This window comes from Streptomyces sp. NPDC102490 (genome assembly GCF_044765285.1).
Lineage (GTDB): Bacteria > Actinomycetota > Actinomycetes > Streptomycetales > Streptomycetaceae > Streptomyces.
The window spans coordinates 513,640-570,377 of record NZ_JBIWJU010000003.1 but is presented as its reverse complement, the minus strand read 5'-3'; the positions used below and the strand labels follow the sequence as shown (position 1 = coordinate 570,377).

Below are 56,738 nucleotides of genomic sequence, written 5' to 3'. Positions count from 1 at the left end.
AGGAACCTGGACACGTAGTCGTCGTAGGGGCCGGTGTCGCCGGACTGGCCGCCGCCCACCGCCTGCTGGAGGGCGGCGCCCGGGTGACCGTCCTGGAGGCGTCCGGCCGGGTCGGCGGCAAGCTGCTGCCCGGCGAGATCGCCGGAGTGCGCGTCGACCTCGGCGCCGAGTCGATGCTGGCCCGCCGCCCGGAGGCCGTCGGCCTGGCCCGCGCGGCCGGACTCGCCGACCGCCTCCAGCCGCCGTCCACCGCATCGGCCTCGCTGTGGACCCGCGGTGCCCTGCGCCCCATGCCCAAGGGCCACGTCATGGGCGTCCCCGGCACCGCCGCCGCCCTGTCCGGCGTGCTCTCCGCAGAGGGCCTGGCCCGCATCGAGCGCGACGCCGAGCTGCCCCGCACCGAGGTCGGCGACGACGTGGCCGTGGGGGAGTACGTCGCCGCTCGGCTGGGCCGCGAGGTCGTCGACCGCCTCGTCGAACCCCTGCTGGGCGGCGTCTACGCGGGCGACGCCTACCGCATCTCCCTGCGCTCGGCCGTGCCCCAGCTCTTCGAGGCCGCCCGCACCCACACCTCCCTCACCGAGGCGGTGCGCGCCCTCCAGGGCCGGACGGCCACCTCCCCGCCGAGCGGCCCGGTGTTCATGGGCATCGAGGGCGGCATCGGCACCCTCCCGCTCGCCGTCGCCGCGTCGGTCCGCGCCCGCGGCGGCGAGATCGTCACCGGCGCGCCCGTCACGGAGCTGCGCCGCACCGCGTCCGACGGCTGGCGGATCGTCGCCGGCGACCGGGTGCTGCACGCCGGCGCGGTCGTCGTCGCCGTCCCCGCCCGTCCCGCCGCCGAACTGCTGCGCGCCGAGGCGCCCGCCGCCGCGGCCGAGCTGGCCGCCGTCGAGTACGCCTCGATGGCCCTGATCACGCTCGCCTACCGCCGCTCCGACGCCGCCGCCCTCCCCGACGGCAGCGGCTTCCTCGTACCGCCGGTCGACGGGCACACCATCAAGGCGTCCACCTTCGCCTCCCGCAAGTGGGGCTGGATCGCCGACGAGGACCCGGAGCTGGTGGTCCTGCGCACCTCGGTCGGCCGGTACGGCGACACGGAGATCCTCGGCCGCGACGACGCGGGCCTCGTCGCCGTCTCCCGGCACGACCTGGCCGAGGCCACCGGGCTGACCGCCGCGCCGGTCGCCACCCGGGTCACCCGCTGGCAGGACGGCCTGCCGCAGTACCCCGTCGGCCACCACGCGCGCGTGGCCCGCGTCCGCGAGCACGTGGCGAAACTCCCGGGACTCGCGGTGTGCGGCGCGGCGTACGACGGCGTCGGCATCCCGGCGAGCATCGCGAGCGCCTACGCGGCCGTCGACCAGATCCGGGGCGACCTGCGCGGTGTGGAGCAGCTCACGGCCCACCCGGTGCAGAGCCTGCACGGCGGAGCGGGAGAATAGGGCCATGAGTGACGACGCCTCCACCCCCGCGGCCGAGCGCATCCCCAACAAGGGCAAGCTGGCCAAGGACCTCAACGAGGTCATCCGCTACACCCTCTGGTCCGTCTTCAAGCTCAAGGACACCCTCCCCGAGGACCGCGCCGGGTACGCCGACGAGGTCCAGGAGCTGTTCGACCAGCTCGCCGCCAAGGACGTGACGATCCGCGGCACCTACGACCTGTCCGGTCTGCGCGCCGACGCCGACCTGATGATCTGGTGGCACGCCGAGACCGCCGACCAGCTCCAGGAGGCGTACAACCTCTTCCGCCGCACCAGGCTCGGCCGCGCACTGGAGCCGGTCTGGTCGAACATGGCGCTGCACCGCCCCGCCGAGTTCAACCGCTCGCACATCCCGGCCTTCCTGGCCGACGAGACGCCGCGGGACTACATCAGCGTCTACCCGTTCGTGCGCTCCTACGACTGGTACCTGCTGCCCGACGAGGACCGCCGCCGCATGCTCGCCGACCACGGCAAGATGGCCCGCGGCTACCCGGACGTCCGCGCCAACACGGTCGCCTCCTTCTCGCTGGGCGACTACGAGTGGATCCTCGCCTTCGAGGCCGACGAACTGCACCGCATCGTCGACCTCATGCGCCACCTGCGCGCCTCCGAGGCCCGCCGCCACGTCCGCGAGGAGATCCCGTTCTACACGGGGCGCCGCAAGGACATCGGCGAGCTGGTCGCCGGGCTGGCCTAGTCGACGCCGCCTGATCCGTCAGGCTCTCGGCTTCGGTTCCGGGCGTGGGGCGCACGATGTGTCCCGCGCCGGGAGGCGGCCCTCCAGCAGGTACGCCTCCAGGTGGCCGTTGACGCAGGCGTTGGGGCCGGCCGCGATGCCGTGCGTCCCCGCGTCCCGCTCGGTCACCAGGACCGAGCCCGCCAGCCGCCGCCGCAGCTCCAGCGCGCCCTCGTAAGGCGTCGCCGCGTCCCGTTCCGCGGCCAGGACCAGCGTCGGCGGCAGCTCACCCGGCCCGGTGCGCACGTCCAGGGGCTGCTGCCGGGGCGCCCGCCAGTAGGCGCACGGCAGGTTCGTCCAGACGTTGTCCCAGGTCTCGAACGGCGCCCGGCGGGCCAGCCGCGTGTTGTCCCGGTCCCAGACCTCGAAGTCGGTCGGCCAGGGCGCGTCGTTGCACTCCACGGCCGTGTACACGGCGTTGGAGTTCTCCGCCGCGACCGCGCCCTCCTCGGTCCGCGTCCCCGCCTGGTCGACCAGCGGCTGCGGATCACCCTTGAGGTACGCCGACAGCGCCTCGGCGCGGTGCGGCCAGTAGTCGTCGTAGTACCCGGCCTTCAGGAACGCCCCCTGCAACTGCGCGGGGCCCACCGTCCCGCCCGCGGGCTCGGCCGCCAGCCGTGCGCTCGCCTCGTCGTAGCTGTCCTGCACCTGCCGCGCCGTGTCCCCGAGCCCGTACACGGCGTCGTGCTCGGCGACCCACTCCTTGAAGTCGTCCCAGCGGTCCTCGAACGCCTCGGACTGGTCGAGGTTGTTGCGGTACCAGACCTGCTCGGGGTCCGGGTTCACCACCGCGTCGAACACCATCCGCCGTACGTGCGAGGGGAACAGCTCGGCGTACAGCGCGCCGAGGTAGGTGCCGTACGAGGCGCCCATGAAGGTGAGCCGCCGCTCGCCCAGCGCGGCGCGGACGACCTCCAGGTCCCGGGCGTTGTTGAGCGAGTGGTAGTGCCGCAGCGCCTGTCCGCCCCGTTCGGCGCAGTCGCGCGCGTACCGCTCGGCCTCGGCGGCGCGCTGCTCCTTGTACGCGTCCGAGGGCCGCGTCGGGGCGGGCCGGGGCCCCTTGAAGAAGTCTCCGGGGTCCTGGCAGGACAGCGGCGCGGAGGGCGTGACCCCGCGCGGGGCGTAGCCGACGAGGTCGTAGGCGGCGGCGATGCGCTTCCACTCGGGCACCATGCCCACCAGCGGGAAGTACAGCCCGGAGGCGCCGGGGCCGCCCGGGTTGAAGAGGAGGGCGCCCTGGCCGGGGACCTCGCGCCTGCCGTCGTCCGGGTCCTGGTGGGTGGCCCGCATCCGGCTGACGGTCAGCGCGATCCGCTTTCCGTCGGGGTGGGCGTAGTCCAGCGGCACGGACACGGTGCCGCAGCGCACGCCGCCCGGCAGTCCCTCCGCCTTCGGGCACCTGCCGAACTCGATCCCGGCCGCCGCCGCGCGCCGGGCGGCCACGGCGGTACCGCGCGCCTCGGCGGACCCGGGCCCGGCCGGGGGCACCGACTGGGCCGGGGTGGCGGCGAGGGCGGTCAGCAGCAAGGACCCGGCGGCCGAGTAGAGGGCGGCAGCTCGCATCGCGTATCCCTTCGGTGCACGGTGTGACACAAGGGATGTTTGGTGCGTCGGCCGGGCGGGGCAAGCACCGCCCGCGGGTGTCGCCGCCGAGTGCCTCCGTGCGCCCCCGGCGCGGTCAGACCCGGCGCTCCCCGTGGTCCCCGGCGTACTTCTCGCGGTGGGCGAAGGCAGCACGCAGGTCCGGTTCGCCGATCGCGTGGACGCCGCGCACGGCGACCGAGGTGAGGAAGGTCCGGTCGTCGGCCGTGCCGTCGGCCTGCCGGACGAGGGCGCCGATCAGCCGCTGCCCGGCGGGGGAGGCCCAGCGCGCGTACGGGTGGATCTCCATGCGGGTGATGGCGAGGCAGCCCAGGGTCAGGGCGAGCGGCAGCGCGAACCAGAGGGCGATGAGGAGACGCGGCTCGGTGGCGGGCAGCGGCAGCGCCAGGGCGACCAGGCCGAGCGCGCACACGGCCACCGCGGCGACCCGCACCCGCCGGACCCCGGCCGCGACGCCACCGGCGCCGTCGTCGGGGACCGCGAGGCCCGCCCCGACCAGCCGGTCGGCCAGGCTCCGTACCGCGTCGGCGGCGGCCGCGGCGGCCCGTACCGGCGCTATCCGCGACTGTCCCGAGGGTCCTATCGCGCCGATGACCGACCGCTCCAGGTCGTCCCGGCCGCACGGGTCGACCACGGTCGCCCAGCCGGTGTGCGCGAGCAGCAGCCGGCGCTGGCACGCCATCGAGACCAGCGTCAGGTCGGCCACCCGCCGCGGTCCGCCGGACAGGAACGCCGCCTCGTACAGCGTCAGCGTGTGCTCACGGACGACGGGGCGCGGTTCGACGGCCGCCGCGCGCACGGCCGCCAGGCACAGCCGCAGGCACGCGAGGCCGGCGACGGCCCAGGCCGACAGGAGGAAAAGGACCCAGAACATGCCGTACTTCTATGCCAAGGGCTTTCACCGGCGCCATGCCCTGTTCACATTCCGGGACGCAGCGTTGTGGGTATGTGACGTTCCGTTTGGTGATGTCCCCCCGAGGCCGCCCCCGGTTCAGCGGCGCAGCAGAACGCGCCTGGTCGCGCGGGCCAGCCGGACCCCGGGACGAGCCGAGCGCGGCACCGGCCCCGACCGCTCCAGCCACCACTCGCGCAACTCCCGCCGCACCCCAGGGTCCTCGTCCCCGAGGCCCGTCCGCAGCACGTGTGCGACGAAGTCGAGGGCGTCGCGCCGGTAGCCGCCGGTCATCGGGCAGCCCTGCGCGTAGGCGAGGAAGGCGGGCCGGTACCGCGCGCCCAGGATCACCGGCAGCTCGGGCGCGACCTTGCCGACCACGTCGGCCCGCTTCCCGGCCAGCGCCCGCGCCTGCACCCCCAGCCGCACCCGGTCGAACCCCTCGGGCGCGGGCGTCCCCGCGACCAGCGCGGACAGCAGCGCCGCCTGCGCCAGCCCGAGCCGCTGCCGTACGGCGTCGTCGGCGCCGGAGCCCGCGTCGGCACCGGTGCGCGAGGGGCGGGGGGCCGCCCCGCTCCCGGTGGCCGCCGCCCGCCCCCTCTGCACGGCGTCGCGGATCGCCTCCACCTCGCCGCGCAGCGCGTCGCCCTCGGGGAAGTTCTCGTCCCGCTCCAGCAGGACGCCCGGCGGTGCGACGCGCGAGGCGAGGTCGGTCAGGATGTCCAGCACCGGTTGCGGCACGGGGTGGGCGTGGCTGTCGTGCCAGACGCCGTTCCGCTCGAAGCCGCCCGCGACATGGACGTAGGCGATGGCCTCCAGCGGCAGCTCACCGAGCGCCCGGGCCGGGTCCTCGCCCAGGTTGACGTGGTTGGTGTGCAGGTTCGCCACGTCGATCAGCAGCCGCACGCCGGTCCGGTCGGCCAGCTCGTACAGGAACTGCCCCTCCGTCAGTTCCTCGTCCGGCCAGGAGACCAGCGCGGCGATGTTCTCCACGGCGAGCGGCACGGGCAGCGCGTCCTGGGCGATGCGCACGTTCTCGCACAGCACGTCGAGGGCGTCCCGGGTGCGGGGGACGGGCAGCAGGTGCCCCGCTTCCAGGCGCGGTGTGGCGGTCAGTGTCCCGCCCGCCCGGACGAACGCGATGTGCTCGGTGACCAGCGGCGACCCCAGGACCTCTGCCCGCTCGGCCAGCGCCGCCAGCCGCCCCGGGTCCGGCCGGTCCGCGCCGCCGAGCCCCAGCGAGACCCCGTGCGGCACGACGGTCACCCCGCGCTCGCGCAGCCGCAGCAGCGAGTCGGGCAGATGCCCGGGACACAGGTTCTCGGACACGGCCTCGACCCAGTCGATGCCGGGCATCCCCTCCACGACGTCCGCGATCTCCGGCCGCCATCCGATGCCGGTGCCCAGTCGCGCCAAACGCTTCATGGCCGCCTCCCCTCCAGCGCACATGTCGGGGGTATCGCCCACCCGGTCCGGGCCGAACCCCGGGCGGGGCATCTTCAGAGCTACATCTGAGGTTCCCGCCGCCGCAGCGCCGGGTGGTCCGCCACCACCGTGCAGGAGCCCGGCGCGATCTCCGTGAACCCGGCGTCGCGCACCACCGGCAGGCCGCCGGTGGTGAGGGCGGGCCAGCGGGCCGGGTCCGCGGTGCGCACCGCCAGCGGGAAGCCCGCGTCGCGCCAGGCCGTCCGCTCGCCGTCCGACAGCTCCCACCAGGCGAGCTGCGCGCCGTGGCCCGCCTGGGCCATCGCCTTGCCCGCCGACATCTCCAGGTCCGGGTTCATCCAGAGCACCGGCGCGCCGGGGTCGGCGCCGGGCGGCGGCTCGGGGTCGTCGAGGTCGGTGCCGGACACCTGGAGGCGGGCCAGGTCCTTGGGCCAGCCGTCCAGCGGAACGGGCGGGAAGACCCGCACCTCGGCCGCCTTGCCGGTGACCGTGATGCCGGGCAGCGCATCGGCCCGCCGCCACTCCGCGCCGCGGGCCCGCCGCACCACCTTGCGGATACGGGCGTCCTGCCAGTCCCGCACCGACTGGGCCCACGCGCCGTCACCGGCCGACCGTTCGTCGGCGAGCATCAGCAGCACCGCACGGGCCGCGGTCTCCAGCGCGTCGGTACGGGGCGGCGGCGCCGCCCGCTCGATGCGCACGACCAGCGGCAGCACGAACTGCGGCGCGAGGTCGCGGTCGCCGGGCTCGGGACGGAAGGGGCTGTCGGGGACGGGGGTGGGGACGGGAACGGGCGTCGTCGGGTCGTTGCTCACGCCCTACAGTCTGCCAAGCCGACGACCGGAGCCTGCCGAGTCTCCCGCCGGGGCCCGCCCGCCTCCCGTCCGAGCCCGCCGGGGCGGTGGTCGTCGCGGTGGCCGCGGTCGCCGCGGACTGTGCGCCGAGTTCGCGCAGGCCGTCAGCCTGAGCAGGCGGTGCGCTGCGCCTCCTGCCACTCGCACACCGGGCAGAGCGTGACGCCCTTGTACGACTCCGGGTACTCCGTGGGTTCCCGGCACAGGACGCATTCCGCGTACGGCGGGCCGTCGACCTTGGGCGGCCGGGGCGCCGTGTCGATCAGGCAGTAGCCGCCGGGCTCGCAGCCGGGGCCGTCGGGGCCGTCGGCGCCCGGGTCGTGTTCGCTGCTCATGTCTCCAGCGTAGGCCCGTCAGTGGCGGCCGTTCGCGGCGTCGATCAGCTCCGAGACCTTCACGAAGCGGTACCCCTGGCGGCGCAGCTCGGGCACCACCGTCCGTACCACTTCCTCCGTCACCGGGGCGGCGCTGCGCGTGCAGTGCAGGACGACGACCGACCCGGGCCGCACCTCGTCGAGCACCTGCCGGGTCACCGCGTCGGCGTCGGTGGCGAAGGCGTCCCCGCTCACCACGTCCCACTGCACGGCGGTGACGCCGGTGGCCGACAGCTCCTTGAGGGCGGCCCTGTCGTAGCAGCCGCCGGGGAAGCGGAAGTACGGCATCGGGTTCGGCACCCCGGCCTTCTCGAACGCGGTGTAGGCCCGTTCCAGGTCCGCGCGCATGCGGTCCTCGGACACGGTCGGCAGGCCGTAGCAGTCGTCGGTGTAGGCGTAGTGGCTGTAGGAGTGGTTGGCGATCTCGAACCGCGGGTCCCGGCCGATGGAGCGGGCCTCGTCCGGGTACTCCTCGGCCCAGCGGCCGGTCATGAACACCGTGGCCGGCACCTTCAGCTGCCGCAGCGCCGCGATCAGCCGGGGGTTGTCGAACCGTTCGCCCGACGCCGCCCGCGGCCCCTGGTCGGCGGTCATGTCGGCGTCGAAGGTGAGGGCGACCAGCTTGCCGTCCGGCGTGCCATCTGTGCGCGGGCCGTGTTCAAAGACCGGGGTGAGTCCCGCGGGGCCGGGGGCGAGGGTGGGCGTGCGGGAGGCGGAGGGGGACGCGGCGGGGACCGAGGGGGCCGGGCGGGGGGTCTGTTCGGCCCCGGTGGTTCCGCAGGCGGCGAGGGCGGCGCCCAGGACACCGAGCACGGCTGCGCGTCGTACGAGAGTGATCACCGTACGAACGTAGGAGCGGGATGTTCTGTTTGTATGACTAAGTCCGCCGACGTGCCGCCGTGCTCACCCGCCCGGCCCAGCCGCCGTCAGATGTCCCGCTGCTCCAGCGGCTTGGTCGCCGGTCCCTCCAGCACTGTGCCGTCCGTGGCGAAGCGGGAGCCGTGGCAGGGGCACTCCCAGGCGCGCTCGGCCGCGTTGAAGTCGACCAGGCAGCCCAGGTGGGTGCAGCGCGGCGAGACGGCGTGCAGGGCGCCCGCCTCGTCCCGGTAGACCGCGAGCCGGTCGCCGCCCGCCCGGACCACCGCGCCCTCGCCCGGCGGCAGCGCGTCCACCGGCGGCGCGGGCCGCAGCCGGTCGCCGACGAAGTGCCGGGCCACCTCGGCCTGCGTCTTGAGCAGCGCGGGTGCCTCACGCACCGCCGTGCGCAGTCGGCGCGGGTCGTACAGCCCGCTCCAGGCGCACTCCTCGCCGGTGATCTGCGCGGTGAGCAGCCGGCCCGCCATCATGCCGCCGCTCAGTCCCCAGCCGCCGAAGCCGGTGGCGACGTAGGTGTGATGCGCGCCCGGGTGCAGCGGGCCGGCCATCGGCACGGTGTCGGTGGGGTCGATGTCCTGCGTGGCCCAGGCGTGCGTGCGCTCGACGCCGGGGAAGTGCTCCTCCGCCCAGGAGGCCAGGCGGTCGAAGCGCTCGCGGGTGTCGCCCGTGCCGGGGGTGAAGTGCTCCCCGGTGACGACGAGCAGGCGGCGGCCCACGTCGTCCAGGGGCGCCGTACGCACCGAGCGGGTGTTCTCCTCCGGCGTGATGTACATGCCGTCGACGTCGCGGTCCGCCTCGATCGTCCCGGCGACGACCAGTTCGCGGCGCGGGGAGAGGCGGGCGAAGAGCAGTGCCCGGTCGAAGATCGGGTAGTGCGTGGCGACCACGACGTCCCGGGCGGTGACCGTCGCCCCCGCCTCGGTCCTCACCCGGCACGGCTCGCCCTCGTCCAGGCCCTGGACAGTGGTGTCCTCGAAGATCAGCCCGCCGTGCGCCTCCAGGTCCGCGGCGAGCGCCCGCAGGTACTTCAGGGGATGGAACTGGGCCTGCCCGGTCACCTTCACGGCGCCCGCCACCGGGAACGGCAGCCCGGTCTCCGTCACGAACGACGCCGGCAGCCCCGCCTCCTTCGCGGCCGCCGCCTCCGCCCGCACCTCGTCGACGCGGCCCGGATCGCGGACATAGGTGTACGCGTCGCGCGTCTCCCAGTCGCAGTCGATGCCCAGCTCGGCGACGATCCCGGCGGCGCGCTCGATCGCCTCGGACTGCGAGCGGGCGTACAGGCGGGCGCCCTCGGGGCCGCGGGTGCGGCGCAGCTTGTCGTAGACCAGGGTGTGCTGGGCGGTCAGCTTGGCGCTGGTGTACCCGGTGACCCCGGCGGCGACCCGCCCGGCCTCCAGGACCGCCACGCTCCGCCCGGCCCGCGCCAGCTCCCAGGCCGTGCTGAGCCCCGCGACGCCGGCGCCGATCACCGCGACGTCGACGTCGAGATCCTCGGCGAGCGCGGGGCGGGGCGCGCCGCCCGGTGCCGTCTGAAGCCAGTACGAGCCGTTGACCTGCACGTTCTGAGTCATGCGGCCCGGGTACCCCGCGGTCGCGGCTTCAGTGACCGGGCATGCGCGCCCCGCCGTGGACCCGGCCGCTACCTGCGCCAGGGCCCCGTCACCGCGAAGGTGGTGCCAGGCGTGTAGCAGTTGACGTACATCGTGTCGCCGTCGGGGGAGAAGGTGACACCGGCGAACTCACCCCACTCGGGCTCCTCCTCCGTGCCGATGTTCTGCGCGCCCCGGGCCATGGCGTACACCTCGCCGCGCCGGGTCACGCCGAAGACGTGCTGCGCGCCGTTGCCGTCCTCGCAGACCATGAGGCCGCCGCTGGGCGCGAGGCAGATGTTGTCCGGGGACTCGCCCGGCAGCCGCACGTCGGTGTCCGGACCGAAGACGATCACCAGGGTGAGCCGGCGCCGCTCGGGGTCGTAGCGCCAGATCTGGCCGTAGTGGTCGGCGGCCGAGCCCTCGTCGCTGTGGGCGAAGGACGACACGAAGTACACGCTCCGCCCGCCCCAGTAGCAGCCCTCCAGCTTCTGGGCGTGGGTGATGCCGCCCCGGCCGAAGTCCTGGAAGCGGATGGGCGTCCCGTCGGCCAGCGGGTCGGGCACGTCCACCCACTCGACGCGGTCGAAGGTGGCGCCGGTCTCCTGGATCGAGGACAGGTCCGGCACGCCGGGCACGCGCATCGCCTGGAGCTGGCCGCCCGCCCGCAGCGAGCCCCGGCCGCCCAGCGGCTTCTCGGGCAGGAACCGGTAGAAGAGGCCGAACGGCCGCTCGAAGGCGTCCTCCGTCTCGTACACGACCCCGCGCCGCGGGTCCACGGCGATCGCCTCGTGCTGGAAGCGGCCCATCGCGGTCAGCGGCACCGCGCCGGTGCGGTGCGGGTCGGCCGGGTCGACCTCGAAGATGAAGCCGTGGTCCTTGGTGTAGCCGTTGGTCCCGGCTCGGTCCTCGGTCTCCTCGCAGGTCAGCCAGGTGTGCCAGGGCGTGGGCCCGCCCGCGCAGTTGACGGCCGTACCGGCGATCGCGACCCGCTCGGACAGGACGTGGTTGCGGGAGTCCAGCTCCAGCGCCGTACAGCCGCCCTTGCCCTCCGGGTCGTACGTCAGGCCCTTGACGGTGGGGACCGGGACCCGGCCGTCGGCGCGGTTCTCGTGGTTGCGGACGAGGCGTGTGCGGCCGCGTCCGCCCGGGAAGGCGGACATGCCGTCGTGGTTGGACGGCACCGGGCCCTCCCCGGAGCGCAGCCGGTCGCCCTCGCGGGACAGCACCCGGTAGTGGAAGCCCTTGGGCAGGTCCAGCAGGCCGTCGGGGTCGGGGACCAGGGGGCCGTAGCCGGTGTGGCCCAGGGACTGGGCGGCGGCGGTGCCGGCGAAGAGTTCGGACAGGGCGCCGGTGAAGGCGATGCCTGCGCCCAGGGCTCCGGTACGGGCGAGCACCTGGCGGCGGGTCGCCGCGCTGTGGGACGTGGACATGGGGAAACCTTCCTGCTGGCGGACAGGACTGTGACCCGCCGTGTCTATCACCTGCCAGGAGTCCCGGGAACCACGCGTGTGGCTCGTGTCACCGCTCGACCGGGTGCTCCTGCGCCTTTTCCAGGAACCGCAGCAGCTCCACGGGGAAGGGCAGCACCAGGGTGGAGTTCTTCTCGGCGGCCACCGCCACGACCGTCTGGAGCAGCCGCAGTTGCAGGGCTGCGGGCGTCTCGGACATCTCCCGGGCCGCCTCGGCGAGCACCTTCGACGCCTGGAGTTCGGCGTCCGCGTTGATCACCCGGGCGCGCCGCTCCCGGTCGGCCTCGGCCTGGCGGGCCATCGAGCGCTTCATGGTGTCCGGCAGGGAGACGTCCTTGATCTCGACCCGGTCGATCTGCACGCCCCAGCCGACCGCGGGGCTGTCGATCATCAGCTCAAGCCCCTGGTTCAGCTTCTCCCGGTCGGACAGCAGGTCGTCCAGGTCGCTCTTGCCGATGATGGACCGCAGCGAGGTCTGGGCCATCTGCGAGACGGCGAACCGGTAGTCCTCGACCCGGACCAGCGCGTTGGCCGCGTCGACGACCTTGAAGTACACGACCGCGTCCACCCGCACGGTGACGTTGTCGCGGGTGATGCCCTCCTGCGCGGGCACGGGCAGCGTGACGATCTGGAGGTTCACCTTGTGCAGCCGGTCCACGAACGGCACGATCATCGTGAACCCGGGGCCGCGCTCCTCACCCGCAAGCCGCCCGAGCCGGAAGACCACCCCGCGTTCGTACTGCCGGACCACCCGCGCCGCGGCGGCGACGTAGAGGACGCCCGCGCTGCCGACGGCGGCGGCCGCGGTCAGAAGCTCCTGGATCATGGCGGCCTCCTTGCTCGGAGGACGGTTTTCACCCTTTCTGTCACGATAGGCCCGCCGCCGGTCCCGGGGCCACGCCCGGGACCGGCGGCGGGCCTCCCGCTACACCCCCGCCTTCTGCGGTGCGGTGACCTTCACCGGGTCCGTGCCCGTGGCGCTGTGCCGTTCGGCCCAGTTCTCCAGGGCGGTGCGGCAGGCGTGGTCCAGGTGGTGCAGCCCGGACAGGTCCAGCTCGACCGGGCGGTCCTGCGGCAGCGCCTCCAGGCCCTCCAGGATCTTCGGCAGCCGCAGGAAGGTCGCGTTGCCGGTCAGATGGGCCTGGACGGGGCCCGCGCCCTTGTCGACGATCTCCAGCTTGAGGTGCGAGGCCTCCCAGGCGGTCTTGACCACGGACAGGGCCAGACCGATCAGCACGCCCTCGAACATGTTGACCGCGACGATCGAGACGGCCGTGACCACCAGGATCAGCGCCTCGCCCCGGTGGTCGCGCCACAGCGGCAGGATGCTGCGGAACGGGATCAGCTTCCAGCCCGCGTGGACCAGGATGCCCGCCAGCGCGGGCAGCGGGATCAGGCCCAGCACGGACGGCAGCAGCGCCGCGAACAGCAGCAGCCACACCCCGTGCAGCACCCGGGACGCCTTGGTGCGCGCGCCCGCGGCCACGTTGGCGGAGCTGCGCACGATGACCGCGGTCATCGGCAGCGCGCCGAGCACGCCGCACACGGTGTTGCCCGCGCCCTGCGCCATCAGTTCCTTGTCGTACTCGGTGCGCGGCCCGTCGTGCAGCCGGTCCACCGCCGCGGCGCTGAACAGGCTCTCCGCCGAGGCGATCAGCGTGAAGGCGACGATCGTGCCGAGCAGGCCCACGCTCGCCAGCTCGCCGAAGGCGTCGGCGCCGGGCGGCTGGATCACGTCGAGCAGCCCGCTCACCTCGACGGTCGCCACCGACAGTCCGAACGCCGCCGTGACCGCGGTGGCCAGGCCGACCGCGGCCAGCGCCCCCGGCACGGTCTGCGCCCGCTTGGGCAGCCGCTTCCACAGCACCATCACCGCGACGGTGCCCGCGGCCAGGGCGAGCGAGGTCAGCGCCGCGGAGCTGCCCAGCGCGTCGGCGGCGGCCCCGGGCAGCCCGGTGAGCTTGTCGACGCCGGAGGCGGGGGCTTCGAGACCGGCGGCCGAGTAGAGCTGGCCGGCGATGAGCACCAGGCCGATGCCGGCCAGCATGCCCTCGACCACCGACAGGGAGATCGCCCGGAACCAGCGCCCCAGCTTCAGGGCGCCCATCACCACCTGGATGACCCCGGTGGCGAGCACGATCACGCCGAGCGCGGGCAGTCCGTACTGGTCGACCGCGCCGAAGACCAGCACGGTCAGCCCGGCGGCCGGGCCGGAGACCTGGAGGCTGCTGCCCGGCAGGAATCCGGTGACCAGGCCGCCCACGATGCCGGTGACCAGGCCCAGTTCGGCCGGGACGCCGGAGGCGACGGCCACGCCCACGCACAGCGGGAGCGCGACCAGGAAGACGACGAGGGACGCGGTGAGGTCCTGCCGCCAGTGCGGGAACCTCAGGTTCCGGTTGCCTATGAGGGACATGCCGGCGCTCACAGGGTCTCGAACGCGTCGGTGTCCGCGCGGTGCGCGCGCACGAGGCCGGTGTGGACCTCGTAGTACCAGCCGTGCAGCCGCAGTCGGCCGTCGGCCAGCCGCTGTTCGACGCAGGGGTAGGAGCGCAGGCGCAGCAGTTGCGCCAGTACGTGGTGCTGCACGGCCCCGGCGACCGTCGGGTCGGCGGGATCGCAGGGCTCCGGCTCGTCCGCCGCGTGCGCCAGCCAGTCGCGCACGGCGGGTACGGCGGTCAGGTCGTCGCCGCGCACCAGCGCGCCGACGGCGCCGCAGTGCGAGTGGCCGCAGACCACGATGTCGCGGACGCCGAGGACCTGGACGGCGTACTCGACGGTGGCCGCCTCGCCGGAGGGGCGCTCGGAGGCGTAGGGCGGGACGATGTTGCCGGCGGTGCGCAGCTCGAAGAGCTGGCCGGGCCGGGCGCCGGTGATCAGGGCCGGTACGACCCGGGAGTCGGAGCAGGTGATGAACAGGACTTCGGGCGACTGGCCTTCGGCGTGCCCGGCGAACTCCTCAGGGCGCTGTCCGAACGTGCGGGCGTTGTCGATGAGGGGCTGCATGATGAGGTTCCTCCTGGCGCGCCGTGGGGGCGCGTCGGACGGGTGGGACAGAGGTGGGGGATGTGCCGGTGCTCCGTCAGCAGCGGAAGACCTGAAGGGCCGCGGGCGAATGGTCCGGCGCGGATCTCGGCCGGTGCGCGGTCGCCGGGGCGGACCCGGGGGGAGCGGACACCGCGGGGTCGCGCTGTCGCGCGCACGGGCGCTCCGGGGCCTCGGGCTGGGGCGCGGTGGTGGTGCGGTGCCGGTCGCGGACGCGCGCGGAACCGTTCGGGTTCCCGGCGCGGCCGGTGTCGTGGCAGGTGACGGTCTCGTCGTACGGGGCCGTGCCGGAAGGGGTGGTTCCGGGAAGGGCGTTGGCCACGGCATCACGGCTCGTGTGCGCGGATGCGAAGGGTGAGCCGGGTGCGAAGACCGCCAGGGCGAGCAGGGCGGCGGCGAGGAGCGGAAACACGGTCCGGGCCGTCGTGCCGCGTGACATACGCCCCCCTCCAGGCAGTTCGCGCCGAGGGCGCGCGCCGGTACTCGGTCAAAGCAAGGCCAACGCATGGTCAATGCATGGTCAAGAAACACGTTAACCCTGCAAAGGGCTTTGCAGGGTTAACGTGGCGTTACGAGCCGGAAGAGAGCCTGAAATCGGCGGGTGGGTTGGCGAGAATGGAGCGCTCCGGCCGCCTCAGGGCGTGTCGACCAGGCGCGCGGCGTCTCGGGCCAGCGCGGTGAGCCGGGAGATCGCCCGGAAGTACTTCTTGCGGTACCCGCCGTTCAGCATCTCCTCGCTGAACAGCCGGTCGAAGGGCAGCCCGGAGGCCAGGACGGGCACCTCGCGGTCGTAGAGCCGGTCCGCGAGCACCACGAGCCTGAGCGCCGTCGACTGGTCCGGCACCGGGCGCACCCCGGTGAGGCACACGGCCGTCAGACCGTCGGTCAGGGCGCCGTAACGGCTGGGGTGGACGCGGGCGAGGTGGTCGAGGAGGGCGGGGAAGTCGTCCAGGGACGCCCCCTCGGTGGCCCGCGCGGCACGGGTCACCTGCTCGTCGGAGTACGGCGCCGGGGCCTCGGGCAGACCGCGGTGGCGGTAGTCCTCGCCGTCGATGCGCAGGGCGCGGAAGTGGGCGGACAGACCCTGGATCTCGCGCAGGAAGTCGGCCGCCGCGAACCGGCCCTCGCCGAGCTTGCCCGGCAGCGTGTTGGAGGTGGCGGCGAGTGCCACGCCGGCCTCCACGAGCCGGGCGAGCAGGCTGGAGACGAGGACGGTGTCGCCGGGGTCGTCGAGCTCGAACTCGTCGATGCACAGCAGGCGGTGCCCGGACAGCGTCTGCACGGTCTGCTGGAAGCCGAGGGCGCCGACGAGGTTGGTCAGCTCCACGAAGGTGCCGAACGCCTTGCGGGAGGGCTCGGCGGGGGTGGCGTGCCACAGGGAGGCCAGCAGGTGGGTCTTGCCGACGCCGTAGCCGCCGTCGAGGTACACGCCGCGGGGCCCGGCCGGGGCCTTCGGTGCCTTGCCGCGGCCCAGCCCGAAGAAGCCGCGCCTGCCGCCGGCCGCGCCGGGCGCCTGGCCCAGTCCGCCCGCGAAGTCCTCCAGGACCCGTACGGCCTCGCTCTGGCTGGGCTGGTTCGGGTCGGGGATGTACGTGTCGAAGCGGACGGAGTCGAAACGGGGCGGGGGCACCATCTCGGCGACCAGACGGTCCGCGGGGACGCGGGGCTCGCGGGCGCACAGGGAGACCGTGGCCGGAGCCGTCCCGGTTATCGGGGCGGGCACGGGGGCGGGGGAGGAGGACGACACGGTACTCAATGGTAGGGCCTGCCCGGAGAGCCTCACCGCCGCCCGGACCGCGGGCGTGGGCGTGGGCGAGCGTGGCGCGGGTGCCGGGGTGTGGCACCAGTCCGCTGGGGCGGGTGGCGCTCTGCCGGGTCCTGTGGCGGGCCCGTGCGCCCTGGAGGGCCGGGATCACGGCTCGGGGTGTCGTCCTCTGTCGCGGCAGCGCGGCGGCGTGGGCGAGCGTGGCGCGGGTGCCGGGGTGCGGTACCAGCTCGCTGGGGCGGGTGGCGCTCTGCCGGGTTCCATGGCGGGGCCGTGCGCCCCGGTGGGCCGGGATCACGGCTCGGGGTGTCGTCCTCTGTCGCGGCAGCGCGGCGGCGTGGGCGAGCGTGGCGCGGGTGCCGGGGTGCGGCATCAGCTCGCTGGGGCGGGTGGCGCTCTGCCGGGTCCCGTGACGGGCCCGAGTGCCCCGGTGGGCCGGGATCACGGCTCGGGGTGTCGCCCTCGGTCGCGGGTGGTCGCGGCACGCCGCCGGTGGTGTGCGGTGCGGGGGCGATTCCGGCTGCCGCCCGTGCCCGGCGCGGATCAGGCGCCGTGGTGCGGTGCGGGCTGCGGCCCCACGGCGTGGGCCAGGCCGCCGCGGTGTGGTGGAGGCCGGGCCGCCGCGGTGCGGGCCGGGGTGCGGTGCGGTGGGGGCCCTCAGGGTGCCGGCCTGCGTGGTTGGGGTGGGGGGTGCGTGGAACACTGCACCCCATGCGACGCCTGTTCCCCGTGTCCCCCGTGCCCGATCCGACCGTCGGCCCGGGCGGTTCCGAGACCGATCGGGAGTGGAGCCTGGCCGAGCTGGCCGCCGCCTACGCGTACCCCGAGCCCGACGGGGGACGGGAGACGTGGCTGCGGGCCAACATGGTCTCCACCCTCGACGGCGCCGCCCAGCACGACGGCCGCTCCCAGCCCATCTCCAGCGCGGCCGACATGCGGATCTTCGGCACCCTGCGCGCCCTGGCGGACGTGGTGATCGCCGGTGCCGAGACCGTACGGCAGGAGGGGTACCGGCCGGCCCGGGTGCGGGCCGACTTCGCCGAGGCGCGGCAGGCGGCCGGACAGGCACCCGTGCCGGCGATCGCGGTGGTCAGCGCGAGCCTGGAGCTGGACTTCTCCCTTCCGCTGTTCACCTCCCCGCTCGTGCCCACCCTCGTGCTGACCGGGGCCGCCGCGGCCCCGGACCGGGTGGCGGCCGCCGAGCGGGCCGGGGCCCGGGTGGTGATCGCGGGGGACGGCGTCGGCGTGGACCCGGCCCGGGCCCTCACGGCGCTCGCGGAGCTGGGGCACACCCGGCTGCTGACCGAGGGCGGCCCGCGGCTGCTGGGGCAGTTCGTCACGGCCGGTGTGCTCGACGAGCTGTGCCTGACCGTCTCCCCGATGCTGACCGCCGGGGACGCGCAGCGGATCGCGGGCGGACCGGCGGTCGAGGTCCCGCGGCGGTTCGTCCTGGCGTCCCTGCTGGAGGAGGAAGGTTTCCTCTTCAGCCGTTACCGGCGTGACTAGGGCGATCCCGGGCAGGCGTGGACGGCGGCGACCGGACAGGAGTTCGATGGTTACCGCACATCCGGGAATCGGCGGAATCTTCCGTTCCGTTTAGACCGCGCCGGGCACACTGATTCCGGCAGTACCCGTGCGATCACGGGGCAGGATGGTTTCCGCAGGGTCTGGTACGGCCTACGGAGGGTGGGCCCACGGGCCCTCGAAGGAGAAGGGGCGCCTGGTGTTCACAAGCGTTTTGATGATCGAGAAGGCCCTGACGTCCGCCGACGTGGAGTTCGTCACCACCTTGCACGGGGACGAGCAGGTCGCCTTCCACGTGCTGCTCCAGCCGCGCGGGGATCAGGCGGACCGGCTGCTGCGGGCCATCGACGACGTCGCGCTCGGCGAGCTCGACGACGCCGTACGCGAGGGGGAGACCCCGGAGGGCCAGGAGGCGCAGAGCGTCGGGGAGCGGGCGCTGGAGGTGTCCCTCACGGCCCTGCGCGCGTCCGGCGCCCAGGCCGAGGGCCGGCTGATCGAGGACCACCCGCTGGACGAGCTCAAGTCCGTGGTCATGGAGGTCGCCGCCGACGAGGTGATCGTCCTCACCGACCCCCACTACGTGGAGGAGTTCTTCCACCGGGACTGGGCCTCCCGGGCCCGGCACAAGGTCGGCGTACCGGTGCTGAAACTCTTCTCCCACAGCAAGGCATAGGCTGGTGCCGCGCCCCCGCCGAGGGGGCGCGCCCACCGACGGATCACCCTGGGAGAACAGCGCATGGCACCCGGCCTTCCTACCGCCATGGACCGACCGCACTTCATCGGCATCGGCGGCGCCGGAATGTCGGGCATCGCCAAGATCCTCGCCCAGCGCGGCGCCGAGGTGGCGGGCAGCGACGCCAAGGACTCCGCGACCGCCGGGGCGCTGCGGGCCCTGGGCGCCACGGTGCACATCGGGCACGCGGCACAGCACCTCGCCGACGACGCGAGCTGCGTGGTCGTGTCCTCGGCCATCCGCGAGGACAATCCGGAGCTGGTCCGCGCCGCCGAGCTGGGCATCCCGGTCGTGCACCGCTCCGACGCCCTCGCCGCCCTGATGAACGGCCTGCGCCCGATCGCGGTCGCCGGCACCCACGGCAAGACCACCACCACCTCGATGCTGGCGGTCTCCCTGTCCGAGCTGGGCCTGGACCCGTCGTACGCGATCGGCGGCGACCTGGACGCGCCCGGCTCCAACGCCCTGCACGGCGACGGCGAGATCTTCGTCGCCGAGGCGGACGAAAGCGACCGCAGTTTCCACCGGTACGCCCCCGAGGTCGCCATCGTCCTCAACGTCGAGCTGGACCACCACGCCAACTACGCCTCGATGGACGAGATCTACGAGTCCTTCGAGACCTTCGCCGGGAAGATCGTCCCCGGCGGCACCCTGGTGATCGCCGCCGACCACGAGGGCGCCCGGGAGCTGACGCGCAGGCTGGCCGGCTCGGTGCGCACGGTGACGTACGGCGAGTCCGAGGACGCGGACGTGCGCATCCTGTCCGTCGTCCCGCAGGGCCTCAAGAGCGAGGTCACCGTCGTCCTGGACGGCGCCGAGCTGACCTTCACCGTCTCCGTCCCCGGCCGTCACTACGCCCACAACGCGGTCGCCGCCCTCGCCGCGGGCGCGGCCCTCGGCGTCCCCGCCGCCGAGCTGGCCCCCGCGCTGGCCGCGTACACCGGCGTCAAGCGGCGCCTCCAGCTCAAGGGCGAGGCGGCCGGCGTCCAGGTCGTCGACTCCTACGCGCACCACCCCACCGAGATGACGGCCGACCTGGAGGCCATGCGCGCCGCGGTCGGCGACGCCCGCATCCTGGTCCTCTTCCAGCCGCACCTCTTCTCCCGCACCCAGGAGCTGGGCAAGGAGATGGGCCAGGCCCTGTCCCTCGCGGACGCCTCGGTCGTCCTCGACATCTACCCGGCCCGCGAGGACCCGATCCCGGGCATCACCAGCGAGCTGATCATCGAGGCGGCCCGCGCGGCGGGCGCGGACGTCACGCCGGTCCACGACAAGGACGCCGCGCCCGCGCTGGTCGCGGGAATGGCGAAGGCCGGTGATCTCGTTCTCACCATGGGCGCGGGCGACGTCACCGACCTCGGACCGCGCATCCTGGACGAGCTGTCGAAGTAAGGGGCTGAGACTCATGTCGTACGACGTCGAGAAGCCGGACGAGCAGTGGCGGGCGGAGCTGGCCCCGGCCGAGTACGCCGTGCTGCGCGAGGCCGCCACGGAGCCGGCCTTCACCGGTGAGTACACCGACACCAAGACCGAGGGCGTCTACTCCTGCCGCGCCTGCGGTGCGGAGCTGTTCACCTCCACGACCAAGTTCGAGTCGCACTGCGGCTGGCCGTCCTTCTACGACCCGAAGGACACCGACGCGGTCGAGCTGATCGAGGACCGCTCCCACGGGATGGTGCGCACCGAGGTGCGCTGCGCCCGGTGCGGTTCGCACCTCGGACACGTCTTCGAGGGCGAGGGCTACCCGACCCCGACCGACCAGCGGTACTGCATCAACAGCATCTCCCTGCGGCTGGAGCCCACGGCCGGCTGAGCCGACCGGAACGGCGGCCGGGAGCGGCACGGTGGACACCGCCGCTCCCGGCCGCCGCCCGCTCGGGCACATTCCCGGTGTGAACGCCCGAGCAGCGGGAAGGAGTCGCCCCGGAGCCAACGGGGGCCCCGCGGACCAGCCGTCTACACTCGACCGGCGACGGCCCCACCGACCGCGGCCGGAGCGGGCAGCTTCTGCCAGACCCGAAGGGTATTCGGCGTTTTGATACGGATGGACTCAGTCACCAAGCGGTACCCGGACGGCACCGTGGCGGTCGACCGGCTGTCACTGGACATACCCGACCGCGCGATCACGGTCCTCGTCGGTCCCTCGGGCTGCGGCAAGACGACCACCCTGCGGATGATCAACAGGATGGTCGAGCCCAGCGAGGGAACGATCCTCCTCGACGGCGAGGACCTCCAGCAGCAGCCCGTCACCACGCTGCGCCGGTCGATGGGGTACGTCATCCAGAACGCCGGGCTCTTCCAGCACCGGACGATCCTCGACAACATCGCCACCGTGCCCCGCATGATCGGCTGGGGCAAGCAGAAGTCCCGCGAGCGGGCCGCCGAGCTGATGGAACGGGTGGGGCTCGACTCCTCCCTCGCCAAGCGGTACCCGTACCAGCTCTCCGGCGGCCAGCAGCAGCGCGTCGGCGTGGCCCGGGCGCTCGCCGCCGATCCGCCGGTGCTGCTCATGGACGAGCCGTTCTCCGCCGTCGACCCCGTCGTCCGCAAGGGACTCCAGGACGAACTCCTGCGCATCCAGGACGAACTGGGCAAGACCATCGTCTTCGTCACCCACGACATCGACGAGGCCATCAAACTCGGCACCATGGTCGCGGTGATGCGCACCGGCGGCCGGCTCGCCCAGTTCGCACCGCCCGCCGAGCTGCTGTCCGACCCCGCGGACGACTTCGTCGAGGACTTCCTCGGCGCCGACCGCGGCATCCGGCGGCTCTCCTTCTTCCCCTCCGCCGGCCTGGAGCTGAGCACCGGCCCGGTCGTGCGCGCCGACGCCACCGCCGAGCGGCTCGCCGCCGCCGACGGCGCCACCCATCTGCTGGTGACCGACGCGGACGACCGGCCGCTGGGCTGGGCCGAGCCGGGCGACCTGGCCGCGGGGGACCTGGCGGCCGGGCGACTGCTGTCCTACGGGCGGCCGTTCGTGCCGGGCACCGACTCGCTGCGGGCGGCGCTCGACTGCGCCGTGCTCTCGCCCACCGGCTGGGCCGTCGCCGTGGACCCCGACGGCCGGGTGACCGGCGTCGTCTCCCAGCAGACCATCGCGGAGGCGATCCGCTCCGCGCACGGCGCGGCGGGCCCCGGCCAGGCGCGGACCGACGAGCCCGCCGACGTCACGAAGGTCGCCCCGTGAACGGCTTCTTCGACATACCGAGCGACCTCGGCACCACCTACTCCGGCCTGATCGGCCTGCATCTGCGCGAGGCGCTGCTGCCGGTCCTGGCCGGGCTGCTCGCCGCGCTGCCCCTCGCCCAGCTGTGCGTGCGCTTCCGCTGGCTGTACCCGCCGGTGCTCGGCGTGACGACCGTGTTCTACGCCATCCCCTCGCTGGCCGTCTTCGTGGTCCTCATCGACTACACCGGCCAGACCGAACTGACCGTGATGATCCCGCTGGCCGTGTACAGCCTGGTGGTGCTCGTCCCGGCGATCGTCGACGGCGTGCGGTCGGTGCCCGAGGAGACGCTGGCCGCGTCCACGGCCATGGGCTTCGGGCCCGTACGGCGCTACCTCCAGGTGCAGTTGCCGATCGCCGTGCCCGCCATCCTCGCCGGGCTGCGGGTGGCCGTGTCGGCGAGCATCTCCCTGGTCAGCGTCGGCGCCCTCATCGGCAACCAGGGCGCGCTGGGCAACCTGCTCGCGGACGCCCAGAAGTACGGCCGTCCCGAGCTGGCGGTGAACTCCGTCCTCACCACCGCCGTCCTGGCCGTCCTGTGCGACGCGCTCCTCGTCCTGGCCCGGAACCTGCTCACCCCGTGGCTGCCGCGGGGCAGGCGGCAACGCCCGAAGGAGGCCGCCGCGCGGCCCGAGCCCCAGGAGGCGGCGGCCCGGTGAACGTGCTCCACTTCGTCAACGCCTTCTTCAGCGACAGCGCCCACTGGCACGGCTACGACGGCATCCCCGGGCGCCTGCTGGAACACGTCCAGTACACGCTGATGGCCCTCGGTCTCGCCGCCGCCATCGGGCTGCCCGCCGGACTGCTGACCGGGCACACCGGACGCGGCGGCAACGCCGTCGCCTTCGTCGCCACCGCCGCCCGCGCGCTGCCCAGCTTCGGCCTGCTGGTGCTGATCGCCGTCGCCGTCGGCATCGGTCTGCTGCCCGTGATGATCCCGCTGGTCGTGCTCGCGGTCCCGCCGATCCTGGTGACCACCTACGAGGCCGTCCGCTCCGTCGACCCCTCCCCGGTGGACGCCGCGCGGGGCATGGGCATGCGCGAGACGGACATCCTCTTCCGGGTCGAACTGCCCGTCGCCCTCCCGCTGGTCCTCAGCGGGCTGCGCTCCGCCGCCATCCAGGTCGTGTCGACGGCGACCATCGCCGCGTACGTCAGCCTCGGCGGGCTCGGCCGCTACATCATCGACGGCCTCTACCAGCGCGACTACGAGAAGGTGGTCGGCGGCGCCACGCTGGTCGCCCTCATGGCGCTCGTCACCCTCGCGGTGTTCTGGGCGGCCGGGCGGCTGGCCGTGTCGCCGGGGGTGCGCAGGCGATGACGGCGCACCGGGGCGAAGAAACCGTAACCAGGCCGTTCTTGACTGATCGGCGACCGGATCGTTTGGATCGACGGATGACTTTCACCGTGCAGAGCAGCAGGTCCAGGACTAGGCACACCGGCGCGGCGGCCGTCGCGCTCACCGCCGCCGCGGCGCTGCTCGCGGGCTGTTCCTCCGGCTCCGACGACACCTCCGACAACCCCCTCGCGGGTGACAAGGCGGAGGCCGGCACCGTCGTCGTCGGGTCGAACAACTTCGCCGAGAGCACCCTGCTCGCCGACCTCTACGGGGAGGCGCTCAAGGCCAAGGGCCTCAAGGTCACCTACCAGCACAACATCGGCAGCCGCGAGACGACGTACGGCCTGCTGAAGAACGGCTCCGTCACCGTGCTGCCGGAGTACAACGGCTCGCTGCTGGCCTATCTCGACCCGAAGGCGCAGCAGAAGTCCGTCGAGGCGGTGAACGAGGCGGCGAAGGCCAAGCTCGACCCGAAGCTGACGCTGCTGGAGTCGTCACCGGCCGAGAACAAGGACTCGGTGAGCGTCAACGCCGAGACCGCGAAGAAGCACGGCCTCACCGCCGAGTCGACCCTCGCCGACCTCAAGGACGTCGCACCGGACCTGGTGATCGGCGGTTCGCCCGAGTTCCAGACGCGCCAGCAGGGGCTCAAGGGCCTGGAGTCGGTGTACGGCCTGAAGTTCAAGTCGTTCAAGGCGCTCGACGCGGGCGGTCCGCTGACCCAGTCGGCGCTGACCAAGAACACCGTGCAGGCGGCGGACGTCTTCACCACCGACCCGACCATCATCAAGGAGAAGTTCGTCGTCCTGAAGGACCCGGAGAACCTCTTCGGCCACGCCAACGTGACCCCGCTGGTCGCCAAGGACGGGCTGAACAAGGAGGGCGTGGCCGCGCTGAACGCGCTCTCCGCCAAGCTGGACACCAAGACGCTCCTCGACCTGGACGCGCAGGTCCAGCTGGACAAGAAGGACCCGCTGGACGTGGCCAAGGCGTGGCTGAAGTCCGCGGGTCTCGCCTGACGGACGCCCGGGGACGACGCCCGAGGACGGCGCGCTACGACGCCGCGGCCCCGGTCGCGGCGTCGATCAGCTGGTCGATCAGGGCGAGGAGGACGTCCCGGCTGGAGGTCCGCTCCCGCGCGTCGCACAGCAGCACCTGCACGTGCTCCGGCAGCGCGAGGGCCTCGCGGATCTCCGCGGCCGGGTACGGGTGCCGGCCGTGGAAGCCGTTGACGGCGACGACGAACGGAATGCCCCGCCGCTCGAAGAAGTCGACCGCCGCGAAGCTCGACTCGGGCCTGCGGACGTCGACCAGGACCACCGCACCGAGCGCGCCGATCGCCAGGTCGTTCCACATGAACCAGAAGCGCTGCTGACCGGGCGTACCGAACAGGTACAGCACCACGTCCCGGCCGATGGTGATCCGGCCGAAGTCCAGCGCCACGGTGGTGGCCCGCTTCTCCTCGATGCCGTTGAGGTCGTCGACGTCCAGGCCCGCCGCGGTCAGCGGTTCCTCGGTGCGCAGCGGGGCGATCTCGCTGACCGACCCGACCATGGTGGTCTTGCCGACGCCGAACCCACCGGCGATGAGGATCTTCACCGCCTCGGGCGCGGTGGAGCGTGCGGATCCCGTGGGCGTCTCGGCGACGCGCTCAGAGCCGGCCAAGGCCGTCCCTCACTTTCTGCAGCAGGTCCAGGTCCTCGGTGGCGCGGGAGACGGGATGCGGCGGCCTCGCGGTGATACGGCCGGCCTCCAGCAGGTCCGAGAGCAGGATGACGACCACGCTCACCGGCAGGTCGAGACGGGCCGCGATCTCGGCCACGGCGACCGGCCGGGCGCACAGCCGCAGGATCCGCAGGTGCTCGGGCTGCGGGCGCGCCGCCCGGGCGGGCTGCGGGTCGACAGCGGTCACCGTCGTGATGAGCGTGAAGTCGGCGCGGCTGGGCCGGGTGCGGCCGCCGGTCAGGGTGAACGGCCGCACGAGCCGGCCCCCCGCGTCGCCTCCGCTCACGTCACTCGCCGGGTCCCGCGGTGGCCCGCGGTGCCGCGCTCAGGTGCTCGCCGATCTTCTTCACCAGCATGTTCATCTGGTACGCCACCACGCCGACGTCGGCGTTCGGCCCGGTGAGCACGACCAGGTGCGCGCCGGGGCCCGCGGAGGTGAGTATCAGGTAGCTGTTGGCCATCTCGATGAGCGCCTGGCGCACCGGGCCGCCCCGGAAGTCCATGCTGACGCCCTTGCTGAGGCTCATCAGGCCCGACGCGGTCGCCGCCAGCCGCTCGGCGTCGTCCCGCAGGAACCCGGTGGACTTGCTGACGACCAGCCCGTCCTCGGAGAGCACCACCGCCTGGTTCACGTCGGCGACCCGCTCCACGAGTCCGGTGAGCAACTGGTCCAGCTCGGTGTGCGTGGCGGGGGAGGGTCGGGTCATCGGGTGTCCTTCGTCGGCGGTCGGCGGTCGGCGGTCGGGTTCGCGGGGGCGGCGGAGGAGAACACGTGCCCGTCGGTGTCGGTGTGGGTGCCGTCGGCGTCGTCCGGGCCGTCGGCTTCGTCGGCTTCGTCGGCGGTGTGGGCCCGCAGCGTGCCGCGCTGGAAACCGGCGAGGGACGAGGCGGCGCGCTCGGCCGTGAAGTCGGCGTAGTCGTCGCCCAACGCGCCGTCCGAGCCGTTCCGGCGGCCGTCCAGGTCCTCGTCGCGCAGCTCGGCGGCGAGGCTGGTCTGCGGCACCCGGCGGGGCAGCGGCGCCAGGCCGCCGCGCTCCTCGAAGGAGCCGTCGGGGGAGTCGCCGGCGAAGCCCGCCGCGGCCGCGGACCGGCTCGCGGGCGCCGGCCGGGACGACCGTACGGGCCGCGCGGACCGTTCGTCGCCGGCCGGGTCCCCTTCCGGCCCCGAGGCCGCGGACACGCGGGCGGACACGGGGGGCTGCTCGGCAGCGGCGGCCGGGTCGGCCGAGTCGCGCGCGGTGGTCGCGGTGGCCGCGGCGGCCCCGGCGAGCCGGCGGTCCCGCACGCCGGCCACCGCGGCGCCGGTGCCGTCCGCCCCGCCGACCGGCTCGCGCACCACGATCTCGTGCGGGATCAGCACGATCGCCGTGGTCCCGCCGTACGGCGAGGAGCGCAGTGTGACGGTGATGCCGTGCCGGTGCGCGAGGCGGGCGACGACGAACATGCCGAGCCGCAGGTCGTCGGCGAGCGCCACCACGTCGAACTGCGGAGCCACCGCCAACTGGGCGTTGAACGACGCGTAGTCCTCCTCCGACAGGCCGAGCCCGCGGTCCTCGATCTCGATCGCCAGGCCCTTGGCGACCAGCGCCGCCCGCACCCCCACCGGGTGGGGCGCCGGAGAGTACGTGGTCGCGTTGTCGATCAGCTCGGCCAGCAGGTGGATCACGTCGGCCACCGCGGGCGGGGCGAGGGCCACCTCCTCGTCGGCGTGCAGCTCCACCCGCTGGTACTCGGCCACCTCGCCGACCGCGCTGCGCAGGATGTCGACCACCGACACGGGCTCGCGCCAGGTGCGCCGGGGCTGCTCACCGCTGATGATGACCAGGTTCTCCTCGTAGCGGCGCAACTGGCTGGCCGTGGAGTCCAGTTCGTACAGGCCCTTGAGGATCTCCGGGTCCGTGTGCTCGCGCTCCAGGGCGTCCAGCTTGCCGAGCTGCATGTTGACGAGGTTCTGGCTCTGCCGCGCGATGCCGAGGATGACCTTCTGGAAGCCGCGCCGGGTGTCGGCGAGTTCGACGGCGGTGTGCACGGCGGTGCGCTGCGCCGTGTTGAACGCCTGCGCCACCTGGCCGAGTTCGTCCCGTCCGTAGTCCAGCGGCGGGGTCGCCGACTCCACGTCGACCGTCTCGCCCCGCTCCAGCCGGGCCACCACGTCGGGCAGCCGTTCCTCGGCCAGGCTCAGGGTGGCCAGCCGCAGCCCGCGCAGCCGCCGGGAGAGCGAGCGGGTGATGCGCCAGGACATGACGACGCAGAGGACCAGCGCGATCAGCCCGCCCGCGCTGAGCGCGCCGGCCTTGATCAGCAGGCCCCTGGCCTCCGCGGCGCTGCGGTCCAGGAGACCGTCCGTCTGCTGCCGCACGAGCTGGCCGTACTGGGTGGAGATCGACTCGAAGGCGGCGTTCCAGCGCTTCCGCGCGTCCGGCAGGTCGATCCGCTCGTCCCCGCCCGCCGAACGGGCCTCGAGCACCTGGTCCTCGACGTCCTGCATGGACTTCCACTCGGAGCTCGCCAGGATGCGCTCGGTCTGCGTCTTCGCGCTCCCGGTCAACGAGGGAACGATCTGGTCCTGCACCAGCCAGCGGCGGGTGTGCACCAGTTGGGCGAACTCCGTCCACTGCTCCTGGTCCATCCGGTCGGACGGCCAGGCCAGGGTGAGCCGGGCGTCCTCCTGGGAGGCCAGCTCGGCGGCGTGCTCCAGGGCGACCAGCGGACCCGCCCGGGAGGTGAGATCCCCGTCGTCGACCTGGGAGAGTTCCTGGAAGGCGTGGATCTGCTCGTCCACGATCGAGGTGTACTGGTCGAGCGCCTGCTCGGCGGTGATGTCGCTGGGGTCGTCCACCTGGGCGCGGTAGTACTCCAGGCTGCCCACCGAACCGAGCACCGAGTACAGCCGGTCCGAGATCCGGTCGGGAGCGCTCTCGATCGCGTCCGACTGGCCCACGAGCTGGGCGACCGCCTCGTCCGTCTTCCTGCGCTGCGCGTCCAGCTCCGTCCGGTCGCCGTCCGGCTCGGCCAGCCAGGCGGCCGACAGGCTGCGCTCCTTCTGGAGGGCGAGGGCGGCCTCGGTGCCCATGGCGCCGGTGTCGCGGCTCAGTTCCGTCTGCGCGCGCAGCCGCAGCCCCTCCGAGAACATCTGGATCGTCGTGACGCCCCACACCGCCGCGAGGGTGACGCCAGGCACCAGGGCCAGGAGGATCAGGGACAGGCGTATGGAGCCGAGGCGGCGCCGGAGGCCCTTCCTCCGCGTCGCCCGCGTCCGACGGCTCTTGCGTGTCTTGCGTGCAGACATCGTCGTCCTAGGCGATCAGTGGGGGCGGGGAACGGAGGCGGGCGGACGCCGTCGGCCGCGGGACCCGGTCACCGGGTGCCGCCCGCGGCGAACTGCGCGACCGAGTCGGCGTTGGTCCGGGTCACGAACGCGGGACCGGTCAGCACGGGGGCCACCCCGCCGCCGCTGACGTTGCCGTTGGTGCGGTACAGCCACAGCGCGTCCACCGCGAGGTAGCCCTGGAGGTACGGCTGCTGGTCCACCGCGAACTGGACGTCCCCGCGCTTGACCGCGGCGACCAGGTCCTCGTCGAGGTCGAAGGTGGCGACGTGGGCGGAACTGCCCGCCTCGTCGACCGACTCGACGGCGGCGAGGGCGAACGCCGCGCCGTTCATGACGACTTCGTCGATGTCCGCGTCCTGCCGCAGCCGCGCCGTGACGGCGGCGCCGACCGCCTTCATGTCGGTGCCCTCGACGTAGAGCATCTCGGTCTCGCCCCGGAAGGTCTTCTTCACACCGGCGCAGCGGGCCTCCAGGGCGACGTTGCCGCGCTCGTGGATGACGCACAGGGCGTGCTTGGCCCTGAGGTCGTTCAGCTTGTCGCCGACGGCCCGGCCCGCGACGCTCTCGTCCTGCCCGAAGTACTCCAGGAGCCCGGTGGACCGCCAGGCGTCGATACCGGAGTTGAGGCCGACCACGGGAATCCCGGCGGCCTTGGCCTCGGCGACGGCGGCCTTCATCGCCTGCGGCTTGGCCAGGGTCACCGCGATGCCGTCGGCCTTGTCGCGGACGGCGTCCCGCACCAGGTCGGCCTGGTCGGCGGTGTCGGCGTCCCCGGCGTAGGTCAGGTCGACGCCGTCCTTGGCGGCCGCCGCCTCGGCGCCCTTGCGCACCCGGTCCCAGAAGGCGTCGCCCTCACCGCCGTGGGTGACCATGACGATCTTCATCCGGTCGCCGCCGGACCCGCCCGCGGCGTCCGCCGCCGAGCCGTCCTCGTCCCCGCCGAGGGCGGAGCAGCCGGCCGCCAGCAGACAGACGGCCGCGGCGAGGGCCGCCGTGCGCAGGGGTCCGGGAGAGTGGGTGGGCGGGGGAACTGTACTCATGGGGGCGGGGGCACCTCGCTGTGCGACCGAGCAGGAGGAACGGAGCGAGCGGGCCGGGAGCCGCGGGTCAGTGCGCCAACCGGGTGAAACTCGCCTGGCCGGAGCAAACCGTGTGTGACCGCTGGTAGTCAAGTGACCAGCGAACTGCTGTGAGTTGTCGGTGCCGCATCGTGATGAACGGGGCGGCGAAAGCGGGCCGAAGCGGAATGCCGGGCGGTATGCCCGGCGGTGGGCGGGGCGGGTGCGGGCGGTGGGTCCGCGGTGCGCACGGGGTCCGCAGGGGTTGATCTGATGGGCAGTTAGTCCGTGAGTTATCGTGTGCGGGGGGTAAAAACAGGCGGCACGGTCTGTTGAGTTCCAGCCCGGGAGAGTCCAGCCGATGGCGAGGCAGCTACGCGCCGAGCAGACCCGCGCGACGATCGTCGGTGCGGCGGCCGATCTGTTCGACCGGTACGGCTACGAGTCGACCAGCCTGAGCGAGATCGTCGCCCACGCCGGGGTCACCAAGGGTGCCCTGTACTTCCACTTCGCGGCGAAGGAAGACCTCGCGCACGCCATCATGGAGATACAGTCCCGCACCTCCCGCCGGCTGGCGAGCGACCTGGACGGGCGGGGCTACTCCTCGCTGGAGGCGCTGATGCGCCTCACGTTCGGCATGGCCCGGCTCTGCGAGGAGGGGCCGGTGCTGCGGGCCGGGCTGCGGCTCGCCACCGCCGGGGTACCGGTACGGCCGCCGTTGCCGCACCCCTTCACCGAGTGGCGGGAGATCGCCACGTCCTGGCTGCTGAACGCCGTACGGCAGTCCGACGTGCACCCGGACATCGACGTCGACTCCGTCGCCCACACCCTGGTCTGCTCCATCGTCGGCACCCGCGTCGTCAGCGGCACCCTCGAACCGGCCGGGCGCCAGCCCCGCCGCCTCGCCGAGATGTGGTACATCCTGATCCGCGGCATGGTCCCGGTGACCCGGCGCGCCCGCTACCTCACCCTCGCGGCCCGCCTGGAACGGGAGACGGGCCCGGCCTGACCGGTACGGTGACGAGCATGCCCGACACCCCGTTCGCGCCCGCCCCGGTCATCGTCGCCGACGAGCCCGGCTCCTTCCCGCACGGCGTGCTGGCCGAGCGGCACCCCGCCATCGTGCGGCAGGTGCGGGACGCCTTCCCGCTCGACCCCGAACGGCGCCACGCGCTCGACGCGCTGCTCGCGAGCTGCGCCGACGGAGTGGTCGAGCCGCTGCCCGCCGACGCCGACCCCACCGGCCGCGACCGGGACCGCTGGGCGCGGTGGGGCATGGACGCGTACGCCGGCCGCTCCTGGTACGAGGTGCCCTGGCTGTGGGCCGAGAGCCACTTCTACCGCCGGCTCCTCGACGCCGTGGGCTACTTCGGCCCCGGCGCGTGGCAGGGCGTCGACCCCTTCCGGCCCGCCAAGCTCGCCGAACTCGACGCGCCGGAGACGGACGGGGAACTCGCCGCGCTGGACGGCCTCGACCGCCTGCCCGCCGAGGAGCGGACCCGGGCCCTGCTGCACGGCTCGCTGTGGGGCAACCGCGCCGACCTGGGCTTCCGCCTCTCCGACCGGGGCGCGGACACCGGGGGCGAGGCGGAGGCCCTCGTCGCCGACGACAGCGACACCCTCTTCTCCCTGCTCCCGGCCCCCGGAACGGGCACCCCGGGCCGGGGACCGGTCACCCTGTGCCTCGTCGCCGACAACGCGGGCCGCGAACTCGTCCCCGACCTGCTCCTCGTCTCGCACCTCCTCGCCGAGGGCCGCGTCGACCGGGCGGTCCTGCACGTCAAGCCGTACCCGTACTACGTCTCCGACGCCACGCCCACCGACCTGCTCGACGCCCTGCGGCGGCTCGTCACGGCGGGCGGCGCCGCGGCGGCCCACGGCGAGCGGCTCTGGGCCGCCCTGGCCGACGGCCGCGTCACCGTCCGCGCCCACCCCTTCTCCTGCGCCCCGCTGCCGTACGCGGACATGCCCGACGACCTGCGCGCGGACTTCGCCGCGGCCACCGTCACCGTCCTCAAGGGCGACCTCAACTACCGGCGCCTGGTGGGCGACCGGTGGTGGCCGCCGACCACCTCCTTCGCGGACGTCACCGCGTACTTCCCCGGCCCCGTCGCCGCGCTGCGCACCCTGAAGTCCGACGTCGTCACCGGCCTCGACGCGAAGACCGAGGCCGCGCTGGAGGCGAGCGGCGAGCGGCGCTGGCGGACGAGCGGGACGCACGCGCTGATCCAGGTCAGGCGCTGAGGGAGTACTGAGGGAGCACTGAGGGACGGCCGAGGGAGGACCGCGCGAGAAGTTCCCGTATTTCGGGCTGATTCACGCGATGGTGTGATCATGTGCCGCCCGGCGGATGCGTCCGCAGGGGCATGGGTAGGGCCCGGCCATGACGCAACAGCCCTTCCAACTCCCGCACTTCTACCTGCCGCATCCCGCGCGGCTCAACCCGCATCTCGACGAGGCCCGCGCCCACTCGACGACGTGGGCGCGCGAGATGGGCATGCTGGAGGGCTCCGGGGTCTGGGAGCAGTCCGACCTCGACGCCCACGACTACGGCCTGCTCTGCGCCTACACCCACCCCGACTGCGACGGGCCGGCGCTCTCCCTCATCACCGACTGGTACGTGTGGGTCTTCTTCTTCGACGACCACTTCCTGGAGAAGTTCAAACGCAGCCAGGACCGCCTCGCCGGCAAGGCCCACCTGGACCGGCTGCCCCTGTTCATGCCGCTCGACCCGGCCACCGGGACGCCCGAGCCGGAGAACCCGGTGGAGGCGGGCCTCGCCGACCTGTGGAGGCGCACGGTGCCCGCCATGTCGGCCGACTGGCGCCGCCGCTTCGCCGTCGCCACCGAGCACCTGCTCAACGAGTCCCTGTGGGAGCTGTCCAACATCAACGAGGGGCGGGTCGCCAACCCCGTCGAGTACATCGAGATGCGCCGCAAGGTCGGCGGCGCCCCCTGGTCGGCCGGGCTCGTGGAGTACGCGACCGCCGAGGTGCCCGCCGCCGTCGCCGGGACCAGGCCGCTCAGGGTGCTCATGGAGACGTTCTCCGACGCCGTGCACCTGCGCAACGACCTGTTCTCCTACCAGCGGGAGGTCGAGGACGAGGGCGAGCTGAGCAACGGGGTGCTGGTCCTGGAGACCTTCTTCGGCTGCACCACCCAGGAGGCCGCCGAGCTGGTCAACGACGTGCTCACCTCACGGCTGCACCAGTTCGAGCACACCGCGTTCACCGAGGTGCCCGCCGTCGCCCTGGAGAACGGCCTGACCCCGCCCGAGGCCGCCGCCGTCGCGGCGTACACGAAGGGCCTCCAGGACTGGCAGTCCGGCGGCCACGAATGGCACATGCGCTCCAGCCGCTACATGAACAAGGGCGAGCGTCCCCTGGCCGGCTGGCAGACGCTGACCGGACCCGGCACCTCCGCCGCGGACGTCGGCGCGCTGCTCGCCGGGGCGGTCGCCCAGCGGGCCCGCCCCTACACCCACGTGCCCTTCCAGCAGGTCGGTCCGTCCGTCATCCCCGACATCCGCATGCCCTACCCGCTGGAGCTGAGCCCCGCCCTGGAGGGCGCCCGGCGCCATCTGTCCGAGTGGTGCGCGCGGATGGGCATCCTCAGCGAGGGGGTCTGGGACGAGGACAAGCTCGCGAGCTGCGACCTCCCCCTGTGCGCCGCCGGCCTCGACCCGGACGCCACCCAGGACCAGCTGGACCTGGCCTCCGGCTGGCTGGCCTTCGGCACCTACGGCGACGACTACTACCCGCTCGTGTACGGCCACCGCCGGGACCTGGCCGCCGCCCGGCTGACCACCGCCCGCCTGTCGGCCTGCATGCCGCTCGACGGGGAGCCCGTCCCGCCGCCCGTCAACGCCATGGAACGCTCCCTGATCGACCTCTGGGCGCGCACGACGGCCGGTATGACGCCCGAGGAGCGGCGCCCGCTGAGGACGGCCGTCGACACCATGACCGAGGCCTGGGTGTGGGAGCTGTCCAACCAGATCCAGAACCGCGTCCCCGACCCGGTGGACTACCTGGAGATGCGGCGCGCCACCTTCGGCTCCGACCTCACCCTGGGCCTGTGCCGCGCCGGACACGGCCCGGCGGTGCCGCCCGAGGTCTACCGCAGCGGTCCGGTCCGCTCCCTGGAGAACGCGGCGATCGACTACGCGTGCCTGCTCAACGACGTCTTCTCGTACCAGAAGGAGATCGAGTACGAGGGCGAGATCCACAACGCCGTCCTCGTCGTGCAGAACTTCTTCGGTGTCGACTACCCGGCCGCCCTCAGCGTCGTGCAGGATCTGATGAACCAGCGCATGCGGCAGTTCGAGCACGTCGTCGCGCACGAACTCCCCGTCGTCTACGACGACTTCCAGCTGTCCGACGAGGCGCGGACCGTCATGCACGGCTATGTCGTCGACCTCCAGAACTGGATGGCCGGGATCCTCAACTGGCACCGGAACGTCCCGCGTTACCGGGCCGAGTACCTGGCGAGCCGCACCCACGGCTTCCTCCCGGACCGGATCCCGGCCGCGCCCGTGCCCACGCGGGTCGCCGCGCCGCTCGACCGGCCGGGGAGCAGTCCCGCCCTGACGCCCTGACCGGCGTTCAGTCTCACTCTTTCGTGGCTCGTCACGCGCCGGTGCGCCGGGTAGAGCACCTGCCGGAGGCGATCCATGGAACAGACAGCGTTGCGTCCCAAGCCGATGCCCGGCCGGGACCCGGGGCCCGGCACCGAGCCCGACACCACCCGGCGTCCGCACCCCGGGCGCCGGCGCCGCCGCCGGCTCACCACCCTGCTGCTCGGCGCGCTCGCCGCGGCGGTCCTGCTCCTGGCGGGCGTGGGACTCGGCACGGTGGGCGCCACGGTGATCGGCATGAGCAAGCTGGCCGAACTGCGGCAGCAGGCCGGGGCGGCGGGCCCGGGCGGGGGCGCCGCGGCGGCGACGGGCACCGGGGCCGCCCCGGCGCACCCGTCGGCCGGTCCCGCGGCCGGCCCGTCCCCCTCCCCGGCGCCGGCCGGCGCGACCCTCGGGGTGGAAGCCGTGGACGACGAGAGGCCCGGGGCCCGGGTCGTGGGCGTCCACGTGCCGGGGCCGGGGTATGCGGCGGGCCTGGTGCGGGGCGACGTCCTGCTGGCGTTCGGCAGGACCCGCGTCGACTCGGCCGCCGACCTCGCCCGCGCCGTGGCCCGCGCCCGCCCCGGCAAGGAGGTCAGGCTCACCGTGCGCCACCGCAGCGGCGGCTACCAGCAGCTGACGGCCGTACCGGGCGTCGTCACATGACACCGCCGGCCCATGGCACCGCCGTCACCCGGCCGTGCCGTCACGCGACCGTGCGGAAGTGGCTCGTGAGCCGTCCGGCGTCGTCCAGCACGTGGAAGGCGAGCCCGACCGGCGCGTCCCGGTCCGCGATCTCCTCGCCCTCCCACGGCAGCCGCAGCGTCCACGTCACCCCGGGGCCGACCACCAGCGGCCGCCCGGCGAACACGGTGGCGGCGGGTGTGTGCGCATGACCGGTGATCAGCCCGGCGATCCGGGGCCTTCGCTCCAGCAGCGCGGCGAGGCGCTCGGGGTGGTGCAGCCGGTAGGAGTCGGGCAAAGGGTGGTGCAGCGGCGTGGGCGGGTGGTGGAAGGCGAGCAGGGCCGGCCGGTCGTCGTCGAGTCCGTCGAGCGACGCCTCGATCCAGTCGTACGTCTCCTCGTCCAGCTCGCCCTCGTCGTCGTCCGGGATGCTGGAGTCGCACATCAGGACCGCGCCGCCGTCGAAGACGTGCAGGGTGTTGACCGGTCCGTCGGCGGCGGGCCGGCCGAGCAGGGCCTTGCGGTAGGGCGCGCGGCTGTCGTGGTTGCCCGGGCAGGTGAGCACGGGGAACGGCGCGGAGCCGTCGCGCAGCCCCAGGACGCGGGCGGCCTCCTCGTACTCCGCCTCCGTGCCGTGGTCCGCGATGTCCCCGGTGACCAGGAGCGCGTCCACCCGCCCCGGCAGTCGCCACAGCCGGTCGCGCACCCGCTCGGCGCGCTCCGTCGCCCGCGGGCTTCCGTCCAGGTGCAGATCGCTGATGTGCGCGAGTACGAGCACGGTGTCGGCCTCCTCCGGGCGTCCGGACCACGGACGCCCCCGATGCTAATGCTTGGTGTGCATCAAACCATTAGTCGCCGGGGTCGCTCCACCCCAATCGGCTCGCGTCGCCCCCGTCCTGGGGGCAGGATGCTGCCCGTGGTCCCTTCACCCTCGCGCCTTGGGAGGCCCGGATGACCGGCAGCAGGCCCGCTGCTTCCTTCACCGCCGACGACTACCGGACCCGCATGGAGCGCGCCGCGCGTGCGGCCGCCGACGCCGGGCTGGCCGGGCTGCTGGTGGCCCCGGGCCCCGACCTGGTCTGGCTCACCGGCTACGCGCCCACGGCGGAGACCGAACGGCTCACCCTGCTCGTCCTCGCCCCGGGACGCGATCCCGTGCTCGTCGTCCCGGCCCTGGAGGCCCCCGACGCCGCCAAGGCGGCCGGCGCGCCCGCCCTGACGCTGCGGGACTGGACCGACGGCCAGGACCCCTACGCGGCCACCGCCGCCCTCCTCGACGGGTCCGGACGCCTCGGCATCAGCGACAACGCCTGGGCCATGCACCTGCTGGCGCTCCAGCGCACCCTGCCCGGCACCTCGTACGCCTCCCTCACCGAGGCGCTGCCGATGCTCCGCGCGGTCAAGGACACGGCGGAACTGGAACTGCTGGCGGCGGCGGGCGCGGCGGCGGACGCCGCCTTCGAGGAGATCCGGCGGGTCCGCTTCGGCGGGCGCCGGGAGTCCGAGGTCGCCGCCGACCTCGCCGCGTCGCTGCGCCGGTCCGGGCACTCCCAGGTCGACTTCACCATCGTCGCCTCGGGCCCCAACGGCGCCAACCCGCACCACGAGGTCGGTGACCGCGTCATCGAGGACGGCGACATGGTCGTCCTCGACTTCGGCGGCCTCAAGGACGGCTACGGCTCGGACACCTCCCGCACCGTCCACGTGGGCGAACCCACCGACGAGGAGCGCCGGGTGCACGACCTGGTCCGCGAGGCGCAGGAGGCCGGCTTCCGGGCGGTGCGGCCCGGCGCCGCCTGCCAGGACGTCGACCGGGCCGCCCGCGCGGTCATCGCCGGCGCCGGGTACGGCGAGTACTTCATCCACCGCACCGGGCACGGCATCGGCGTCACCACGCACGAACCGCCGTACATGATCGAGGGCGAGGAGCGGCCCCTGGTGCCCGGCATGTGCTTCTCCGTCGAGCCCGGTGTCTATCTGCCCGGCCGGTTCGGGGTACGCATCGAGGACATCGTCACCGTCACCGCGGACGGTGGCCGGCGGCTCAACGACACCACCCGGGAGATGGTCGTCGTCGAGTGACCGGTGACGGACGGACCCCGAACGCCCCGGCAGACCCGGAGGACGACGGCGCGACATGACCCAGGCACCGACACCCACCGCGGACACCGTCCGCCGACTGGTCCGCTCCCTGCTGGGCGGGAGCACGGCACCCGACGTCCGGCCGGTCGCCGGGGGCGCGGCACCCGGCACGTGGTGGGTCGGCACCCGGCACGTCCTGCGGCTGGCCCAGGACCGGGAGGCCGCGGCGCGCGGACGCCGCGAACTGCGCCTGCGCGAACTGGTGCGGCCGTACGTCCCGGTCGCGCTGCCGACGAGCGTGGCGCACGGCGAGTGGGCACCCGGCCTCACCTACACGCTGGACGCCAAGGTGGCCGGCGGTTCGGGTGAGGACCACGAGGTGTCCGCCCTCGGCGAGGCGGACCTCGCGGGGGTGCTCAGCGGCCTGCGCGAGGTGCCGGTCCGGCAGGCCGAGACGCTCGGTGTGCCGCGGGCGGCCCCGCGCTCCCTGGAGACCCTGCGGCAGTCCGCCGAGCGTGCCGCCCGCGTCCTCGCCGCGGCCGACGAGTTCGACGCCGCGCGGCCCGAGCGGCTCACCCGCGAGGCGACGGCCCAGCTCGGCGTCCAGCCCGTCGCCGCCGTCCTCGTCCACCACGGGCTGACCGGCGGGCACCTGGTGGTCAGCGCCGACGGGCGGGTGCGCGGCGTCCTCGGCTGGAGCGACGCGGTCCTCGGCGACCCGGCCGAGGACATCGCCGGGCTCGCCCTCTGCGTGGGCTCACCGGCCGCCGTCCGCGCCGCCACCCTCGCCGGATACGGGGCCCGGCCCTGCCTGCGCGGCCTGTGGCTGGCCCGCTGCGACGCGGTCGTTGACCTTGCGGCGGCACTCGCCGACCGGTCCGGCGCGCCGCCGCCGCTGCCCCTGCTCAGGACCCGGCTGCGACGCGCCTGGGAGCCGATCCTCCTGGAACGCGTGACGGAACTGCGCGACGACGACCCGGAGGAGCCCGCCTGAGCGGGCGTCGGGCGGCCGCGCGGAGTGAGCGCACGGCCGCCGCCCGGGGGCCCTCCTCAGTCCTGCGCCAGCACCACGCTCGACTCGCCCGGCACCCGCAGTATGCCGTTCGCGCCCGGGCCCTCGACCGGCTCCCACGCGGCGAGCACGCGCGCCGGGCGGTTGCCCAGGGGGATCGCCGCCGGTTCGGTGCCCAGGTTGACGGCCACGAGGATGTCACCGCGCCGGAAGGCCAGCCAGCGCGCCGTGCCGTCGTACGCCACCCTGGTGTCCGCGAGGTCGGGGTCGGTCAGGTCCGGCTGCTCGGCGCGCAGGGCGATCAGCCGCCGGTACCAGTCCAGCACGCGCGCGTGCGGCTCGCGTTCCGGCTCCGACCAGTCGAGGCAGGAGCGCTCGCGCGTCGCCGGGTCCTGCGGGTCGGGCACGTCCTCCTCCCGCCAGCCGTGCGCGGCGAACTCCCGCCGCCGGCCGCGCCGTACCGCCTCCGCGAGCTCCGGGTCGGTGTGGTCGGTGAAGAACTGCCACGGCGTGCCGGCCGCCCACTCCTCGCCCATGAACAGCATCGGCGTGTACGGCGCGGTCAGCGTCAGGGTCGCCGCGCAGGCGGCGAGCCCGGGGGAGACCAGGGACGCCAGGCGGTCTCCCTGGGCGCGGTTGCCGATCTGGTCGTGGGTCTGGCTGTAGCCGGTCAGCCGGTGCGCGGCGACCCGGCCGCGGTCCAGCGCCCGGCCGTGCGAGCGGCCCCGGAAGCTGGAGTAGGTGCCGTCGTGGAAGTACCCCCGGGTCAGCGTCTTGGCGAGCGCCGCCAGCGGATCGCGCGCGAAGTCGGCGTAGTACCCCTGCGACTCCCCGGTCAACGCGGTGTGCAGCGCGTGGTGGAAGTCGTCGTTCCACTGCGCGTGCACGCCCAGACCGCCCTCGGCGCGCGGGGTGATGATCCGCGGATCGTTCAGGTCGGACTCCGCGATCAGGAAGAGCGGCCGGTCCAGATCGGCCGCGAGGTCGTCCACGGCGGTCGACAACTGCTCCAGGAAGTGGCACGCGCGCGTGTCGGCCAGGGCGTGCACCGCGTCCAGGCGCAGCCCGTCGAGCCGGTAGTCCCGCAGCCACGCCAGCGCGCTGTCCACCAGATACGCCCGCACCTCGTCCGAGCCGGGCGCGTCCAGGTTCACGGCGACGCCCCAGGGCGTGTGGTGGGTGTCGGTGAAGTACGGGCCGAAGGCGGGCAGGTAGTTGCCGGACGGGCCCAGGTGGTTGTGCACCACGTCCAGGACCACGCCGAGGCCGAGCACGTGCGCCCGGTCGACGAACCGTTTCAGCGCCTCGGGCCCGCCGTACGGCTCGTGCACCGCCCACAGCGAGACCCCCTCGTACCCCCAGCCGTGCCGCCCGGGGAAGGGGCACAGCGGCATCAACTCGACGTGGGTGACGCCCAGTCGCACCAGGTGTTCGAGGCGCGCGGCGGCGGCGTCGAGGGTGCCCTCGGGCGTGTACGTCCCCACGTGCAGCTCGTACAGGACCCCGCCGGGCAGCGGACGCCCCGCCCACGGGGCACGCCACGCGTACCGTCCGTGGTCGACGACCGCGCTCAGCCCGTCGGGACCGTCCGGCTGGCGGCGCGAGCGCGGGTCCGGCAGCACCGGCCCGTCGTCCACCGCGAAGCCGTAGCGCGAACCGTCCCGCGCCGGAGCCTCACCGCACCACCACCCCCGCCGCTCCGGATCGCGCTCCAGCGCGCGCGTGGCGCCGTCGCACTGCAACGTCACTCGGCCGGCCTGCGGTGCCCACACCTCGAACTGCACGGACGGTTCCCCTTCGTCTGCTCACCGTGATGCGACCCGTCCATGGTCCTCCACCGCGGATCATTCCGCTGGGGATTGGCCCGCTCGGGGCGGGTGTCGTGCCGCGCGCCCGGTTCGGCGGGCCGCCCTGGCGGCCACGGGCGTGGGCGAGGCCGCGGCCCACCTCCAGGCCGTGCTCGGCCTGGTCCCGGACACCGAGGAGCCGTACGGACGCAGTGTCGATCAGGTTCCTGCTGCCCGAGCACGGCGGGCTGGACGATCGAGTTCCTCGCCGCCGAGGGCGCTGGCCGAACTCCGGCGGCGCGTACGGGTGATCACCGCCCACGAGCTGGTCATCGACGGCACCTCCCACGGAGACATCGTCGTCCTCCACCTCGCCGAGGGCGAGGAGGAACGGTCCGTCGAAGCGCTGACGGAGCTGCACGCGGCGTACGGATTCCCCGGCGCCGCACTCATGGCCAAGATCGGTTCCCTGCTGGACGTGAACCGGTGAGCGCGCCGCCCCGGCCGGCACACCGACTGCTGGACACTCCGGCGCGGCTGACCCACAATCAGCTGCGTGACGTCGTCCTTCGAGTTCCCCGTGTACTCCGCGCGGTTGTCCGACGCGGAGCGCGACAAGGCGCTGAACGTGCTCCGGGACGGTGTCGCCATGGGGCGCCTGTCGCACGACACCTTCCTCCGCCGGATGGAGCTGGCGCTCGCCGCCCGCCGTCTGGACGAGCTGGCCGCGCTCACCGCCGACCTGCGCACCGAGAGCCGGCTGTCGCGGCTGGTTTTCGGCACCGTCGAGGCGGTGTCCGGGTTCGGCGTACGGCTCGGCCGGGCGTGGCGGGCCGAGCGGCTGCCCAAGCTGCTGCTGCCCCACCCCGGCACCGGTCGTCCGCTGCGCATAGGGCGCGACCCCGCCAGCGGACTGCGGCTGAGCCACGAGACGGTCTCCCGGGTGCACGCGGAACTCAGCCTCCAGGGCGGCATGTGGGTGCTGCGTGACCTGGGCTCCACCAACGGCACCACGGTCAACGGGCGGCGGGTGATCGGCGCGGCCGTCGTCCGCGAGGGCGACCAGATCGGCTTCGGCGGGATGGCCTTCCGCCTGGCGGCGAGCTGACCCGACCGGCCTGCTTCTCAGCCTCCGGGGACGGGCGTTCCGACGCGGACCGGAGAGATTCATGGCCCGCGCTTCACCCGGAGTCGCGGTCGCTTCCGTGGCGCAAACCCTTTGCTTTTCGCGGTGTTGACGTACCCCGCAAGTCGTGACTGACTGTGCGTACACCGCGCACACCAGGTGAACCGACGGCCCGCTTCGTGGAGGTGTGCCCTGCCGCCCCTCCTGCGCTACCCGACCGTGGACGAGCTGGAGGCCCGGGCCGCCGCACTCGTAGCCCGGCATCCCCGGCACGCCCGGCTGCGCCGCGTCGGCACCTCCCGCGCGGGCAGCCCGCTGCTGCTGCTCTCCGTCGGCCACGGCGGCCGCCAGGTCCTCGTCGTCGCCGGACCGCACGCGAACGAACCCGTGGGCGGCGCCACCGCTCTGCGGCTGGCCGAGCGGGCCCTCGCCGACCCCCGGCTCACCGAGGGCGCCGACGCCACCTGGAACCTGCTGCTGTGCGTCGACCCCGACGGTCTGCGCCGCAACGAGGGCTGGCTCACCGGCCCCTACACCCTGGGCCGCTACGCCCGGAACTTCTTCCGGCCAGGCTTCCTGGAGCAGCCCGAGTGGCTGCCCGACGGCCCGGACCGCGCCACGCTGCCCGAGACCCGCACCCTGCTCGCGCTCCAGGACGAACTGCGGCCCTTTCTCCAGTGCTCCCTGCACGGCGTGGACGTCGGCGGCGGTTTCGTCGAGCTGACCCACGACCTGCCGGGGCTCGCCCAGCGCATCGCCCAGACCGCGGCCCGGCTCGGCATACCCCGCGAACTCGGCGCCTACGACACCCTGTACTGGCCCGACCTCGGGCCCGCCGTCTACCGCATCCCGCCGCCCCGCCGCGGCGACCTCACCGCCGCCATCACCGAGGCGGCCGTCGACTCGACGTGGTGCCACCCGCGGCGGCACGGGACCGTCACCGCGGTCGTCGAGGCACCCATGTGGGCCGTGGCGGCCGTGGCGGACCCCTCGCCCCCGGCCGACCGCGACGAGGTGCTGCGCTCCGTGAGCCGCACCCTGCGCCACGACACCCGGCGGCTGCACCGGGTCCTCGCCCGGCTCAGGCCCCATCTCGCCGATGTGCCGGAGGCGGCGCACCTGCTCGCACCGGTCGACGACTACCTGCTGGTCTGCCCCCGGCTCGCCGACGCCTGGGACCCGGACACCGACGACGGGACGGGCCGCACCCTGCCGCCGATGAACACGGCCCACCTGATCGCGCTGCGGCTGGCCGGACGGCGCCTGTCGCTGCGGACCGCGGGACTGCTGCACCAGCTGGTCACCCGCACCGGGGGCGATCCGGCGGGCGTCCTGGGCGAGCTGGACCGGCTCGTCGACGAGGGCTGCGCCGACTACCGCGACGGCTGCGCGGCGCACTGGATACCGGTGGGGCGGCAGGTGGAGTACCAGACCCGGGTGGTGCTCGCCGCGTTCGAACTGGCCCGGCGGCGGGCCGGCACCGGCTCCCGCCCCAGTGAGCCCGGCCGGGGTGCGGAGGCCGCGGTGCCGATGCACCGCGACTGACGCCCCCGGCCTCCCTCCCGCCGCACCCCCTCTGTCGCCTGCGCCCTACGCCGTCTCTGCCGTCTCCGCCGTCTCCGCCGTCTCCGCCGTTTCCACCCGCTCCAGCAGCGCCACCGGCGTGTCCGCGAACAGGTCCTCCACGCGCGCGTGCCCGGTGAATTCCCGTCCGGGCGCCAGCGTGTCGGCCCACCTGCCGGGCGGCAGCGGCAGCGTCGTGCCGCGCCAGCCTCCCGCCTCCGCCAGCCGCAGCGACAGCCGGGTCACGGCCGTCACGACCCCGCCGGAGCGGGCGAACGCCACGCAGTGGGCCGCCGCCGGGCCCTCGGCGGCGAGCGGCTCGTACGTCCCCGCGTCGCCGAAGGTGCCGGGGCGCCGCGCCCGCAGCGCCAGCGCCGCGCGGGTCACCGCGGCCTTCTCCCCGGCGCCCCCGGCCCAGCCCTCGTCCCCGGCGGCGGGGAAGTCCACCGGGCGGCGGTTGTCCGGGTCCACCAGCGCCAGGTACTCGTGCTCGCTGCCCTGGTAGAGGTCCGGTACGCCCGGCATCGTCAGCTGGGCCAGGGCCGTGCCGAGGACGTTGGCCCGCACGTGCGGCGCGAGCGCGTCGCGGAGGGCGGCCACCCGCCCGCCGGGCGCGCCGCACGGCCCCGCCGCCACGAACCGCGCCACCGCCTCCTCGTACGCGGGCTCCTGCTCCGTCCAGCTGGTGTGCGTGCCCGCCTCGCGCACATGCTTCAGCAGCGCCTCCCGCACGCGTTCCCCGTCCGCCGGGCCCAGACCGAACACCGTCTGCCAGGCCGCCCACGCCAGCTGCCCGTCCGGCGGGCCCTCGTCCGGCCCGGTGAGCCCGGTGACCTCGGCCAGCACGTCCGCCCACCGCTCGGGGCACTCGGTGAGCACCGCCAGCGCGGCGCGCACGTCGGCGCTGCGCTTGGTGTCGTGGGTCGAGACGACCGTGCCCGTGGCGGGCCAGTCGCGCTGCACGCGCGCGCAGTACGCGTGGAACTCCTCCGGCGACACGGCCGGACGGCCGGGGTCGCCGCCCACCTCGGTCGCCGACAGCAGCGGCACGTAGCGGTAGAAGGCCGTGTCCTCGACGGACTTGGCGCGCAGCGCCGACGCGGTCTGCGCGAACCGCGTCCGGAACTCCACATGGTCGGGGCCGTCCCCGTACCGCCCCAGGACCAGGTCCCGTACGACGTCCACCGCGCCGGCCTCCTCGGGCACCGCGAAGGCGAGCCGCGCCTCGGCCGCCGCCTCCTCGGTGACGACCGTCGCCGCGTCCACCGAGGCGTAGGGCCGGTACACCTCCAGCCGCACCAGCAGCTCCCGCAGGGCCGTGCGCAGCGCCCAGGGCGCCCGGTCGCGCAGGGCCGGTTCCGGCGCCGCGACGCACAGGCGGTGCGCCACCCGGGTCAGCCGGTCCAGCTCGGTGGCCAGCTCGTGCGTGAGCACCCGGTACGCCGCGCGCCGCACCGTCGCCGCCCAGTCCCCGCCCAGGTCCGCCCCCGGGGTGGCGAACCGGCGGTACTCGTCGAGCAGTTGCCCGTACCCGGCGGGGTCCGTGAAGAGCCCGTCGACGTGCCGCAGGGCGTCGTAGCCGGTCGTGCCGGCGACGGGCCAGGCGGCCGGCAGCCGCTCACCGTCCGCGAGGATCTTCTCCACCACCGTCCACCGACCGCCGCTCGCCCGGTGCAGCCGCTCCAGGTACGCGTCGGGGTCGGCGAGGCCGTCGGGATGGTCGACGCGCAGTCCGTCGACCACGCCCTCGTGCAGCAGCCGCAGGATCGTGCCGTGGGTGGCCTCGAACACCTCCGGGTCCTCCACCCGCACGCCGATCAGCTCCGAGATGCTGAAGAAGCGCCGGTAGTTCAGCTCGGTGCGGGCCAGCCGCCACCACACCGGGCGGTACCACTGCGCGTCCAGCAGCCGCGGCAGCGGCAGGTCCGCGGTGCCCTCCCGCAGCGGGAAGACGTGCTCGTGGTAGCGCAGCACGTCGCCGTCGACCCGGAGGTCGGCCAGCACCTCGCCGACCGGCGCGCCCAGCACCGGCAGCAGCAGCCGGCCGTCCTGCGCCTGCCAGTCGATGTCGAACCACCGCGCGTAGGGCGACCTGGGCCCCTCGCGCAGCACCTCCCACAGGGCCCGGTTGTGGCGCGGCGACATCGCCATGTGGTTGGGCACGATGTCCACCACCAGGCCCAGACCGTGCTCCCGCGCGGTGCGCGACAGCGCCCGCAGCCCCTCCTCGCCACCCAGTTCGGCGCGCACGCGCGCGTGGTCGACGACGTCGTAGCCGTGCGGCGAGCCCGGGACCGCCTCCAGGACGGGCGACAGGTGCAGGTGCGACACGCCGAGCGAGGCCAGGTACGGCACGGCCGCCGCCGCGGCCTTGAAGGGGAAGGACGGCTGCAACTGGAGCCGGTAGGTGGCCGACGGGACGGCGGAGGGGGAGACGGGGGAAGAGGCGGAGGACGCGGCGGAGGGAGGGGCGGCGGAGGCGGGAGAGGCCGGGGACGGCACCGGGTCGGGTCGCTCAGGTGTCATGCAGACCTACGTACCCGCCCCGCCGCCTTTCCTGTCACCGTCCCCCTGCACGGGTGCAGGGGAGCCGCCTAAACCGGCCGTTGCAACACCGTCAGGCTCCGGTCCACCAGGGTCAGCCGGTCCCCGGCGTGCACCTTCGGCCCCGTGCCCTCGGGCACCCCCGCCGGGAGGGCGGTGTCGACGACCACCTCCCACTGCCGGCCGTGGTCGACCGGCACCACGAAGTCCAGCGGCTTCGGCCCGGCGTTGAACATCAGCAGGAAGGAGTCGTCGGCGATGCGTTCCCCGCGCGGGTCGGGCTCGGAGATCGCGTTGCCGTTCAGGAACACGGTGAGCGCGGAGGCCCGCCCCGAGTTCCAGTCCCGCTGGGTCATCTCCGCGCCCTCCGGGGTGAACCAGGCGATGTCCGACAGCTCGTCGTAGGTGCCCTGCACCGGGCGCCCGTGGAAGAAGCGGCGCCGGCGCAGGACCGGGTGGTCCTTGCGCAGCCACACCATCGTGCGGGTGAACCGCAGCAGGTCGTGGTCGTCCTCGGGCCACGCCACCCACGCCAGCTCGTTGTCCTGGCAGTAGGCGTTGTTGTTGCCCCGCTGGGTGCGGGCGAACTCGTCCCCGTGGCTGATCATCGGGACGCCCTGGGAGAGCAGCAGGGTGGCGATGAAGTTGCGCATCTGCCGCGCCCGCAGCTCCAGCACCGCCGGGTCGTCGGTATCGCCCTCGACACCGCAGTTCCAGGAGCGGTTGTGGCTCTCGCCGTCCCGGTTGTCCTCGCCGTTGGCCTCGTTGTGCTTGTCGTTGTAGGACACCATGTCGTGCAGGGTGAAGCCGTCGTGGCAGGTCACGAAGTTGATCGAGGCCAGCGGGCGGCGCCCGTCGTCCTGGTAGAGGTCGGAGGACCCCGTCAGCCGGGACGCGAACTCCGCGAGGGTGCGCGGCTCGCCGCGCCACAGGTCCCGCACCGTGTCCCGGTACTTGCCGTTCCACTCGGTCCACAGCGGCGGGAAGTTGCCCACCTGGTAGCCGCCCTCGCCGACGTCCCACGGCTCGGCGATCAGCTTCACCTGGGAGACCACCGGGTCCTGCTGCACCAGGTCGAAGAACGACGACAGCCGGTCCACCTCGTGGAACTGCCGGGCCAGGGTGGCCGCGAGGTCGAAGCGGAATCCGTCGACGTGCATCTCGGTGACCCAGTAGCGCAGCGAGTCCATGATCATCTGGAGGACGTGCGGGGACCGCATGAGCAGCGAGTTCCCGGTCCCCGTGGTGTCCATGTAGTAGCGGGGGTCGTCGGCCAGCCGGTAGTACGAGGGGTTGTCCAGCCCCTTGAAGGACAGCGTCGGGCCCAGGTGGTTGCCCTCGGCCGTGTGGTTGTAGACCACGTCCAGGATCACCTCGATCCCGGCCTCGTGCAGCGCCTTGACCGCCGACTTGAACTCCAGCACCTGCTGGCCGCGGTCGCCCCAGGAGGCGTAGGCGTTGTGCGGGGCGAAGAAGCCGACCGTGTTGTAGCCCCAGTAGTTGTTGAGGCCCATGTCCACCAGCCGGTGGTCGTTGACGAACTGATGGACCGGCATCAGCTCCAGCGCGGTCACCCCGAGATCCGTGAGGTGCTCGATCAGCGCCGGGTGCGCGAGGGCCGCGTAGGTGCCGCGCAGCTCCTCCGGCAGGCCCGGGTGCCGCATGGTCAGGCCCTTCACATGGGCCTCGTAGATCACCGTGTGGTGGTACTCCGTGCGGGGGCTGCGGTCGTCGCCCCAGTCGAAGTACGGGTTGACCACGACCGACGTCATCGTGTGCGGGGCCGAGTCGAGGTCGTTGCGCCGTTCGGGTTCGCCGAAGTGGTAGCCGTACACCTCCTCGCCCCACTGGATTGCCCCGCTGATCGCGCGCGCGTACGGATCGAGGAGCAGCTTGGCGCTGTTGCAGCGCAGCCCGCGCTCCGGGGCGTACGGGCCGTGCACGCGGTACCCGTACCGCTGCCCCGGCATCACCCCCGGTACGTAGGCGTGCCGCACGAAGGCGTCGCTCTCCCGCAGTTCGACCGCGGTCTCCGAGCCGTCGTCGTGCAGCAGACACAGCTCTACTCGCTCGGCGGCCTCCGTGAAGACCGCGAAGTTGGTGCCGGCGCCGTCGTACGTGGCACCGAGTGGATACGCCTCTCCAGGCCAGACCTGCATGAACACGACTCTTTCAGGTGAGGGGCGCCGGTGCGGACGCCTTGGCTCCGAGTCCCCGGAAGTCTCCCCGAAAGTGAGGCGACCACCCTGGGGGCCTGTCCGGCGGATCCTGCCGCAGACGCGGGGCCCGATGCGGCCGCTCGCCTGCGCTGGTCATGAACCGTTCCCTTCCCGCGGCCTGGTCCGCCGACAGGCGCTAGCACGTACGTCCTCCTACCCACCCTTGGGACGTTCCCCCCGCACGATGCCGGGGAACGGGCGCGAAGCCACCGTTCTGGTACCCGCCCACGTCACCGCTATGAATCCCCTCACTCCCCGGTGTGAGCATGGAAGGAACACGCCTGCGGATCAAGGAGGTTGGCAAAACCGGCCCGTCCATCGGGCTGCACCGCGGACCGCTCCCGGAGTACCCTTCCTTGATCGTTGGGACGGGGTGTCCCCGGCAGTGTCCGGGGGAGCGGAAGGCGGTACTCGGGTGGGCTCGGGAGGGCTGGAGCTGCCTCCTGGTGACGAGGGTCACCAGGGGAACTCCACGGACGTCCCGCCCGGTGCGGTGTCCCTGGCGCGGCCCATGAACGCGGGCGCGATCGGTCCGGAGCTGGACTGGGACGCCGGGGCCTGGCGCGAGGTGCGCACGCGTGCGCAGCGGGCGGGCCGGGCCTACATCTGGCTGAATCTCGTCGAGCAGCGGCTGCGCGCCGTCGTGGCCGCCGTCCTGCGGCCGGTCTACGAACCGGTCCACGGCGACGACTGGGTGGTCGCCGCCGCCGGACCCGCGGGCCAGGAGTGGGTGCAGCGCGCGGTCGCGGTGCGGGAGGTCAGCCGCCGCAAGGGCTATCTGCTCGACCCGGCCGACGACAACGTCCTCAGCTTCCTCACCCTGCCCCAGCTGCGCGAGCTGATGGTGCAGCACTGGCCCTGCTTCGAGCCCTACGTGGACGAGCGCCGCGACGTCGAACTCGCCCTGGACGAGCTGGAGGTCACCCGCAACGTCGTCTCCCGCAACCGGGCCCTGTCCGAGGCGGTCCTGAACCAGGCCGAACGGGCCTCCGCGCGGCTGCTCGAGGTGCTCGGCGCGGGCAGCGACGTGCCGTCCGCGCGCCGGCTCCCGGTGGACGCCGTGGAGGACCTGGTCGGGGACCGCTACGCCGACGTGGTCGCCGTGCACTCGGACCGGGTGCGGCTGCTGCGCCAGTTCCCCGCCGAGGACCTGTTCGGCAGCGCCCGCCGGGTGGACGCCCTCGGCATCGGCCTCAACCTGCTGGTGCAGAACTTCTCCGGCCGCCGCCTGCTGCGGATGGCCGAGGCGGGCGGCCGGGTGCGGCTGCTCTTCCTGAACCCGGCCTCCAGCGCCATCAAGCGCCGCGAGCGCGAACTGGGCATCAAACGGGGCGAGCTGAGCCGCGCCGTGGAGACGAACATCCTGCACATGCGCCGCGTGCGGGCCCGGCTGCGGGACCCGGGCGCCTTCGAGATCCAGGTCTTCGACGAGACGCCCCGCTTCACGGCCTACCTCGTCGACGGGGACGGCGCCGACGGCATCGCGGTCGTCCAGTCCTACCTGCGCCGCACGCGGGGCATGGAGGCGCCGGTCCTCGTCCTGCGCAACGGGCGCAACGGCGGAAAGGTCGTGAAGTCGGACCGGCTCGAAGAAGGCGGACTTTTCCCCACCTACCGCGAGGAGTTCGAGCTGATGTGGGCGGATTCGCGCCCGGTGTCGTGAACACCGCCCCCCCGGGCCCGGAGCGGGGGTAAGCGGAATGCGATCCTCTGATTGTCAGTGGCCCGTGGGAGGGTGGAGACCACTGGGGGAAAGCACCACCGAGAAGGGGGACCGCCCATGGGCTGGCACCGCGAGCTGCTGATCGGCTTCGACCTGGAGACGACGGGCACCGATCCGCACCGGGCGCGCATCGTCACCGGAGCCGTGATCGAGGTCAGGGGCTCCGAGCCGCTCGGCCGGCGGGAGTGGCTGGCCGACCCCGGAGTGGAGATCCCGGCGGACGCGGTCGCGGTGCACGGCATCAGCAACGAGCGCGCGGCCGCCGAGGGCCGCCCCGCCGACCGGGTCGCCGACGCCATCGCCGATGTCCTCGCGGACCACTGGAAGGCCGGCGTCCCGGTCGTCGCCTACAACGCGGCCTTCGACCTCACCCTGCTCTCCGCCGAGCTGCGGCGCCACGGACTGCCGTCCCTGCGCGAGCGCCTGGGCGGCCTGGACCCCGCCCCGGTCATCGACCCGTACACCATCGACCGCGCTGTCGACCGCTACCGCCGGGGCAAGCGCAATCTGGAAGCGGTCTGCCGGGAGTACGGTGTCCCGCTCGACGCCGCCCACGACGCCGCGGCCGACGCCCTCGCCGCCGCCCGGCTGGCCTGCGCGATAGCCGGCCGCCACCCCAAGGTCGCGGCCCTCGGCCCGGCGGACCTGCACCGCCGCCAGATCGAGTGGTACGCCGAGTGGGCGGCGGACTTCCAGAGCTTCCTGCGCCGCAAGGGCGAGGCCACGGCCGTCGTCGACGGGACCTGGCCGCTGCGCGAGGCGGCCGGGGAGCCGGCCGACGAGCGGGTCTGACCCGGACCGGCCGGCGGGCCGGACGGCGGGGGTCAGAAGGGGTACCAGCGCACCTCGGGGTCCCCGTCCCGAAGCGACGCCACCCTGCGTTCGAACTCGGCCAGTGCCTTCGGGTTGCTCGGCGCGTGCTGGGCCACCCAGGCGCAGCTGGCGGTCTCCCGGGCCCCGCGCAGCACCGCGCAGCCGTCCCACTCGCGCACGTCCCAGCCGTAGGTCGCGGTGAAGGCGTCGTACGCCTTCGCGGGCAGCCCGTAGCGGTCACGGCTCAGCGCCATCACCACGAGGTCGTGCTCGCGCAGGTCGGCGGAGAAGGTCTCCAGGTCGATCAGGACCGGCCCGTCCGGACCGACGTGCACGTTGCGGGGCAGCGCGTCCCCGTGGATGGGCCCCGGCGTCAGGTGCGGGGTGAGCGCGGCGGCGGCCGACGCGAAGCCGTCCCGGCGCTCGCGCAGATAGGCGGCGTCCGCGGGGTCGATCACGTCGCCCGCGAGCCGCAGCCAGCGTTCCACCCCGCCCAGCAGCTCGCGGGGCGGCAGCTCGAAGGAGGAGGGGAGGGGCAGTTCGTGCACGAGCCGGAGCAGTGCCGCCACGTCCCGGGGCTCGGTGGGCCGCACCGGTTCGGGCAGCCGCCGCCACACGGTCACCGGGTGCCCCTCGACGGACCGCGCCGTCGGCTCGGCCGCCCGCACCGCCGGGACGCCCGCCTCCTCCAGCCAGAGCGCGACGGCCAGTTCCCGGCGCGCCCGCCCGAGGAGTTCGGCGTCGCGGCCGACCTTGACGGCCAGGCCCCCGGCGGCGAACACCGCGTTCTCGCCGAGCGCCAGCAGCCGCGCCTCGGACGCCGGCCCGGGCAGCACCCCCGCCGCGGCCAGCACCTCCCGCGCCCGTGCCTCGTCCATCGTCCCGTGCCTCCGTGTCCGTACCGGTTCCCGCCGTCCGTCGGCCAGTGTCCCATTCGCACAGGTGGGAGCAGGTCCGGGGCCCTTGACGGGACGCGGTCACTTCACGACCATGACCAGGCCCGTCCGAGCCGCGCACAGGGGTTGATCACGTGACATCGGTGACCGAGCCGAGAAGACGGGCGCGCCGTGCGCCCGGCTGGGACGCCCCACGGGGCGCGCCGGACCACGGCGCCTGGTTCCTGGTACTGCCCGCGCTCATCCCCATCCTGGTCCTCAGCGTGGGGCCGCTGCTGTACGGCATCCTGCTGGCGTTCACCGACGCCCAGTCGGGCCGCACAGAGCCCACCCGGTGGATCGGCACCCTGAACTTCCAGGACCTGCTGCACGACACGCTGTTCTGGGAGTCGTTCCGGATCGGCCTGGTGTGGGCCGTCGGGGTGACCGTGCCGCAGTTCCTGCTCGCCCTCGGCCTCGCCCTGCTGCTCAACCAGAACCTCCGGCTGCGCTGGCTGGCCCGGGCCCTGGCGATCATCCCCTGGGCGATGCCCGAGGTCGTCGTCGGCATCATGTGGCGGCTGGTCTACAACACGGACGCGGGCATCCTCAACGAGACCCTGCGCGACCTCGGACTCGGCGGCGGCCACGACTGGCTCAGCGGCCTCGGCACCGCCCTGCCCGCCGTCATCGTCGTCGGCGTCTGGGCCGGCATGCCGCAGACGACGGTCGCCCTGCTCGCCGGACTGCAGAACACCCCGCGCGAGCTGCATGAGGCGGCCGCGGTGGACGGCGCGGGAGCCTGGCGCCGCTTCCGCACGGTCACCTGGCCGGCCCTCAGACCGGTCGCACTCGCCATCACCGCGCTCAACCTGATCTGGAACTTCAACTCCTTCGCCCTGGTCTACGTGCTGACCAACGGCGGCCCCGGCGGCCGCACCCGGCTGCCCATGCTCTTCGCCTACGAGGAGGCCTTCCGCTACGGCCAGTTCGGCTACGCGGCGGCGATGGGCTGCGTCATGGTCGCCGTGATCTCGATCCTGCTGGCCGTCTTCCTCGCCGGCCGGCTCCGGGGCGAAGCCAAGGGAGGTGACGAGGCGTGAGAACCTCGACCGCGGCCCGCACGGGCCAGTACGCCGCACTCCTGGCCTACCTGGTCTTCCTGGCCTTCCCGTTCCTCTGGCTGATCTCCATCGCCTTCAAACCGCCGCGCGAGCTGGCCGGTCTGCACCCCACCTGGATTCCGAAGGACCCCACCCTCGACAACTTCCGGCAGGCCTTCGACGAGCAGCCGCTGCTGCACGCCGGGCTCAACTCGCTGCTCGCCGCGCTCGGTGCCGCCGTGGTCGCGGTGCTGATCGCGACGCCGATGGCGTACGTGATGGCCCGCCGCCGCGGCCGGCTCACCAAGGCGGCCACCGGGTGGGTCGTGGTCAGCCAGGCGTTCCCCTTCGTCCTGCTGATCATCCCGCTGTTCCTGGTCCTGAAGAACCTCGGCCTGATCAACTCGGTTCCCGGCCTGGTGATGGTGTACGTCGTGTGGTCGCTGCCGTTCGCGCTGTGGATGCTCGCCGGCTACGTCCGCGCCGTACCGCGCGAGCTGGAGGAGGCGGCCGCGGTGGACGGCGCGGGGCGGCTGCGGACCCTGGTCTCGGTGACCGCGCCGCTGCTCGCGCCAGGGATCGTGGCGACGGCCCTGTTCGCGTTCATCACCGCGTGGAACGAGTTCTTCTTCGCGCTGGTCCTGCTGAAGACACCGGAGAAACAGACCCTGCCCGTGGTCCTCACCCACTTCATCGGCGCCGAGGGCGTCGCCGACCTCGGACCGCTCGCCGCGGCCGCCTTCCTCGCGACCCTGCCCTCCCTGGTGGTCTTCGCGCTCATCCAGCGGCGGATCACGGGCGGCATGCTCGCCGGGGCGGTGAAGAGCTGATGCGGGCGGGTACGAGGATCGTGACCCTGTTCGCCTGCGTGACCCTGCTCCTCGCGGGCTGCTCGGACGGCGGCGACGGGGCGGACGACGGCCGGATCACCCTGCGCTTCCAGTCCCTGGCCTGGCAGGACGAGTCGGTGCGGGCCAACAAGGAACTGGTGCGGGAGTGGAACGCCACCCACCCGGACGTGCGCGTCGAGTACGTCCAGGGCAGCTGGGACAGCGTCCACGACCAGTTGCTCACCTCCTTCGAGGGCGGCGAGGCGCCCGACATCATCCACGACGCCTCCGACGACCTCGCCGACTTCGCCTACGGCGGCTACCTCGCCGACCTCACCGGACTGCTGCCCGCGCGGCTGACGTCGGACATACCGCGGCACAGCTGGGAGACGGTCACCTTCGGCGACGGCGTCTACGGCGTGCCCTTCCTCCAGGAGCCGCGGGTGCTGATCGCCAACGCGACCCTGCTCCGGAAGTCCGGCATCCGGATCCCGACGCCCGAACACCCCTGGAGCTGGGCGGAGTTCCGGCAGGTGACGAAGGAGCTGAGCGGCGACGGCACGTACGGGGTGGCCTGGCCGCTCAAGGAGCCCGTCTCCGCCACCCTCAACCTCGCCCTGTCCACCGGCGGGAAGCTGTTCCACCGGGGCGCCGACGGCAAAGTGACCGTCCGCTTCGAGGACGGCGACCAGGTGGTGCCCCGCACCGTCCGCGACCAGGTCGGCACCGACCGCAGCGCCTCGCCCACCACCCTGGGCAGCGGCGGCTCCGACACCCTGCCCGGCTTCTTCGCGGGCAGGTACGCGATGGTGCCGCTCGGCTTCTCCTACCGCCAGCAGATCGAGCAGCAGGCACCCGAGGGCTTCGACTGGCAGGTGCTGCCCGCCCCGGCCGGTGCCGACGGGCTCGCCCAGGGGGTCAGCCCGCAGACCCTGTCCATCGCCGAGGACAGCCCGCACAAGAAGGAAGCCGCCGCGTTCGTCGACTTCCTGCTCCAGCCGGACAACATGGTGCGCCTCGCGCTCGGCGACTGGATGCTGCCCACCGGCGAGCAGGCCCTGAAGGACCCCGCCCTGCACACGCCCGAGCACGGCTGGGCCACCGGCACCGCGCTCGCCGCCCACCTGCGCTCGGCGCCCGCGCAGTCCGTGCGGGGCTACGCCGAGTGGAAGGACAAGGTGGCGACCCCGGCGTTCCAGGAGTACTACAGCGGGGCGATCGGCATGGACGAACTGCGCCACCGGCTGGAGGAGGACGGCAACCTCGTACTCGCCCGCTACCAGCGCTGACGGCCGCCCGCGCGAAAACCCGTTGCCCGGCGGGCACGCGCCCGCCTAACGTCCCCTCCGTGGCAGCTTTCAACGCGATCTTCAACTCCGGTCTCGGCCGGGGCTGCACGTACTCCATCAGGATGCGTCGCGGCCCCGGAGCCCTGACCGGCCCGGGGACCCCCCGCCGCTGACGCACTCGACGCGTCCCGCACGCCTCACGCGTGCGCGGCGGGGCTGAGCCTCCGCATCCCCTTTTTGCCTTCGTCTTCCGGTCAGGGCCTTCGGCTGCCCTTTTCCCCTCCTGTCCCGGAAGACAAGGACCGCAGGCCATGGCCCGCCCCACCCCGCGTGCCCGCACGCTCTCGCAGAACTTCCTCGCCGACCGCGCCACCGCCGAACGGGTCGCGCGCCTCGCCGCCCCCGACCGGGGGCGCCCGCCGCTGCTGCTCGAAGTGGGCGCGGGCGACGGCGCCCTCACCGAGCCGCTCGCCCGCCGCAGCCGCGAGCTGCACGCCTACGAGATCGACCCCCGGCTCGTCCCCGGGCTCCGCGCCCGTTTCGCGCACCGCCCCCACGTCCACGTCGTCGCCGGTGACTTCCTCACCGCCCGGCCCCCGCGCACCCCGTTCGCCGTCGCCGGGAACGTGCCCTTCTCGCGCACCGCCGCCATCGTCGACTGGTGCCTGTCCGCACCCGGCCTCACCGACGCCACCCTCATCACCCAGCTCGAATACGCCCGCAAACGCACCGGCGACTACGGCCGCTGGACCCTGCTCACGGTGCTGACCTGGCCGCGCCACGAGTGGCGGCTGGTGGGCCGGGTGGGCCGGCACCGCTTCCGCCCGGCGCCGCGCGTCGACGCCGGCATCCTGCGGATCGAACGCCGTCCCGCTCCGCTGCTCACCGGTGCCGCCCGCCGCGGCTGGGCGGACCTGGTGGAGCTGGGCTTCTCGGGCGTCGGCGGCTCGCTGCACGCGTCCCTGCGCCGCGCCCACCCCCGGCGCCGGGTGGACGCGGCGTTCCGGGCCGCCCGGCTCGATCCCGGGACCCTCGTCGGCGAGGTCGCGCCCGACCGGTGGCTGCGGCTGCACGAGGAGCTGACGGCATGAGGCGAAACTGGTTGCACGAGACGTCTCGTCTCGCGTACGGTACGGACATGACCACTCGCCCCGCGCACATCGCCATGTTCTCCATCGCCGCACACGGCCACGTGAACCCCAGCCTGGAGGTGATCCGCGAACTCGTCGCGCGAGGGCACCGGGTGACGTACGCGATCCCGCCGCTCCTTGCGGGCAAGGTCGCCGAGGCGGGCGCCGAACCCAAGCTCTGGAACAGCACGCTGCCCGGCCCCGACGCCGACCCGGAGGCGTGGGGGAGCACCCTGCTGGACAACGTGGAGCCCTTCCTGGACGACGCCATCCAGGCGCTCCCGCAGCTCGCCGAGGCGTACGAGGGGGACGAGCCGGACCTGGTCCTGCACGACATCGGCTCCTACGCCGCCCGCGTCCTGGGCCGCCGCTGGGACGTGCCCGTGATCTCCCTGTCGCCCTGCATGGTCGCCTGGGAGGGGTACGAGCAGGAGGTCGGCGAGCCGATGTGGGAGGAGCCGCTGAAGACCGAACGCGGGCAGGCCTACTACGCCCGCTTCCGCGCCTGGCTGGCGGAGAACGGGATCACCGACCACCCCGACCCGTTCGTCGGCCGCCCCGACCGCTCCCTGGTGCTGATCCCCAAGGCGCTCCAGCCCCAGGCCGACCGGGTGGACGAGACGACGTACACCTTCGTCGGCGCCTGCCAGGGGGACCGCACCGCCGAGGGCGGCTGGACCCGTCCCGAGGGCGCCGAGAAGGTCGTCCTCGTCTCCCTGGGGTCCGCCTTCACCAAGCAGCCCGGGTTCTACCGGGAGTGCGTCCGGGCCTTCGGCGAGCTGCCCGGCTGGCACACCGTGCTCCAGGTGGGCCGGCACATCGACCCGGCCGAGCTGGGCCACGTACCGGACACCGTGGAAGTGCGCACCTGGGTGCCGCAGTTGGCGGTCCTCCAGCAGGCCGACCTGTTCGTCACCCACGCGGGCGCGGGCGGCAGCCAGGAGGGCCTGGCGACCGCCACGCCGATGATCGCCGTACCGCAGGCCGCGGACCAGTTCGGCAACGCCGACATGCTCCAGGGCCTCGGCGTCGCCCGCACGATCCCCACTGAGGAGGCCACCGCCGAGGCGCTGCGCGCCGCCGCCCTCGCCCTGGTCGACGACCCGGAGGTGGCGGCGCGCCTGAAGGAGATCCAGGCGCAGATGGCCCAGGAGGGCGGCACCCGGCGGGCCGCCGACCTCATCGAGGCCGAACTGGCCGCCGCGCGGGGCTGATTCCCCGCCGCACACCGCAGGGCCTGCCGGTTCCCCCGGAACCGGCAGGCCCTGCGGCCGTGGTGGCGCGCCGGTCAGACCCCGACCGGCTCACCCCGTTCCCCGCGCTCGCCCTCGCCGTCCCGCACCGGTGCCGCGATCGTTTCGGGCGACTCGTCGTGGGTCAGGTCCGGCAGCCGGTGCAGCCACTTGGGCAGGTACCAGTTGCGCTCGCCGAGCAGGGACATCACGGCCGGAAGCAGCACGCCCCGGATGATCGTCGCGTCGATCAGCACGGCCGCCGCCAGGCCCACCCCCATCTGCTTCATCGACTGCATGGACAGCGTGCCGAAGATGGCGAACACCGCGACCATGATGACGGCGGCGCTGGTGACGACCCCCGCCGTGGTGACCACGCCGTGCCGGATGGCATCCCGGGTGGAGCGACCGCGCAGCCGGGCCTCGCGGATCCGGGAGACCACGAACACGTGGTAGTCCATCGACAGGCCGAACAGGATCACGAAGAGGAACAGCGGCAGCCACGTGATGATGGCGCCCACGCCCTCGGCGCCGACCAGCGAGGCGCCCCAGCCGTGCTGGAAGACGGCGACCAGGATGCCGTACGCCGCGCCCACCGACAGCAGGTTGAGCACGATCGAGGTGAGCGCGATCGTCAGCGAGCGGAACGACAGCAGCATCAGCAGGAAGGCGAAGACCACGACGAAGGCGAAGACCGGCAGGACCGATCCGACGAGCTGGTCGTTGAAGTCCTTGTTGCCGGCCACCTGCCCGGTGACCGGGGCCTCGACGCCGTCGACCTTGCCCAGCGTCGCGGGCCGCACCTCGTCGCGCAGTGTGTCCAGGCTCTCGCCCGCCTTGTCCTGGTCGGAGCCGCCGACCAGCGGGACGTAAACCAGGGCGACGTTCTGCTCGTCGTGCAGGGTGATGTCCACCGGCCCGCGCGAGGCACCCGAACTGATCGCCCGCTCCCGGAAGTCGGCGAGGGCGGCCCGCACCTCGGGCGCGTTGATGTCGTCGGCCTTCACGACCACCTCGGCCGGGTCGGAACCGCCGGGGAA

Annotated in this window: 50 protein-coding genes (2 of these 50 only partly in view); 26 read left to right on the top strand and 24 right to left on the bottom strand. The window is 73.8% G+C overall.

The window, feature by feature from the left end; genetic code table 11:
• Both hemG and hemQ read left to right on the top strand, forming a co-directional pair.
• Positions 1-1,442 carry the 3' portion of a protoporphyrinogen oxidase gene (gene hemG, locus ACIRGB_RS09165; protein ID WP_403860568.1) on the top strand. The gene continues 43 nt to the left of window position 1, outside the view, so the window shows 1,442 of its 1,485 coding nt (coding positions 44-1,485); its start codon lies off the left edge, out of view; it ends in the stop codon at positions 1,440-1,442.
• A 4-nt stretch (positions 1,443-1,446) separates the two neighbouring features.
• Complete coding sequence (hemQ, locus tag ACIRGB_RS09160; RefSeq protein WP_403860565.1) at positions 1,447-2,178, top strand: hydrogen peroxide-dependent heme synthase; 732 nt, start codon at positions 1,447-1,449, stop codon at positions 2,176-2,178.
• Positions 2,179-2,196: 18 nt separating this feature from the next.
• Here hemQ and ACIRGB_RS09155 read toward each other — a convergent pair whose 3' ends face one another.
• From ACIRGB_RS09155 to zapE, 13 genes are all read right to left on the bottom strand, one after another.
• Positions 2,197-3,780 (bottom strand): alpha/beta hydrolase, encoded by a 1,584-nt coding sequence (locus ACIRGB_RS09155; RefSeq protein ID WP_403860562.1) that lies wholly within the window; start codon positions 3,778-3,780, stop codon positions 2,197-2,199.
• A gap of 115 nt (positions 3,781-3,895) precedes the next feature.
• A complete protein-coding gene (locus ACIRGB_RS09150) occupies positions 3,896-4,693 on the bottom strand; it encodes a TIGR04222 domain-containing membrane protein (RefSeq protein WP_403860559.1) in 798 nt (265 codons plus the stop codon).
• Positions 4,694-4,810: 117 nt separating this feature from the next.
• Complete coding sequence (locus tag ACIRGB_RS09145; RefSeq protein ID WP_403860649.1) at positions 4,811-6,127, bottom strand: DUF692 domain-containing protein; 1,317 nt, start codon at positions 6,125-6,127, stop codon at positions 4,811-4,813.
• An 89-nt stretch (positions 6,128-6,216) separates the two neighbouring features.
• A complete protein-coding gene (locus tag ACIRGB_RS09140; RefSeq protein ID WP_403860556.1) occupies positions 6,217-6,972 on the bottom strand; it encodes a peptidyl-tRNA hydrolase in 756 nt (251 codons plus the stop codon).
• Positions 6,973-7,115: 143 nt separating this feature from the next.
• Complete coding sequence (locus ACIRGB_RS09135; protein ID WP_403860553.1) at positions 7,116-7,346, bottom strand: hypothetical protein; 231 nt, start codon at positions 7,344-7,346, stop codon at positions 7,116-7,118.
• Between the two features lie 18 nt (positions 7,347-7,364).
• Positions 7,365-8,225: a polysaccharide deacetylase family protein gene (locus tag ACIRGB_RS09130; protein WP_403860550.1), complete on the bottom strand. Its 861-nt coding sequence runs from the start codon at positions 8,223-8,225 to the stop codon at positions 7,365-7,367.
• 86 nt (positions 8,226-8,311) lie between these two features.
• A complete protein-coding gene (locus tag ACIRGB_RS09125; protein WP_403860547.1) occupies positions 8,312-9,835 on the bottom strand; it encodes an FAD-dependent oxidoreductase in 1,524 nt (507 codons plus the stop codon).
• A gap of 68 nt (positions 9,836-9,903) precedes the next feature.
• Positions 9,904-11,286: a PhoX family protein gene (locus tag ACIRGB_RS09120; RefSeq protein WP_403860544.1), complete on the bottom strand. Its 1,383-nt coding sequence runs from the start codon at positions 11,284-11,286 to the stop codon at positions 9,904-9,906.
• An 88-nt stretch (positions 11,287-11,374) separates the two neighbouring features.
• Entirely contained in the window at positions 11,375-12,151 is a 777-nt protein-coding gene (locus ACIRGB_RS09115) for a slipin family protein (protein ID WP_403860541.1), read from the bottom strand.
• A 99-nt stretch (positions 12,152-12,250) separates the two neighbouring features.
• Positions 12,251-13,741, bottom strand: coding sequence for a SulP family inorganic anion transporter (locus ACIRGB_RS09110; RefSeq protein ID WP_403860538.1), 1,491 nt, complete (start codon positions 13,739-13,741; stop codon positions 12,251-12,253).
• Between the two features lie 8 nt (positions 13,742-13,749).
• Positions 13,750-14,331 (bottom strand): carbonic anhydrase, encoded by a 582-nt coding sequence (locus ACIRGB_RS09105; RefSeq protein WP_403860536.1) that lies wholly within the window; start codon positions 14,329-14,331, stop codon positions 13,750-13,752.
• Positions 14,332-14,407: 76 nt separating this feature from the next.
• The gene (locus tag ACIRGB_RS09100) at positions 14,408-14,809 is read right to left on the bottom strand and encodes a hypothetical protein (RefSeq protein ID WP_403860533.1); all 402 of its coding nucleotides are present in this window, start codon (positions 14,807-14,809) and stop codon (positions 14,408-14,410) included.
• A 195-nt stretch (positions 14,810-15,004) separates the two neighbouring features.
• Positions 15,005-16,117, bottom strand: coding sequence for a cell division protein ZapE (gene zapE, locus ACIRGB_RS09095; protein WP_403860530.1), 1,113 nt, complete (start codon positions 16,115-16,117; stop codon positions 15,005-15,007).
• A 729-nt stretch (positions 16,118-16,846) separates the two neighbouring features.
• Here zapE and ACIRGB_RS09090 point away from each other — a divergent pair.
• The 8 genes from ACIRGB_RS09090 (at position 16,847) to ACIRGB_RS09055 (ending at position 23,979) form a co-directional block, all read left to right on the top strand.
• Positions 16,847-17,641 (top strand): pyrimidine reductase family protein, encoded by a 795-nt coding sequence (locus tag ACIRGB_RS09090; protein ID WP_403860527.1) that lies wholly within the window; start codon positions 16,847-16,849, stop codon positions 17,639-17,641.
• Positions 17,642-17,858: 217 nt separating this feature from the next.
• Positions 17,859-18,332 (top strand): indole-3-glycerol phosphate synthase, encoded by a 474-nt coding sequence (locus ACIRGB_RS09085; RefSeq protein WP_403860524.1) that lies wholly within the window; start codon positions 17,859-17,861, stop codon positions 18,330-18,332.
• Between the two features lie 63 nt (positions 18,333-18,395).
• Complete coding sequence (murC, locus tag ACIRGB_RS09080) at positions 18,396-19,784, top strand: UDP-N-acetylmuramate--L-alanine ligase (protein WP_403860521.1); 1,389 nt, start codon at positions 18,396-18,398, stop codon at positions 19,782-19,784.
• A 13-nt stretch (positions 19,785-19,797) separates the two neighbouring features.
• On the top strand, positions 19,798-20,205 hold the full coding sequence (gene msrB, locus ACIRGB_RS09075; RefSeq protein ID WP_403860518.1) for a peptide-methionine (R)-S-oxide reductase MsrB: 408 nt from the start codon (positions 19,798-19,800) through the stop codon (positions 20,203-20,205).
• A 222-nt stretch (positions 20,206-20,427) separates the two neighbouring features.
• Positions 20,428-21,582: an ABC transporter ATP-binding protein gene (locus tag ACIRGB_RS09070; protein ID WP_403860515.1), complete on the top strand. Its 1,155-nt coding sequence runs from the start codon at positions 20,428-20,430 to the stop codon at positions 21,580-21,582.
• Complete coding sequence (locus tag ACIRGB_RS09065; protein ID WP_403860512.1) at positions 21,579-22,280, top strand: ABC transporter permease; 702 nt, start codon at positions 21,579-21,581, stop codon at positions 22,278-22,280. Before ACIRGB_RS09070 ends, ACIRGB_RS09065 begins: the two co-directional genes overlap by 4 nt.
• Positions 22,277-22,942 (top strand): ABC transporter permease, encoded by a 666-nt coding sequence (locus ACIRGB_RS09060; protein WP_403860509.1) that lies wholly within the window; start codon positions 22,277-22,279, stop codon positions 22,940-22,942. The genes ACIRGB_RS09065 and ACIRGB_RS09060 overlap by 4 nt, the downstream gene beginning before the upstream one ends.
• A gap of 74 nt (positions 22,943-23,016) precedes the next feature.
• Positions 23,017-23,979, top strand: coding sequence for an ABC transporter substrate-binding protein (locus ACIRGB_RS09055; protein ID WP_403860506.1), 963 nt, complete (start codon positions 23,017-23,019; stop codon positions 23,977-23,979).
• A 34-nt stretch (positions 23,980-24,013) separates the two neighbouring features.
• Here ACIRGB_RS09055 and ACIRGB_RS09050 read toward each other — a convergent pair whose 3' ends face one another.
• The 5 genes from ACIRGB_RS09050 to ACIRGB_RS09030 all read right to left on the bottom strand — a co-directional run bounded on the left by ACIRGB_RS09050 (position 24,014) and on the right by ACIRGB_RS09030 (position 29,056).
• A complete protein-coding gene (locus ACIRGB_RS09050) occupies positions 24,014-24,625 on the bottom strand; it encodes a GTP-binding protein (protein WP_403860503.1) in 612 nt (203 codons plus the stop codon).
• Positions 24,612-24,971: a DUF742 domain-containing protein gene (locus ACIRGB_RS09045; protein WP_403860500.1), complete on the bottom strand. Its 360-nt coding sequence runs from the start codon at positions 24,969-24,971 to the stop codon at positions 24,612-24,614. The genes ACIRGB_RS09050 and ACIRGB_RS09045 overlap by 14 nt, the downstream gene beginning before the upstream one ends.
• 1 nt (position 24,972) lies before the next feature.
• Positions 24,973-25,392, bottom strand: a complete 420-nt coding sequence (locus ACIRGB_RS09040; RefSeq protein WP_003972853.1) for a roadblock/LC7 domain-containing protein — start codon at positions 25,390-25,392, stop codon at positions 24,973-24,975.
• Complete coding sequence (locus tag ACIRGB_RS09035) at positions 25,389-27,974, bottom strand: nitrate- and nitrite sensing domain-containing protein (protein WP_403860497.1); 2,586 nt, start codon at positions 27,972-27,974, stop codon at positions 25,389-25,391. The genes ACIRGB_RS09040 and ACIRGB_RS09035 overlap by 4 nt, the downstream gene beginning before the upstream one ends.
• A gap of 68 nt (positions 27,975-28,042) precedes the next feature.
• Entirely contained in the window at positions 28,043-29,056 is a 1,014-nt protein-coding gene (locus ACIRGB_RS09030) for a substrate-binding domain-containing protein (RefSeq protein WP_403860494.1), read from the bottom strand.
• Between the two features lie 379 nt (positions 29,057-29,435).
• Between ACIRGB_RS09030 and ACIRGB_RS09025 the strand changes: the two genes are divergently transcribed.
• The 4 genes from ACIRGB_RS09025 to ACIRGB_RS09010 all read left to right on the top strand — a co-directional run bounded on the left by ACIRGB_RS09025 (position 29,436) and on the right by ACIRGB_RS09010 (position 34,352).
• A complete protein-coding gene (locus ACIRGB_RS09025; protein ID WP_403860491.1) occupies positions 29,436-30,083 on the top strand; it encodes a ScbR family autoregulator-binding transcription factor in 648 nt (215 codons plus the stop codon).
• A gap of 17 nt (positions 30,084-30,100) precedes the next feature.
• Complete coding sequence (locus ACIRGB_RS09020) at positions 30,101-31,318, top strand: damage-control phosphatase ARMT1 family protein (protein WP_403860488.1); 1,218 nt, start codon at positions 30,101-30,103, stop codon at positions 31,316-31,318.
• 139 nt (positions 31,319-31,457) lie between these two features.
• Positions 31,458-33,668, top strand: a complete 2,211-nt coding sequence (gene cyc2, locus ACIRGB_RS09015) for a germacradienol/geosmin synthase Cyc2 (protein ID WP_403860485.1) — start codon at positions 31,458-31,460, stop codon at positions 33,666-33,668.
• A gap of 75 nt (positions 33,669-33,743) precedes the next feature.
• The gene (locus ACIRGB_RS09010) at positions 33,744-34,352 is read left to right on the top strand and encodes a PDZ domain-containing protein (protein WP_403860482.1); all 609 of its coding nucleotides are present in this window, start codon (positions 33,744-33,746) and stop codon (positions 34,350-34,352) included.
• Positions 34,353-34,392: 40 nt separating this feature from the next.
• Here the strand turns inward: ACIRGB_RS09010 and ACIRGB_RS09005 are convergent, their stop codons facing one another.
• A complete protein-coding gene (locus tag ACIRGB_RS09005; RefSeq protein WP_403860479.1) occupies positions 34,393-35,148 on the bottom strand; it encodes a metallophosphoesterase in 756 nt (251 codons plus the stop codon).
• A 173-nt stretch (positions 35,149-35,321) separates the two neighbouring features.
• Here ACIRGB_RS09005 and ACIRGB_RS09000 point away from each other — a divergent pair, with 173 nt between their 5' ends.
• Both ACIRGB_RS09000 and ACIRGB_RS08995 read left to right on the top strand, forming a co-directional pair.
• Positions 35,322-36,452: a M24 family metallopeptidase gene (locus ACIRGB_RS09000; protein WP_403860476.1), complete on the top strand. Its 1,131-nt coding sequence runs from the start codon at positions 35,322-35,324 to the stop codon at positions 36,450-36,452.
• Between the two features lie 55 nt (positions 36,453-36,507).
• A complete protein-coding gene (locus ACIRGB_RS08995) occupies positions 36,508-37,446 on the top strand; it encodes an aminoglycoside phosphotransferase family protein (protein ID WP_403860473.1) in 939 nt (312 codons plus the stop codon).
• A gap of 56 nt (positions 37,447-37,502) precedes the next feature.
• On the opposite strand, the gene treZ is transcribed toward ACIRGB_RS08995, so the two are convergent.
• Positions 37,503-39,248, bottom strand: a complete 1,746-nt coding sequence (treZ, locus tag ACIRGB_RS08990; protein ID WP_403860471.1) for a malto-oligosyltrehalose trehalohydrolase — start codon at positions 39,246-39,248, stop codon at positions 37,503-37,505.
• A 142-nt stretch (positions 39,249-39,390) separates the two neighbouring features.
• Between treZ and ACIRGB_RS08985 the strand changes: the two genes are divergently transcribed.
• The 3 genes from ACIRGB_RS08985 to ACIRGB_RS08975 all read left to right on the top strand — a co-directional run bounded on the left by ACIRGB_RS08985 (position 39,391) and on the right by ACIRGB_RS08975 (position 41,922).
• Positions 39,391-39,741, top strand: a complete 351-nt coding sequence (locus ACIRGB_RS08985; RefSeq protein ID WP_403860468.1) for a hypothetical protein — start codon at positions 39,391-39,393, stop codon at positions 39,739-39,741.
• A 66-nt stretch (positions 39,742-39,807) separates the two neighbouring features.
• Positions 39,808-40,359: an FHA domain-containing protein gene (locus ACIRGB_RS08980; protein ID WP_403860466.1), complete on the top strand. Its 552-nt coding sequence runs from the start codon at positions 39,808-39,810 to the stop codon at positions 40,357-40,359.
• A gap of 237 nt (positions 40,360-40,596) precedes the next feature.
• Positions 40,597-41,922, top strand: a complete 1,326-nt coding sequence (locus ACIRGB_RS08975; protein ID WP_403860463.1) for a M14 family zinc carboxypeptidase — start codon at positions 40,597-40,599, stop codon at positions 41,920-41,922.
• 45 nt (positions 41,923-41,967) lie between these two features.
• On the opposite strand, the gene treY is transcribed toward ACIRGB_RS08975, so the two are convergent.
• Together treY and glgX are read right to left on the bottom strand one after the other, a co-directional pair.
• A complete protein-coding gene (gene treY, locus ACIRGB_RS08970) occupies positions 41,968-44,466 on the bottom strand; it encodes a malto-oligosyltrehalose synthase (protein WP_403860460.1) in 2,499 nt (832 codons plus the stop codon).
• A gap of 68 nt (positions 44,467-44,534) precedes the next feature.
• Complete coding sequence (gene glgX, locus ACIRGB_RS08965; RefSeq protein ID WP_403860457.1) at positions 44,535-46,643, bottom strand: glycogen debranching protein GlgX; 2,109 nt, start codon at positions 46,641-46,643, stop codon at positions 44,535-44,537.
• A 475-nt stretch (positions 46,644-47,118) separates the two neighbouring features.
• Here glgX and ACIRGB_RS08960 point away from each other — a divergent pair, with 475 nt between their 5' ends.
• Both ACIRGB_RS08960 and ACIRGB_RS08955 read left to right on the top strand, forming a co-directional pair.
• On the top strand, positions 47,119-48,366 hold the full coding sequence (locus ACIRGB_RS08960) for an SAV2148 family HEPN domain-containing protein (protein WP_403860454.1): 1,248 nt from the start codon (positions 47,119-47,121) through the stop codon (positions 48,364-48,366).
• Between the two features lie 117 nt (positions 48,367-48,483).
• Positions 48,484-49,218: a 3'-5' exonuclease gene (locus tag ACIRGB_RS08955; protein ID WP_403860451.1), complete on the top strand. Its 735-nt coding sequence runs from the start codon at positions 48,484-48,486 to the stop codon at positions 49,216-49,218.
• Positions 49,219-49,250: 32 nt separating this feature from the next.
• On the opposite strand, the gene ACIRGB_RS08950 is transcribed toward ACIRGB_RS08955, so the two are convergent.
• A complete protein-coding gene (locus ACIRGB_RS08950; protein WP_403860448.1) occupies positions 49,251-50,117 on the bottom strand; it encodes a phosphotransferase enzyme family protein in 867 nt (288 codons plus the stop codon).
• Between the two features lie 152 nt (positions 50,118-50,269).
• On the opposite strand from ACIRGB_RS08950, the gene ACIRGB_RS08945 reads away from it, so the two are divergent.
• From ACIRGB_RS08945 to mgt, 5 genes are all read left to right on the top strand, one after another.
• The gene (locus ACIRGB_RS08945; RefSeq protein ID WP_403860445.1) at positions 50,270-51,217 is read left to right on the top strand and encodes a carbohydrate ABC transporter permease; all 948 of its coding nucleotides are present in this window, start codon (positions 50,270-50,272) and stop codon (positions 51,215-51,217) included.
• Complete coding sequence (locus ACIRGB_RS08940; RefSeq protein ID WP_403860442.1) at positions 51,214-52,047, top strand: carbohydrate ABC transporter permease; 834 nt, start codon at positions 51,214-51,216, stop codon at positions 52,045-52,047. The genes ACIRGB_RS08945 and ACIRGB_RS08940 overlap by 4 nt, the downstream gene beginning before the upstream one ends.
• Positions 52,047-53,336 (top strand): ABC transporter substrate-binding protein, encoded by a 1,290-nt coding sequence (locus tag ACIRGB_RS08935; protein ID WP_403860440.1) that lies wholly within the window; start codon positions 52,047-52,049, stop codon positions 53,334-53,336. Before ACIRGB_RS08940 ends, ACIRGB_RS08935 begins: the two co-directional genes overlap by 1 nt.
• A gap of 311 nt (positions 53,337-53,647) precedes the next feature.
• On the top strand, positions 53,648-54,427 hold the full coding sequence (gene erm(O) / locus ACIRGB_RS08930; protein WP_403860437.1) for a 23S rRNA (adenine(2058)-N(6))-methyltransferase Erm(O): 780 nt from the start codon (positions 53,648-53,650) through the stop codon (positions 54,425-54,427).
• Positions 54,424-55,680 carry a macrolide-inactivating glycosyltransferase gene (gene mgt, locus ACIRGB_RS08925; RefSeq protein WP_403860434.1) on the top strand — a complete coding sequence of 419 codons (1,257 nt, stop codon included), beginning with the start codon at positions 54,424-54,426 and terminating at the stop codon, positions 55,678-55,680. The genes erm(O) and mgt overlap by 4 nt, the downstream gene beginning before the upstream one ends.
• A 74-nt stretch (positions 55,681-55,754) precedes the next feature.
• Here the strand turns inward: mgt and ACIRGB_RS08920 are convergent, their stop codons facing one another.
• Positions 55,755-56,738, bottom strand: the end of a protein-coding gene (locus ACIRGB_RS08920; RefSeq protein ID WP_403860431.1) for an MMPL family transporter. It continues 1,287 nt past the right edge of the window; 984 of the gene's 2,271 nt are visible here — the last part of the coding sequence; its start codon lies off the right edge, out of view; it ends in the stop codon at positions 55,755-55,757.

Bases quoted from the DNA above. Each gene is read 5' to 3' on its own strand.
- hemQ (WP_403860565.1), top strand. From the start codon at position 1,447: ATGAGTGACGACGCCTCCACCCCCGCGGCCGAGCGCATCCCCAACAAG.
- ACIRGB_RS09155 (WP_403860562.1), bottom strand. From the start codon at position 3,780: ATGCGAGCTGCCGCCCTCTACTCGGCCGCCGGGTCCTTGCTGCTGACC.
- ACIRGB_RS09150 (WP_403860559.1), bottom strand. From the start codon at position 4,693: ATGTTCTGGGTCCTTTTCCTCCTGTCGGCCTGGGCCGTCGCCGGCCTC.
- ACIRGB_RS09135 (WP_403860553.1), bottom strand. From the start codon at position 7,346: ATGAGCAGCGAACACGACCCGGGCGCCGACGGCCCCGACGGCCCCGGC.
- ACIRGB_RS09125 (WP_403860547.1), bottom strand. From the start codon at position 9,835: ATGACTCAGAACGTGCAGGTCAACGGCTCGTACTGGCTTCAGACGGCA.
- ACIRGB_RS09120 (WP_403860544.1), bottom strand. From the start codon at position 11,286: ATGTCCACGTCCCACAGCGCGGCGACCCGCCGCCAGGTGCTCGCCCGT.
- ACIRGB_RS09115 (WP_403860541.1), bottom strand. From the start codon at position 12,151: ATGATCCAGGAGCTTCTGACCGCGGCCGCCGCCGTCGGCAGCGCGGGC.
- ACIRGB_RS09110 (WP_403860538.1), bottom strand. From the start codon at position 13,741: ATGTCCCTCATAGGCAACCGGAACCTGAGGTTCCCGCACTGGCGGCAG.
- ACIRGB_RS09105 (WP_403860536.1), bottom strand. From the start codon at position 14,331: ATGCAGCCCCTCATCGACAACGCCCGCACGTTCGGACAGCGCCCTGAG.
- ACIRGB_RS09100 (WP_403860533.1), bottom strand. From the start codon at position 14,809: ATGTCACGCGGCACGACGGCCCGGACCGTGTTTCCGCTCCTCGCCGCC.
- ACIRGB_RS09090 (WP_403860527.1), top strand. From the start codon at position 16,847: ATGCGACGCCTGTTCCCCGTGTCCCCCGTGCCCGATCCGACCGTCGGC.
- murC (WP_403860521.1), top strand. From the start codon at position 18,396: ATGGCACCCGGCCTTCCTACCGCCATGGACCGACCGCACTTCATCGGC.
- msrB (WP_403860518.1), top strand. From the start codon at position 19,798: ATGTCGTACGACGTCGAGAAGCCGGACGAGCAGTGGCGGGCGGAGCTG.
- ACIRGB_RS09055 (WP_403860506.1), top strand. From the start codon at position 23,017: ATGACTTTCACCGTGCAGAGCAGCAGGTCCAGGACTAGGCACACCGGC.
- ACIRGB_RS09040 (WP_003972853.1), bottom strand. From the start codon at position 25,392: ATGACCCGACCCTCCCCCGCCACGCACACCGAGCTGGACCAGTTGCTC.
- ACIRGB_RS09035 (WP_403860497.1), bottom strand. From the start codon at position 27,974: ATGTCTGCACGCAAGACACGCAAGAGCCGTCGGACGCGGGCGACGCGG.
- ACIRGB_RS09030 (WP_403860494.1), bottom strand. From the start codon at position 29,056: ATGAGTACAGTTCCCCCGCCCACCCACTCTCCCGGACCCCTGCGCACG.
- ACIRGB_RS09025 (WP_403860491.1), top strand. From the start codon at position 29,436: ATGGCGAGGCAGCTACGCGCCGAGCAGACCCGCGCGACGATCGTCGGT.
- ACIRGB_RS09020 (WP_403860488.1), top strand. From the start codon at position 30,101: ATGCCCGACACCCCGTTCGCGCCCGCCCCGGTCATCGTCGCCGACGAG.
- cyc2 (WP_403860485.1), top strand. From the start codon at position 31,458: ATGACGCAACAGCCCTTCCAACTCCCGCACTTCTACCTGCCGCATCCC.
- ACIRGB_RS09010 (WP_403860482.1), top strand. From the start codon at position 33,744: ATGGAACAGACAGCGTTGCGTCCCAAGCCGATGCCCGGCCGGGACCCG.
- ACIRGB_RS09000 (WP_403860476.1), top strand. From the start codon at position 35,322: ATGACCGGCAGCAGGCCCGCTGCTTCCTTCACCGCCGACGACTACCGG.
- ACIRGB_RS08995 (WP_403860473.1), top strand. From the start codon at position 36,508: ATGACCCAGGCACCGACACCCACCGCGGACACCGTCCGCCGACTGGTC.
- treY (WP_403860460.1), bottom strand. From the start codon at position 44,466: ATGACACCTGAGCGACCCGACCCGGTGCCGTCCCCGGCCTCTCCCGCC.
- glgX (WP_403860457.1), bottom strand. From the start codon at position 46,643: ATGCAGGTCTGGCCTGGAGAGGCGTATCCACTCGGTGCCACGTACGAC.
- ACIRGB_RS08955 (WP_403860451.1), top strand. From the start codon at position 48,484: ATGGGCTGGCACCGCGAGCTGCTGATCGGCTTCGACCTGGAGACGACG.
- ACIRGB_RS08950 (WP_403860448.1), bottom strand. From the start codon at position 50,117: ATGGACGAGGCACGGGCGCGGGAGGTGCTGGCCGCGGCGGGGGTGCTG.
- ACIRGB_RS08935 (WP_403860440.1), top strand. From the start codon at position 52,047: ATGCGGGCGGGTACGAGGATCGTGACCCTGTTCGCCTGCGTGACCCTG.
- mgt (WP_403860434.1), top strand. From the start codon at position 54,424: ATGAGGCGAAACTGGTTGCACGAGACGTCTCGTCTCGCGTACGGTACG.